This is a genomic window from Pseudomonas sp. ES4 (genome assembly GCF_050586665.1).
GTDB classification, from domain to species: domain Bacteria; phylum Pseudomonadota; class Gammaproteobacteria; order Pseudomonadales; family Pseudomonadaceae; genus Aquipseudomonas; species Aquipseudomonas frederiksbergensis.
On record NZ_JBOBDO010000003.1, the window covers coordinates 1 to 54,872 of the forward strand.

61 protein-coding genes and 4 tRNA genes (1 of these 65 running past the window's edge) are annotated in these 54,872 nt (G+C 56.4%); 60 read left to right on the plus strand and 5 right to left on the minus strand.

The window, feature by feature from the left end:
* Nucleotides 1-78: 78 nt before the first annotated feature.
* The 50 genes from birA to bfr all read left to right on the plus strand — a co-directional run bounded on the left by birA (nucleotide 79) and on the right by bfr (nucleotide 36,624).
* Complete coding sequence (gene birA / locus ACQ4OB_RS04235) at nucleotides 79-1,038, plus strand: bifunctional biotin--[acetyl-CoA-carboxylase] ligase/biotin operon repressor BirA (protein ID WP_074871342.1); 960 nt, start codon at nucleotides 79-81, stop codon at nucleotides 1,036-1,038.
* Nucleotides 1,028-1,777, plus strand: a complete 750-nt coding sequence (locus ACQ4OB_RS04240) for a pantothenate kinase (protein ID WP_074871341.1) — start codon at nucleotides 1,028-1,030, stop codon at nucleotides 1,775-1,777. Before birA ends, ACQ4OB_RS04240 begins: the two co-directional genes overlap by 11 nt.
* 7 nt (nucleotides 1,778-1,784) lie before the next feature.
* On the plus strand, nucleotides 1,785-2,225 hold the full coding sequence (locus ACQ4OB_RS04245; protein WP_074871339.1) for a hypothetical protein: 441 nt from the start codon (nucleotides 1,785-1,787) through the stop codon (nucleotides 2,223-2,225).
* 142 nt (nucleotides 2,226-2,367) lie between these two features.
* Nucleotides 2,368-2,452, plus strand: a tRNA-Tyr gene (locus ACQ4OB_RS04250).
* A 24-nt stretch (nucleotides 2,453-2,476) separates the two neighbouring features.
* Nucleotides 2,477-2,550, plus strand: a tRNA-Gly gene (locus tag ACQ4OB_RS04255).
* Nucleotides 2,551-2,576: 26 nt separating this feature from the next.
* Nucleotides 2,577-2,652: transfer RNA gene (locus tag ACQ4OB_RS04260), tRNA-Thr, on the plus strand.
* An 84-nt stretch (nucleotides 2,653-2,736) separates the two neighbouring features.
* Nucleotides 2,737-3,930, plus strand: a complete 1,194-nt coding sequence (tuf, locus tag ACQ4OB_RS04265) for an elongation factor Tu (RefSeq protein ID WP_007896619.1) — start codon at nucleotides 2,737-2,739, stop codon at nucleotides 3,928-3,930.
* Between the two features lie 53 nt (nucleotides 3,931-3,983).
* Nucleotides 3,984-4,059: transfer RNA gene (locus tag ACQ4OB_RS04270), tRNA-Trp, on the plus strand.
* 45 nt (nucleotides 4,060-4,104) lie between these two features.
* The gene (gene secE, locus ACQ4OB_RS04275; RefSeq protein ID WP_008145488.1) at nucleotides 4,105-4,473 is read left to right on the plus strand and encodes a preprotein translocase subunit SecE; all 369 of its coding nucleotides are present in this window, start codon (nucleotides 4,105-4,107) and stop codon (nucleotides 4,471-4,473) included.
* A 9-nt stretch (nucleotides 4,474-4,482) separates the two neighbouring features.
* On the plus strand, nucleotides 4,483-5,016 hold the full coding sequence (nusG, locus tag ACQ4OB_RS04280) for a transcription termination/antitermination protein NusG (RefSeq protein ID WP_007896622.1): 534 nt from the start codon (nucleotides 4,483-4,485) through the stop codon (nucleotides 5,014-5,016).
* A gap of 117 nt (nucleotides 5,017-5,133) precedes the next feature.
* Complete coding sequence (gene rplK, locus ACQ4OB_RS04285) at nucleotides 5,134-5,565, plus strand: 50S ribosomal protein L11 (RefSeq protein ID WP_003210097.1); 432 nt, start codon at nucleotides 5,134-5,136, stop codon at nucleotides 5,563-5,565.
* Nucleotides 5,565-6,260, plus strand: coding sequence for a 50S ribosomal protein L1 (gene rplA / locus ACQ4OB_RS04290; protein ID WP_007896626.1), 696 nt, complete (start codon nucleotides 5,565-5,567; stop codon nucleotides 6,258-6,260). Before rplK ends, rplA begins: the two co-directional genes overlap by 1 nt.
* Before the next feature lie 198 nt (nucleotides 6,261-6,458).
* On the plus strand, nucleotides 6,459-6,959 hold the full coding sequence (gene rplJ, locus ACQ4OB_RS04295) for a 50S ribosomal protein L10 (RefSeq protein ID WP_008145489.1): 501 nt from the start codon (nucleotides 6,459-6,461) through the stop codon (nucleotides 6,957-6,959).
* Nucleotides 6,960-7,039: 80 nt separating this feature from the next.
* Nucleotides 7,040-7,405, plus strand: coding sequence for a 50S ribosomal protein L7/L12 (rplL, locus tag ACQ4OB_RS04300; protein WP_008145490.1), 366 nt, complete (start codon nucleotides 7,040-7,042; stop codon nucleotides 7,403-7,405).
* 220 nt (nucleotides 7,406-7,625) lie between these two features.
* On the plus strand, nucleotides 7,626-11,699 hold the full coding sequence (rpoB, locus tag ACQ4OB_RS04305) for a DNA-directed RNA polymerase subunit beta (RefSeq protein WP_033059467.1): 4,074 nt from the start codon (nucleotides 7,626-7,628) through the stop codon (nucleotides 11,697-11,699).
* A gap of 64 nt (nucleotides 11,700-11,763) precedes the next feature.
* Nucleotides 11,764-15,963 carry a DNA-directed RNA polymerase subunit beta' gene (gene rpoC, locus ACQ4OB_RS04310; RefSeq protein WP_007896632.1) on the plus strand — a complete coding sequence of 1,400 codons (4,200 nt, stop codon included), beginning with the start codon at nucleotides 11,764-11,766 and terminating at the stop codon, nucleotides 15,961-15,963.
* 216 nt (nucleotides 15,964-16,179) lie between these two features.
* Nucleotides 16,180-16,551 carry a 30S ribosomal protein S12 gene (gene rpsL / locus ACQ4OB_RS04315; RefSeq protein ID WP_002555494.1) on the plus strand — a complete coding sequence of 124 codons (372 nt, stop codon included), beginning with the start codon at nucleotides 16,180-16,182 and terminating at the stop codon, nucleotides 16,549-16,551.
* Nucleotides 16,552-16,669: 118 nt separating this feature from the next.
* Nucleotides 16,670-17,140 (plus strand): 30S ribosomal protein S7, encoded by a 471-nt coding sequence (gene rpsG, locus ACQ4OB_RS04320; protein WP_002555493.1) that lies wholly within the window; start codon nucleotides 16,670-16,672, stop codon nucleotides 17,138-17,140.
* 30 nt (nucleotides 17,141-17,170) lie between these two features.
* Complete coding sequence (gene fusA / locus ACQ4OB_RS04325) at nucleotides 17,171-19,276, plus strand: elongation factor G (RefSeq protein ID WP_074871335.1); 2,106 nt, start codon at nucleotides 17,171-17,173, stop codon at nucleotides 19,274-19,276.
* A 31-nt stretch (nucleotides 19,277-19,307) separates the two neighbouring features.
* Nucleotides 19,308-20,501: an elongation factor Tu gene (gene tuf, locus ACQ4OB_RS04330; RefSeq protein WP_008145495.1), complete on the plus strand. Its 1,194-nt coding sequence runs from the start codon at nucleotides 19,308-19,310 to the stop codon at nucleotides 20,499-20,501.
* A gap of 141 nt (nucleotides 20,502-20,642) precedes the next feature.
* Nucleotides 20,643-20,954 carry a 30S ribosomal protein S10 gene (gene rpsJ / locus ACQ4OB_RS04335; RefSeq protein ID WP_003186070.1) on the plus strand — a complete coding sequence of 104 codons (312 nt, stop codon included), beginning with the start codon at nucleotides 20,643-20,645 and terminating at the stop codon, nucleotides 20,952-20,954.
* Nucleotides 20,955-21,034: 80 nt separating this feature from the next.
* Nucleotides 21,035-21,670 carry a 50S ribosomal protein L3 gene (gene rplC, locus ACQ4OB_RS04340; protein ID WP_003186059.1) on the plus strand — a complete coding sequence of 212 codons (636 nt, stop codon included), beginning with the start codon at nucleotides 21,035-21,037 and terminating at the stop codon, nucleotides 21,668-21,670.
* 12 nt (nucleotides 21,671-21,682) lie between these two features.
* Nucleotides 21,683-22,285 carry a 50S ribosomal protein L4 gene (gene rplD, locus ACQ4OB_RS04345; protein ID WP_007896707.1) on the plus strand — a complete coding sequence of 201 codons (603 nt, stop codon included), beginning with the start codon at nucleotides 21,683-21,685 and terminating at the stop codon, nucleotides 22,283-22,285.
* Complete coding sequence (gene rplW / locus ACQ4OB_RS04350; protein ID WP_002555488.1) at nucleotides 22,282-22,581, plus strand: 50S ribosomal protein L23; 300 nt, start codon at nucleotides 22,282-22,284, stop codon at nucleotides 22,579-22,581. The genes rplD and rplW overlap by 4 nt, the downstream gene beginning before the upstream one ends.
* A gap of 14 nt (nucleotides 22,582-22,595) precedes the next feature.
* Complete coding sequence (rplB, locus tag ACQ4OB_RS04355) at nucleotides 22,596-23,420, plus strand: 50S ribosomal protein L2 (protein ID WP_003176423.1); 825 nt, start codon at nucleotides 22,596-22,598, stop codon at nucleotides 23,418-23,420.
* 16 nt (nucleotides 23,421-23,436) lie between these two features.
* Nucleotides 23,437-23,712, plus strand: a complete 276-nt coding sequence (gene rpsS / locus ACQ4OB_RS04360) for a 30S ribosomal protein S19 (RefSeq protein ID WP_002555486.1) — start codon at nucleotides 23,437-23,439, stop codon at nucleotides 23,710-23,712.
* A gap of 13 nt (nucleotides 23,713-23,725) precedes the next feature.
* The gene (gene rplV / locus ACQ4OB_RS04365) at nucleotides 23,726-24,058 is read left to right on the plus strand and encodes a 50S ribosomal protein L22 (protein WP_003103908.1); all 333 of its coding nucleotides are present in this window, start codon (nucleotides 23,726-23,728) and stop codon (nucleotides 24,056-24,058) included.
* Between the two features lie 13 nt (nucleotides 24,059-24,071).
* Nucleotides 24,072-24,758: a 30S ribosomal protein S3 gene (gene rpsC, locus ACQ4OB_RS04370; RefSeq protein ID WP_003176422.1), complete on the plus strand. Its 687-nt coding sequence runs from the start codon at nucleotides 24,072-24,074 to the stop codon at nucleotides 24,756-24,758.
* Nucleotides 24,759-24,770: 12 nt separating this feature from the next.
* Nucleotides 24,771-25,184: a 50S ribosomal protein L16 gene (rplP, locus tag ACQ4OB_RS04375; protein WP_008145497.1), complete on the plus strand. Its 414-nt coding sequence runs from the start codon at nucleotides 24,771-24,773 to the stop codon at nucleotides 25,182-25,184.
* On the plus strand, nucleotides 25,184-25,375 hold the full coding sequence (gene rpmC / locus ACQ4OB_RS04380) for a 50S ribosomal protein L29 (protein ID WP_002555481.1): 192 nt from the start codon (nucleotides 25,184-25,186) through the stop codon (nucleotides 25,373-25,375). Before rplP ends, rpmC begins: the two co-directional genes overlap by 1 nt.
* Nucleotides 25,376-25,377: 2 nt before the next feature.
* On the plus strand, nucleotides 25,378-25,644 hold the full coding sequence (gene rpsQ, locus ACQ4OB_RS04385) for a 30S ribosomal protein S17 (RefSeq protein ID WP_003176419.1): 267 nt from the start codon (nucleotides 25,378-25,380) through the stop codon (nucleotides 25,642-25,644).
* 23 nt (nucleotides 25,645-25,667) lie between these two features.
* The gene (gene rplN, locus ACQ4OB_RS04390; RefSeq protein WP_002555479.1) at nucleotides 25,668-26,036 is read left to right on the plus strand and encodes a 50S ribosomal protein L14; all 369 of its coding nucleotides are present in this window, start codon (nucleotides 25,668-25,670) and stop codon (nucleotides 26,034-26,036) included.
* Nucleotides 26,037-26,047: 11 nt separating this feature from the next.
* Nucleotides 26,048-26,362 (plus strand): 50S ribosomal protein L24, encoded by a 315-nt coding sequence (gene rplX / locus ACQ4OB_RS04395; protein WP_008145498.1) that lies wholly within the window; start codon nucleotides 26,048-26,050, stop codon nucleotides 26,360-26,362.
* Between the two features lie 20 nt (nucleotides 26,363-26,382).
* Nucleotides 26,383-26,922, plus strand: a complete 540-nt coding sequence (rplE, locus tag ACQ4OB_RS04400) for a 50S ribosomal protein L5 (RefSeq protein ID WP_003176415.1) — start codon at nucleotides 26,383-26,385, stop codon at nucleotides 26,920-26,922.
* Between the two features lie 13 nt (nucleotides 26,923-26,935).
* Complete coding sequence (gene rpsN / locus ACQ4OB_RS04405) at nucleotides 26,936-27,241, plus strand: 30S ribosomal protein S14 (protein WP_003176414.1); 306 nt, start codon at nucleotides 26,936-26,938, stop codon at nucleotides 27,239-27,241.
* Nucleotides 27,242-27,450: 209 nt separating this feature from the next.
* Nucleotides 27,451-27,843 (plus strand): 30S ribosomal protein S8, encoded by a 393-nt coding sequence (gene rpsH / locus ACQ4OB_RS04410; protein WP_003186040.1) that lies wholly within the window; start codon nucleotides 27,451-27,453, stop codon nucleotides 27,841-27,843.
* A 12-nt stretch (nucleotides 27,844-27,855) separates the two neighbouring features.
* Nucleotides 27,856-28,389, plus strand: a complete 534-nt coding sequence (rplF, locus tag ACQ4OB_RS04415) for a 50S ribosomal protein L6 (protein ID WP_003176412.1) — start codon at nucleotides 27,856-27,858, stop codon at nucleotides 28,387-28,389.
* Nucleotides 28,390-28,399: 10 nt separating this feature from the next.
* On the plus strand, nucleotides 28,400-28,750 hold the full coding sequence (gene rplR / locus ACQ4OB_RS04420) for a 50S ribosomal protein L18 (RefSeq protein ID WP_003186037.1): 351 nt from the start codon (nucleotides 28,400-28,402) through the stop codon (nucleotides 28,748-28,750).
* Nucleotides 28,751-28,753: 3 nt separating this feature from the next.
* Nucleotides 28,754-29,254 (plus strand): 30S ribosomal protein S5, encoded by a 501-nt coding sequence (gene rpsE, locus ACQ4OB_RS04425; RefSeq protein WP_007943782.1) that lies wholly within the window; start codon nucleotides 28,754-28,756, stop codon nucleotides 29,252-29,254.
* A gap of 2 nt (nucleotides 29,255-29,256) precedes the next feature.
* Nucleotides 29,257-29,433, plus strand: a complete 177-nt coding sequence (rpmD, locus tag ACQ4OB_RS04430; protein WP_003186033.1) for a 50S ribosomal protein L30 — start codon at nucleotides 29,257-29,259, stop codon at nucleotides 29,431-29,433.
* Between the two features lie 3 nt (nucleotides 29,434-29,436).
* Nucleotides 29,437-29,874 carry a 50S ribosomal protein L15 gene (gene rplO / locus ACQ4OB_RS04435; protein WP_007896782.1) on the plus strand — a complete coding sequence of 146 codons (438 nt, stop codon included), beginning with the start codon at nucleotides 29,437-29,439 and terminating at the stop codon, nucleotides 29,872-29,874.
* Nucleotides 29,875-31,203 carry a preprotein translocase subunit SecY gene (gene secY / locus ACQ4OB_RS04440; RefSeq protein ID WP_430955190.1) on the plus strand — a complete coding sequence of 443 codons (1,329 nt, stop codon included), beginning with the start codon at nucleotides 29,875-29,877 and terminating at the stop codon, nucleotides 31,201-31,203.
* Nucleotides 31,204-31,230: 27 nt separating this feature from the next.
* Nucleotides 31,231-31,347, plus strand: a complete 117-nt coding sequence (gene rpmJ / locus ACQ4OB_RS04445) for a 50S ribosomal protein L36 (protein ID WP_002555468.1) — start codon at nucleotides 31,231-31,233, stop codon at nucleotides 31,345-31,347.
* Between the two features lie 130 nt (nucleotides 31,348-31,477).
* A complete protein-coding gene (rpsM, locus tag ACQ4OB_RS04450) occupies nucleotides 31,478-31,834 on the plus strand; it encodes a 30S ribosomal protein S13 (protein WP_003186020.1) in 357 nt (118 codons plus the stop codon).
* A 30-nt stretch (nucleotides 31,835-31,864) separates the two neighbouring features.
* Nucleotides 31,865-32,254 (plus strand): 30S ribosomal protein S11, encoded by a 390-nt coding sequence (gene rpsK, locus ACQ4OB_RS04455; protein WP_002555466.1) that lies wholly within the window; start codon nucleotides 31,865-31,867, stop codon nucleotides 32,252-32,254.
* Between the two features lie 18 nt (nucleotides 32,255-32,272).
* Nucleotides 32,273-32,893 (plus strand): 30S ribosomal protein S4, encoded by a 621-nt coding sequence (gene rpsD / locus ACQ4OB_RS04460; protein ID WP_003210056.1) that lies wholly within the window; start codon nucleotides 32,273-32,275, stop codon nucleotides 32,891-32,893.
* A 22-nt stretch (nucleotides 32,894-32,915) separates the two neighbouring features.
* Entirely contained in the window at nucleotides 32,916-33,917 is a 1,002-nt protein-coding gene (locus ACQ4OB_RS04465; protein WP_003186012.1) for a DNA-directed RNA polymerase subunit alpha, read from the plus strand.
* A 42-nt stretch (nucleotides 33,918-33,959) separates the two neighbouring features.
* Nucleotides 33,960-34,346 (plus strand): 50S ribosomal protein L17, encoded by a 387-nt coding sequence (rplQ, locus tag ACQ4OB_RS04470; RefSeq protein ID WP_008145500.1) that lies wholly within the window; start codon nucleotides 33,960-33,962, stop codon nucleotides 34,344-34,346.
* A 209-nt stretch (nucleotides 34,347-34,555) separates the two neighbouring features.
* Entirely contained in the window at nucleotides 34,556-36,010 is a 1,455-nt protein-coding gene (locus ACQ4OB_RS04475) for a catalase (RefSeq protein WP_074871333.1), read from the plus strand.
* Nucleotides 36,011-36,159: 149 nt separating this feature from the next.
* Nucleotides 36,160-36,624, plus strand: a complete 465-nt coding sequence (gene bfr, locus ACQ4OB_RS04480; protein ID WP_007943775.1) for a bacterioferritin — start codon at nucleotides 36,160-36,162, stop codon at nucleotides 36,622-36,624.
* Between the two features lie 65 nt (nucleotides 36,625-36,689).
* Here the strand turns inward: bfr and uvrA are convergent, their stop codons facing one another.
* A complete protein-coding gene (gene uvrA, locus ACQ4OB_RS04485) occupies nucleotides 36,690-39,524 on the minus strand; it encodes an excinuclease ABC subunit UvrA (RefSeq protein ID WP_074871331.1) in 2,835 nt (944 codons plus the stop codon).
* 191 nt (nucleotides 39,525-39,715) lie between these two features.
* Between uvrA and ACQ4OB_RS04490 the strand changes: the two genes are divergently transcribed.
* The gene (locus ACQ4OB_RS04490) at nucleotides 39,716-41,113 is read left to right on the plus strand and encodes an MFS transporter (RefSeq protein WP_074871329.1); all 1,398 of its coding nucleotides are present in this window, start codon (nucleotides 39,716-39,718) and stop codon (nucleotides 41,111-41,113) included.
* Between the two features lie 9 nt (nucleotides 41,114-41,122).
* Nucleotides 41,123-41,653: a single-stranded DNA-binding protein gene (locus ACQ4OB_RS04495; RefSeq protein WP_008145505.1), complete on the plus strand. Its 531-nt coding sequence runs from the start codon at nucleotides 41,123-41,125 to the stop codon at nucleotides 41,651-41,653.
* Between the two features lie 197 nt (nucleotides 41,654-41,850).
* On the opposite strand, the gene ACQ4OB_RS04500 is transcribed toward ACQ4OB_RS04495, so the two are convergent.
* Entirely contained in the window at nucleotides 41,851-43,347 is a 1,497-nt protein-coding gene (locus ACQ4OB_RS04500) for a PLP-dependent aminotransferase family protein (protein ID WP_430955191.1), read from the minus strand.
* 167 nt (nucleotides 43,348-43,514) lie between these two features.
* Between ACQ4OB_RS04500 and ACQ4OB_RS04505 the strand changes: the two genes are divergently transcribed.
* From ACQ4OB_RS04505 to ACQ4OB_RS04525, 5 genes are all read left to right on the plus strand, one after another.
* Complete coding sequence (locus ACQ4OB_RS04505; RefSeq protein ID WP_430955192.1) at nucleotides 43,515-44,768, plus strand: benzoate/H(+) symporter BenE family transporter; 1,254 nt, start codon at nucleotides 43,515-43,517, stop codon at nucleotides 44,766-44,768.
* Entirely contained in the window at nucleotides 44,768-45,613 is an 846-nt protein-coding gene (locus ACQ4OB_RS04510; RefSeq protein WP_430955193.1) for a YggS family pyridoxal phosphate-dependent enzyme, read from the plus strand. Before ACQ4OB_RS04505 ends, ACQ4OB_RS04510 begins: the two co-directional genes overlap by 1 nt.
* Before the next feature lie 23 nt (nucleotides 45,614-45,636).
* Complete coding sequence (locus ACQ4OB_RS04515) at nucleotides 45,637-45,816, plus strand: hypothetical protein (RefSeq protein WP_074871322.1); 180 nt, start codon at nucleotides 45,637-45,639, stop codon at nucleotides 45,814-45,816.
* 93 nt (nucleotides 45,817-45,909) lie between these two features.
* Nucleotides 45,910-47,175 carry a serine hydroxymethyltransferase gene (gene glyA / locus ACQ4OB_RS04520; RefSeq protein ID WP_102615734.1) on the plus strand — a complete coding sequence of 422 codons (1,266 nt, stop codon included), beginning with the start codon at nucleotides 45,910-45,912 and terminating at the stop codon, nucleotides 47,173-47,175.
* A gap of 133 nt (nucleotides 47,176-47,308) precedes the next feature.
* Nucleotides 47,309-47,998 (plus strand): flavodoxin family protein, encoded by a 690-nt coding sequence (locus ACQ4OB_RS04525; RefSeq protein WP_074871318.1) that lies wholly within the window; start codon nucleotides 47,309-47,311, stop codon nucleotides 47,996-47,998.
* A 142-nt stretch (nucleotides 47,999-48,140) separates the two neighbouring features.
* On the opposite strand, the gene ACQ4OB_RS04530 is transcribed toward ACQ4OB_RS04525, so the two are convergent.
* Both ACQ4OB_RS04530 and ACQ4OB_RS04535 read right to left on the minus strand, forming a co-directional pair.
* A complete protein-coding gene (locus tag ACQ4OB_RS04530; RefSeq protein ID WP_430955194.1) occupies nucleotides 48,141-50,345 on the minus strand; it encodes an OsmC domain/YcaO domain-containing protein in 2,205 nt (734 codons plus the stop codon).
* A 139-nt stretch (nucleotides 50,346-50,484) separates the two neighbouring features.
* Nucleotides 50,485-51,039, minus strand: a complete 555-nt coding sequence (locus tag ACQ4OB_RS04535; RefSeq protein ID WP_074871315.1) for a cysteine hydrolase family protein — start codon at nucleotides 51,037-51,039, stop codon at nucleotides 50,485-50,487.
* Between the two features lie 102 nt (nucleotides 51,040-51,141).
* Here ACQ4OB_RS04535 and ACQ4OB_RS04540 point away from each other — a divergent pair, with 102 nt between their 5' ends.
* From ACQ4OB_RS04540 to ACQ4OB_RS04550, 3 genes are all read left to right on the plus strand, one after another.
* On the plus strand, nucleotides 51,142-52,134 hold the full coding sequence (locus ACQ4OB_RS04540) for a GlxA family transcriptional regulator (protein ID WP_430955195.1): 993 nt from the start codon (nucleotides 51,142-51,144) through the stop codon (nucleotides 52,132-52,134).
* A 207-nt stretch (nucleotides 52,135-52,341) separates the two neighbouring features.
* A complete protein-coding gene (locus ACQ4OB_RS04545) occupies nucleotides 52,342-53,451 on the plus strand; it encodes a DUF3182 family protein (protein ID WP_430955196.1) in 1,110 nt (369 codons plus the stop codon).
* A complete protein-coding gene (locus tag ACQ4OB_RS04550) occupies nucleotides 53,441-54,199 on the plus strand; it encodes an alpha/beta hydrolase family protein (RefSeq protein WP_074871310.1) in 759 nt (252 codons plus the stop codon). The genes ACQ4OB_RS04545 and ACQ4OB_RS04550 overlap by 11 nt, the downstream gene beginning before the upstream one ends.
* A 20-nt stretch (nucleotides 54,200-54,219) precedes the next feature.
* Here the strand turns inward: ACQ4OB_RS04550 and ACQ4OB_RS04555 are convergent, their stop codons facing one another.
* Nucleotides 54,220-54,872 carry the 3' portion of a lysylphosphatidylglycerol synthase domain-containing protein gene (locus ACQ4OB_RS04555; protein WP_430955197.1) on the minus strand. 340 nt of this gene lie beyond the right edge of the window, so the window shows 653 of its 993 coding nt (coding positions 341-993); its start codon lies off the right edge, out of view; the stop codon is at nucleotides 54,220-54,222.

Consider the following 54,872-nt stretch of genomic DNA (forward strand, 5'->3'; position numbering starts at 1 on the left):
AAAACTGCTCAGTAGGGTTTCTATGCAATGGCGCGGAGCATGGCTATCATGCGGGCCTCATTGTGAGGCGAGACTTGCATGCTGACATTGTTAAAGCTTCTTAAAGATGGTCGATTCCATTCGGGTCAGGCCTTGGGTGCCGCCTTGGGTGTCAGTCGTAGTGCCGTTTGGAAGCAGCTTCAGCATCTAGAGGCTGAGCTGGGATTATCCATTCATAAAGTGCGGGGGCGCGGCTATCAACTGGCTGCGCCATTGACGCTGCTTGATCCTGTCGAGATAAAAGAGCAGGCGCCTTCTTGCGAGTGGCCCATCCTTGTTTTCGATTCAATTGACTCCACTAATGCCGAGGCTTTGCGCGCTATCGAGCGGGGCCAGACGGCGCCCTTTCTGGTGCTTGCTGAGCGGCAAACTGCTGGTCGTGGGCGGCGTGGACGTAAATGGGCAAGTCCATTTGCGGAAAATATCTATTACAGCCTCGTGCTGCGTATTGAAGGTGGAATGCGTCAGCTGGAAGGCTTGAGTCTAGTTGTTGGACTCGCCGTCATGCAGGCCTTGCGTGAGCTCGGTATTTCGGGCGCTGGCTTGAAGTGGCCCAACGATGTTTTGGTTGGTCAGAAGAAGATTGCCGGGATATTGCTCGAGCTGGTGGGAGATCCTGCTGATGTGTGCCACGTTGTGCTAGGTGTGGGAATTAATGTGAACATGCAAATTACCGATGAGGTAGATCAGCAGTGGACGTCGATGCGGCTAGAGTCGGGCAAGGTGTTTGATCGGAATCACCTGGTCGGGAAGTTGGGCGCGATGCTCCAGACATATCTGTCTCGTCATCAACTCGACGGATTTTCAGCTATCCAGGCAGAGTGGGAGCAAAATCATCTCTGGCAAGGACGAGCCGTGTCATTGATTGCAGGTGTTAACCATATAGATGGCGAAGTGCTGGGTATTGATGGTCAAGGTGCTCTGCGCTTGAGGGTGGGTGGTGTGGAAAAGGTCTTTAGTGGTGGTGAGCTCAGTCTGAGGTTGCGTGATGATTCTTGAGCTCGACTGCGGAAACAGTTTTATCAAATGGCGTGTGCTCGACGCGGATGTTCGGCGGGTGGTTGGCGAGGGTGTTGTTGATTCTGATCTCGCTTTGTTGGAGGGATTGAAAGCACTTGAGGGGCTCGCTCTCAAGTTTTGCCGGTTGGTTAGTGTGAGGACTACCGAAGAAACCAGTGCGCTGATTTCTCGGCTGACAGAGGCTTTTGGTGTGTCGGTGATGTGTGCTGCGCCATCCCGCGAAATGGCCGGCGTTCGTAATGGTTATGAGGAGTTCGATCGGTTAGGGCTCGACCGTTGGCTGGCGATGCTTGGGGGGTTCCAGTTGGCTTCCGGTGCGTGCCTTGTGCTTGATTTTGGCACGGCTGTTACTGCGGACTTCATCTCTAGGGATGGAGAGCACCTTGGAGGTTTTATATGCCCAGGAATGCCTCTGATGCGAAACCAGTTGCGTACCCACACGCGCAGAATTCGATATGACGATCTGGCAGCTGAGCGCGCTTTGGAAAGTCTCGTTCCTGGTCGGACAACTGTCGAAGCGGTCGAGCGGGGATGCTCGTTGATGCTGAGGGGCTTTGTCCTGACGCAGCTAGAGTTGGCGCGTAGCTATTGGGGGAGCGATTATTCTGTTTTTCTCACTGGAGGAGATGCAGGCCTGGTTTCCGGCATCGTGCCTCAGGCCCGGGTGGTTCCTGATCTTGTGTTTGTAGGTTTGGCTATGGCGTGTCCCTTGTCGTGAGGTTTTTATGCGTTGGTTGTTTCTTCTGCTGCTTGTTCTGAATGTGTTCTATTACGTCTGGCACCAACAAGAGGCTCCTTTGCGTGCGAAGGATGTAACCCCTTTGAGTTTATATCGGGGGTCGCAGCAGGATATTCGCTTGTTGAGCGAGACAACTGACGCGGCTCGGGATAAAGGAAAGTCTGCCCCGGCAGACGATGGCTGTCTCTATCTGGGCGGTTTTGCTCGTCAGGAAGCGGCGCAGGCGGTTGAGCGACGATTGAGTGGCATGGAAATCAAGTTTGAATCCTTGCTGAGGGCTCCAGCTGGGTCTGATGGTTATTGGGTACGTGTGGCACCAGAAAGCCGACGTTGGCTGGATGACTCGCAGTTGAAGAACCTTTCTAGAGAATTCAATGAGTTAAAACATAAAATAATGCCGTGTGAGGGGGTTGCACCCGCCGAATAGTTTGCATAGAATGGCGCCCGCTTCGCAGTGAAGACCTTTACTGGTTAACATCGCAAAGTGACGTCAATGCAGCTAACCTCAGGTTTTTAATGAGAAAATGCTTGACAGAAGGCTGGCATGATATAGAATGCCGGCTCGCTTAGGAGGGGTTCCCGAGCGGCCAAAGGGATCAGACTGTAAATCTGACGTCTACGACTTCGAAGGTTCGAATCCTTCCCCCTCCACCATTTTTAGCGAGAGCTGCAAGCTCCGCGGGTATAGTTTAGTGGTAGAACCTCAGCCTTCCAAGCTGATGATGCGGGTTCGATTCCCGCTACCCGCTCCAAGTTTGCAGATCCTGCGTAGCGTTACGCTCTTGTAGCTCAGTTGGTAGAGCACACCCTTGGTAAGGGTGAGGTCAGCGGTTCAAATCCGCTCAAGAGCTCCATATAACAAGGCAGATATGAAAATATCTGCCTTTGTTTTAATGGCTTGTTTGACCTGCTCAATTCTTCTCCTAGGGGTGATTTTGATGGCTAAGGAAAAGTTCGAACGTAATAAGCCTCACGTCAACGTTGGTACCATTGGTCACGTCGATCACGGTAAAACCACTCTGACTGCTGCTTTGACTCGCGTCTGCTCCGAAGTTTTCGGTTCGGCAAAGGTTGACTTCGACAAGATCGATAGCGCCCCTGAAGAAAAAGCTCGTGGTATTACCATCAACACCGCTCACGTTGAGTACGATTCGGCTGTGCGTCACTACGCGCACGTTGACTGTCCAGGTCACGCTGACTACGTAAAAAACATGATTACCGGTGCTGCTCAGATGGATGGTGCGATTCTGGTTTGCTCGGCCGCTGATGGCCCGATGCCTCAAACCCGTGAGCACATCCTTCTGTCCCGTCAGGTTGGCGTTCCGTACATCGTTGTCTTCCTGAACAAGGCTGACATGGTCGATGATGCCGAGCTGCTGGAGTTGGTCGAGATGGAAGTGCGCGATCTGCTGAGCACTTACGATTTTCCGGGTGATGATACTCCGATCATCATTGGTTCGGCGCTGATGGCGCTGAATGGTCAAGACGACAACGAGATGGGCACTACTGCCGTCAAGAAGTTGGTCGAGACTCTGGATAGCTATATTCCGCAGCCTGAGCGTGCTATTGATAAGCCGTTCCTGATGCCGATCGAGGATGTTTTCTCGATCTCCGGTCGCGGTACTGTTGTGACTGGTCGTGTTGAGCGTGGCATTGTTCGCATTCAGGAAGAAGTTGAGATTGTTGGTCTTCGTGACACTGTCAAAACTACTTGTACTGGTGTTGAGATGTTTCGCAAGCTGCTCGACGAAGGTCGTGCTGGCGAGAACTGCGGCGTGTTGCTGCGTGGTACCAAGCGTGATGATGTTGAGCGTGGCCAGGTTCTGGTCAAGCCGGGCACTGTCAAGCCGCATACCAAGTTCACTGCAGAGGTTTACGTTCTGAGCAAGGAAGAAGGCGGTCGTCATACGCCATTCTTCAAGGGTTACCGTCCACAGTTCTACTTCCGTACCACGGATGTAACTGGTAACTGCGAATTGCCAGAAGGCGTTGAAATGGTGATGCCGGGTGATAATGTTCAGATGACCGTTACCCTGATCAAAACCATCGCGATGGAAGATGGGCTTCGCTTCGCTATCCGTGAAGGCGGTCGTACCGTCGGTGCTGGTGTCGTAGCTAAAGTCATCGAGTAAGTTGTTGTAATGTCTTTTTCGGGCCGGCATAATGGTCGGCCTGATTTTGTTTTAGGTCAGTAGCTCAATTGGCAGAGCGACGGTCTCCAAAACCGTAGGTTGGGGGTTCGATTCCCTCCTGACCTGCCAGATTCACTTGGTGTGTCTGGCTTTCTTTTCACAGGATCTTCATAGATGACTCCTAAAGCTGAAGCTCAAGGCTCTCGCTTCGATCTGCTCAAGTGGCTAGTAGTAGTTGCTTTGGTGGTTGTTGGCGTTGTTGGCAATCAGTATTACTCTGCTTCGCCGATCCTGTACCGCGTACTAGCTTTGCTCGCCATTGCTGCTGTAGCTGCCTTTGTAGGCTTGCAGACAGTCAAGGGCAAGTCTTTCTTTGTACTGGTTAAGGAAGCTCGCACCGAGATTCGTAAAGTCGTATGGCCAACTCGCCAAGAAACCACGCAGACCACGTTGATCGTTGTGGCTGTTGTTCTGGTTATGGCGTTGCTGTTGTGGGGGCTAGATTCCCTGCTCGGCTGGCTTGTTTCCTTGATTGTCGGCTAAGGGTGTCCCGTGGCTAAGCGTTGGTACGTTGTGCATGCTTACTCCGGTTACGAGAAGCATGTCATGCGCTCGTTGGTAGAGCGCGTAAAGCTGGCTGGCATGGAAGATGGCTTCGGCGAAATTCTGGTTCCCACTGAAGAAGTGGTTGAAATGCGTAATGGCCAGAAACGCAAAAGCGAGCGCAAATTCTTTCCGGGTTATGTGCTGGTTCAGATGGACATGAATGAGGGTACTTGGCACTTGGTCAAGGATACTCCTCGGGTGATGGGTTTTATCGGCGGTACAGCTGATAAGCCTGCGCCTATCACAGATAAAGAGGCAGAAGCGATTCTGCGTCGCGTCGCTGATGGTAGTGACAAGCCGAAGCCGAAGACATTGTTCGAGCCAGGCGAGTCGGTACGTGTCAATGATGGTCCGTTTGCCGACTTTACTGGCACGGTCGAAGAAGTTAACTACGAGAAGAGCCGGATCCAAGTGGCAGTGCTCATTTTCGGTCGCTCTACTCCGGTAGAGCTAGAGTTCAGCCAGGTCGAAAAGGTCTAGCTGAGCAAGCATCCCAACCCCGCAGCCCTAGGCTGTGGGGTTTTGTCGTCACTGGGATAAACGCGCAAGTAACCGGGGAGCCTTTCGAGGCGTTCGAACCCGTAATTGGAGTGCCTCATGGCCAAGAAGATTACCGCTTACATCAAGCTGCAAGTGAAGGCCGCTCAGGCTAACCCAAGCCCACCTGTTGGTCCTGCTCTGGGTCAGCACGGCGTGAATATCATGGAATTCTGCAAGGCTTTCAACGCCCGTACTCAGGGTATTGAGCCAGGTCTGCCGACTCCAGTGATCATCACTGTCTACAGCGACCGTAGCTTCACTTTCGAAACCAAATCCACACCTGCTTCGGTTCTGCTGAAGAAAGCTGCTGGTCTGACTAGCGGTTCCGCTCGTCCGAACACCGTTAAGGTTGGCACCGTTACCCGTGCTCAGCTGGAAGAAATCGCGAAAACCAAAAACGCGGATCTGACTGCAGCTGATATGGACGCGGCCGTGCGTACTATCGCCGGTTCTGCTCGTAGCATGGGCCTTAACGTGGAGGGTGTGTAATGGCTAAGTTGACCAAGCGTCAAAAGGCTATCGCCGGCAAAATCGAAGCAGGCAAGTCCTACAACTTTGTAGACGCTGCCGCTCTGCTGGCTGAGCTGTCGACCGTCAAGTTCAGCGAGTCGTTTGACGTTGCTGTAAACCTGGGTGTTGACCCGCGTAAATCCGACCAGGTCGTTCGTAGCGCTACTGTGCTGCCACACGGCACTGGCAAGACCGTTCGCGTTGCTGTGTTCACCCAGGGTCCAGCTGCTGAGGCCGCTTTGGCTGCCGGCGCTGACCGTGTAGGTATGGACGATCTGGCTGCCGAAATGAAAGGCGGCGACCTGAACTATGACGTAGTTATCGCATCCCCGGATGCAATGCGCGTTGTTGGTCAGTTGGGTCAGATCCTGGGCCCACGTGGCCTGATGCCTAACCCTAAAGTCGGCACCGTAACGCCAGACGTAGCTACCGCGGTTAAAAACGCCAAGGCTGGTCAGGTTCGTTATCGCACCGACAAAAACGGCATCATCCACACCTCCGTTGGCAAAGTCGGTTTCGACGCCGTCAAGCTGAAGGAAAACGTTGAAGCCCTGATCGCTGATCTGAAGCGTATCAAGCCAGCTTCCTCGAAAGGTATTTACGTCAAGCGCGTTACCCTGAGCACCACCATGGGTCCAGGCCTGGTCATCGACCAAGGTTCGCTCGACGCGTAAGACACAGGTTGGCGCAAGCGATTGCGCCAATTGAAAGATTGGGGTCCCTGCCTGGCGGGGGCTATCCAAGACCGTAGGCGACGCAAGTCTTAAACCTCAAGCCTACGCAGATGGTGCTCCCGGTTCCTTACCGAATCAGACACCAAAACGACATCTGGCCTCGGTTGGATGAAACGGTAACAAGCAGGAGTTTTTCCCGTGGCAATTAAACTTGAAGACAAGAAGGCCATCGTCGCTGAAGTCAACAAGGCTGCCCAAGTTGCTCTGTCCGCTGTCGTGGCTGATGCCCGCGGCGTAACAGTAGGCGCTATGACCGGACTCCGTAAAGAGGCTCGTGAAGCTGGTGTTTACGTACGTGTTGTACGTAACACTCTGCTCAAGCGCGCCGTTGCTGGCACTCAATATGACGTGCTCAACGACGTGTTCACCGGCCCGACCTTGATTGCATTCTCCAAAGATCATCCGGGCGCTGCTGCTCGTATCTTCAAAGAGTTCGCAAAAGGTCAGGATAAGTTCGAGATCAAGGCAGCTGCGTTCGAGGGCAAGTTCCTCGCAGCTAATCAGATCGACGTACTGGCAAGCCTGCCGACCCGTGACGAAGCAATTTCTCAGCTGATGAGCGTGATTCAAGGCGCAACCAGCAAATTGGCTCGTACTCTGGCGGCTCTTCGCGACCAGAAAGAAGCTGCCGCAGCCTAAGGCTGAGCGACTCCTTTCAGCGTTTATTGTTTATTTCGATGGCCGCGTAGGCTGTCACCCCAATACAGGAATTTATAGTCATGTCTCTGACTAACGACCAAATCATCGAAGCAATCGGCGAAAAATCCGTTCTGGAAATCGTTGAGCTGATCAAGGCCATGGAAGAGAAGTTCGGCGTTTCCGCTGCCGCTGCTTCCGCTGGTCCAGCTGCTGTCGCTGCCGTTGTTGAAGAACAAACTGAATTCAACGTCATGCTGCTGGAAGCTGGCGAGAAGAAAGTTAACGTGATCAAGGCAGTACGTGAACTGACCGGTCTGGGCCTGAAAGAAGCCAAGGCTGTAGTTGACGGCGCTCCTGGCGTTGTTCTGGAAGCTGTTTCGAAAGACGCAGCTGACAAAGCAAAAGCCACTCTGGAAGAAGCAGGCGCTAAAGTCGAGCTGAAGTAAGCATCGACTTTGCGTCTCCAGCCCGAGCGTTAAGCGAAAGGCTGATGGCTGGTGGCTCTTGCCACCGGCCTTTTTCCGTTATTGGCAGCCGACTGGGTCGGTGCTGATAACGAGCTGTAACCACCCGATGCGGTGGCGCAAACCATGGGGTTTGCACGATTTTCTGGCTGCTCCCGTCGGGAGGGGCCAAACAAGCAGGTGACCAAGCTGGGGAACGCTGATGGCTTACTCATATACTGAGAAAAAACGTATCCGCAAGGACTTTAGCAAGTTGCCGGACGTCATGGATGTGCCGTACCTCCTGGCCATCCAGCTGGATTCGTATCGTGAATTCTTGCAAGCGGGAGCGACTAAAGATCAGTTCCGCGACGTGGGCCTGCATGCGGCCTTCAAATCCGTTTTCCCGATCATCAGCTACTCCGGCAATGCTGCGCTGGAGTACGTCGGTTATCGCCTGGGCGAACCGGCATTTGATGTCAAAGAATGCGTATTGCGCGGTGTAACTTACGCCGTACCTTTGCGGGTAAAAGTGCGCCTGATCATTTTCGACAAAGAATCGTCGAACAAAGCGATCAAGGACATCAAAGAGCAAGAAGTCTACATGGGTGAAATCCCCCTGATGACTGAGAACGGTACCTTTGTAATCAACGGTACCGAGCGTGTAATCGTTTCCCAGCTGCACCGTTCCCCGGGCGTGTTCTTCGACCACGACCGTGGCAAGACGCACAGCTCTGGCAAACTGTTGTACTCGGCGCGTATCATTCCTTACCGCGGTTCGTGGCTGGACTTCGAGTTCGACCCGAAAGACTGCGTATTCGTGCGTATCGACCGTCGTCGCAAGCTGCCTGCATCGGTACTGCTGCGCGCGCTCGGCTATACCACTGAAGAAGTGCTCGACGCGTTCTACACCACCAACGTTTTCCACCTGAGCGGCGAAACCCTCAGTCTGGAACTGATTGCTTCGCGTCTGCGTGGTGAAATCGCTGTACTTGATATTCAGGACGAGAAGGGCAAGGTCATCGTTGAGGCTGGTCGCCGTATTACTGCGCGCCACATCAACCAGATCGAAAAAGCCGGTCTCAAGACCCTGGAAGTGCCTCTGGACTACGTCCTGGGTCGCACTACCGCCAAGGCCATCGTGCATCCGGCAACCGGCGAAATCCTGGCAGAGTGCAACACCGAGCTGAACACCGAGATCCTGGCTAAAATCGCCAAGTCCCAGGTTGTTCGCATCGAAACTCTGTACACCAACGATATCGACTGCGGTCCGTTCGTCTCCGACACTCTGAAGATCGACTCCACCAGCAACCAATTGGAAGCGCTGGTCGAGATCTATCGCATGATGCGTCCAGGCGAGCCGCCAACCAAAGACGCTGCCGAAACTCTGTTCAACAACCTGTTCTTCAGTCCTGAGCGCTATGACCTGTCTGCGGTCGGCCGGATGAAGTTCAACCGTCGTATCGGTCGTACCGAGATCGAAGGTTCGGGCGTGTTGTGCAAAGAAGACATCGTTGCGGTGCTGAAGACTCTGGTCGACATCCGTAACGGTAAAGGCATCGTCGATGACATCGACCACCTGGGTAACCGTCGTGTTCGCTGCGTAGGCGAAATGGCCGAGAACCAGTTCCGCGTTGGCCTGGTACGTGTTGAGCGTGCGGTCAAAGAGCGTCTGTCGATGGCTGAAAGCGAAGGCCTGATGCCGCAAGACCTGATCAACGCCAAGCCAGTGGCTGCGGCGGTGAAAGAGTTCTTCGGTTCCAGCCAGCTTTCCCAGTTCATGGACCAGAACAACCCGCTGTCCGAGATCACCCACAAGCGTCGTGTTTCTGCACTCGGCCCTGGCGGTTTGACTCGTGAGCGTGCTGGCTTTGAAGTGCGTGACGTACACCCGACTCACTACGGTCGTGTATGCCCGATTGAAACGCCGGAAGGTCCGAACATCGGTCTGATCAACTCCCTGGCCGCTTATGCGCGCACCAACCAGTACGGCTTCCTCGAAAGCCCGTACCGTGTGGTGAAAGACGCTCTGGTCACCGACGAGATCGTGTTCCTGTCCGCCATCGAAGAAGCTGATCACGTGATCGCTCAGGCTTCGGCGACGATGAACGACAAGAAAATGCTGATCGACGAGCTGGTAGCTGTTCGTCACTTGAACGAGTTCACCGTTAAGGCGCCGGAAGACGTCACCTTGATGGACGTTTCGCCGAAGCAGGTAGTTTCGGTTGCAGCGTCGCTGATCCCGTTCCTCGAGCACGATGACGCCAACCGTGCGTTGATGGGTTCGAACATGCAGCGTCAAGCTGTACCAACCCTGCGCGCTGACAAGCCGCTGGTCGGTACTGGCATGGAGCGTAACGTAGCTCGTGACTCCGGCGTTTGCGTCGTGGCTCGTCGTGGTGGCGTTATCGATTCCGTCGACGCCAGCCGTATCGTGGTTCGTGTTGCTGATGATGAAGTTGAAACCGGTGAAGCTGGTGTCGACATCTACAACCTGACCAAATACACCCGCTCCAACCAGAACACCTGCATCAACCAGCGTCCGCTGGTGCGTAAAGGTGATCGGGTTCAGCGTAGCGACATCATGGCTGACGGCCCGTCCACCGACATGGGTGAGCTGGCGCTGGGTCAGAACATGCGCATCGCGTTCATGGCCTGGAACGGTTACAACTTCGAAGACTCCATCTGCCTGTCGGAACGAGTTGTTCAAGAAGACCGCTTTACCACGATCCACATTCAGGAACTGACCTGTGTGGCACGTGACACCAAGCTTGGGCCAGAGGAAATCACTGCGGACATCCCGAACGTGGGTGAAGCTGCACTGAACAAGCTGGACGAAGCCGGTATCGTTTACGTAGGTGCTGAAGTTGGCGCAGGCGACATCCTGGTAGGCAAGGTCACTCCGAAAGGCGAGACCCAACTGACTCCGGAAGAAAAACTGCTGCGTGCCATCTTCGGTGAAAAAGCTAGCGACGTTAAAGACACCTCCCTGCGCGTGCCTACCGGCACCAAGGGTACTGTCATCGACGTACAGGTCTTCACCCGCGACGGCGTTGAGCGTGATGCTCGTGCACTGTCGATCGAGAAGACTCAACTCGACGAGATCCGCAAGGATCTGAACGAAGAGTTCCGTATCGTTGAAGGCGCCACTTTCGAACGTCTGCGTTCCGCTCTGGTCGGCCACAAAGCCGAAGGCGGCGCTGGTCTGAAGAAAGGTCAGGACATTACCGACGAAATTCTCGACGGTCTTGAGCATGGTCAGTGGTTCAAACTGCGCATGGCTGAAGATGCTCTGAACGAGCAGCTCGAGAAGGCTCAGGCCTACATCGTTGATCGCCGCCGTCTGCTGGACGACAAGTTCGAAGACAAGAAGCGCAAACTGCAGCAGGGCGATGACCTGGCTCCAGGCGTGCTGAAAATCGTCAAGGTTTACCTGGCAATCCGTCGCCGCATCCAGCCGGGCGACAAGATGGCCGGTCGTCACGGTAACAAAGGTGTGGTCTCCGTGATCATGCCGGTTGAAGACATGCCGCACGATGCCAATGGCACCCCGGTCGACGTCGTCCTCAACCCGTTGGGCGTACCTTCGCGTATGAACGTTGGTCAGATCCTTGAAACCCACCTGGGCCTCGCGGCCAAAGGTCTGGGCGAGAAGATCAACCGGATGATCGAAGAGCAGCGCAAAGTCGCTGAGCTTCGTAAATTCCTCGACGAGATCTACAACCAGATCGGCGGTCGTAACGAAGATCTGGATAGCTTCTCCGACCAGGAAATCCTGGATCTGGCGAAGAACCTGCGTGGCGGCGTACCGATGGCCACTCCAGTGTTCGACGGCGCCAAGGAAAGCGAAATCAAGGCCATGCTAAAACTGGCAGACCTGCCAGAAAGCGGCCAGATGCAGCTGACCGACGGCCGTACCGGCAACAAGTTCGAGCGCCCGGTTACTGTTGGCTACATGTACATGCTGAAGCTGAACCACTTGGTAGACGACAAGATGCACGCTCGTTCTACCGGTTCGTACAGCCTGGTTACCCAGCAGCCGCTGGGTGGTAAGGCGCAGTTCGGTGGTCAGCGTTTCGGGGAGATGGAGGTCTGGGCACTGGAAGCATACGGTGCTGCTTACACTCTGCAAGAAATGCTCACAGTGAAGTCGGACGATGTGAACGGCCGTACCAAGATGTACAAAAACATCGTGGATGGCGATCACCGTATGGAGCCGGGCATGCCCGAGTCTTTCAACGTGTTGATCAAGGAAATTCGTTCCCTCGGCATCGATATCGATCTGGAAACCGAATAACACGTGACGCGAATCGAGAGCGGGGCAGGATTGCCCGCTCTCTGCTCCGCCAGGAGGAAAGGCCTTGAAAGACCTACTGAATTTGCTGAAAAACCAGGGTCAAGTCGAAGAGTTCGACGCCATCCGTATTGGATTGGCATCGCCTGAGATGATCCGTTCGTGGTCGTTCGGTGAAGTTAAAAAGCCGGAAACCATCAACTACCGTACGTTCAAACCTGAGCGTGACGGCCTGTTCTGCGCCAAGATCTTTGGCCCGGTAAAGGATTACGAGTGCCTGTGCGGTAAGTACAAGCGCTTGAAGCACCGCGGTGTGATCTGCGAGAAGTGCGGCGTTGAAGTCGCGCTGGCCAAAGTTCGTCGTGAGCGCATGGCGCACATTGAACTGGCTTCCCCGGTTGCCCACATCTGGTTCCTGAAGTCGCTGCCGTCGCGTATCGGCTTGCTGATGGACATGACCCTGCGTGATATCGAACGCGTTCTCTACTTCGAGAGCTATGTCGTTATCGATCCAGGCATGACCACCCTTGAAAAAGGTCAGCTGCTCAATGATGAGCAGTACTTCGAAGCGCTGGAAGAGTTCGGCGACGATTTCGATGCCCGCATGGGTGCCGAAGCTGTCCGTGAGCTGCTGCACGCTATCGACCTGGAGCACGAGATTGGCCGCCTGCGTGAAGAAATTCCGCAAACCAACTCCGAAACCAAAATCAAGAAGCTGTCCAAGCGTCTGAAGTTGATGGAAGCCTTCCAGGGTTCCGGCAACCTTCCAGAATGGATGGTGCTGACCGTTCTGCCGGTTCTGCCGCCAGATCTGCGTCCACTGGTCCCGCTGGATGGCGGTCGTTTCGCGACTTCCGACCTCAACGATCTGTATCGTCGAGTGATCAACCGTAACAACCGTTTGAAGCGTCTGCTCGATCTGTCCGCTCCGGACATCATCGTGCGCAACGAAAAGCGTATGTTGCAGGAAGCCGTCGATGCACTGCTCGACAACGGTCGTCGTGGCCGCGCTATCACTGGTTCCAACAAGCGTCCTCTGAAATCCCTGGCTGACATGATCAAGGGTAAGCAGGGTCGTTTCCGTCAGAACTTGCTCGGTAAGCGTGTTGACTACTCCGGTCGTTCGGTAATTACCGTGGGTCCGACCCTGCGTCTGCACCAGTGCGGTCTGCCGAAGAAGATGGCTCTCGAGCTGTTCAAGCCGTTCATTTTCGGCAAGCTGGAAATGCGTGGTCTCGCTACCACCATCAAAGCTGCCAAGAAGATGGTCGAGCGCGAGCTGCCAGAGGTTTGGGACGTTCTCGCTGAAGTGATTCGCGAACACCCGGTTCTCCTCAACCGTGCACCGACCCTTCACCGTCTGGGTATCCAGGCGTTTGAACCGGTACTGATCGAAGGTAAGGCTATCCAGCTGCACCCTCTGGTCTGTGCTGCGTACAACGCCGACTTCGACGGCGACCAAATGGCCGTGCACGTACCGCTGACACTGGAAGCCCAGTTGGAAGCGCGTGCGTTGATGATGTCGACCAACAACATTCTGTCGCCAGCCAACGGTGAGCCAATCATCGTTCCGTCGCAGGACGTTGTATTGGGTCTGTACTACATGACTCGTGAAGCGATCAACGCCAAGGGCGAAGGTCGTGTGTTCGCGGATCTGCAAGAAGTTGACCGTGTGTTCCGTGCCGGCGAAGCCGCACTGCACGCCAAGGTCAAAGTGCGGATCAACGAAACCGTCAACGATCGTGATGGTGGCAGCGTCAAGAACACCCGTATCGTCGACACCACTGTCGGCCGTGCGCTGTTGTTCCAGGTTGTTCCACCTGGCCTGTCGTACGACGTCGTCAACCAGCCGATGAAGAAAAAGGCGATCTCCAAGCTGATCAACCAGTGCTACCGCGTGGTTGGTTTGAAAGAGACCGTGATCTTCGCTGACCAGTTGATGTACACCGGTTTTGCCTATTCGACCATTTCCGGCGTTTCCATCGGTGTTAACGACTTCGTTATCCCGGATGAAAAAGCCCGCATCATCGGTGCTGCTACCGACGAAGTGAAAGAGATCGAAAGTCAGTACGCCTCCGGCCTGGTAACCCAGGGCGAGAAGTACAACAAAGTGATCGACCTTTGGTCCAAGGCGAACGACGAAGTTTCCAAGGCGATGATGGCCAACCTCTCGAAAGAGAAAGTCATCGACCGTCATGGCGTCGAAGTCGACCAGGAATCCTTCAACTCGATGTACATGATGGCCGACTCGGGCGCACGGGGTTCTGCTGCGCAGATCCGTCAGCTCGCCGGTATGCGTGGTCTGATGGCCAAGCCGGACGGTTCCATCATCGAAACGCCGATTACTGCGAACTTCCGTGAAGGTTTGAGCGTACTTCAGTACTTCATCTCCACTCACGGTGCTCGTAAAGGTTTGGCGGATACCGCGTTGAAAACTGCGAACTCCGGTTACCTGACTCGTCGTCTGGTAGACGTGGCGCAGGATCTGGTAGTAACCGAGATCGATTGCGGCACCGAACATGGCTTGGTAATGACTCCGCACATTGAAGGCGGTGACGTTGTTGAGCCGCTGGGTGAGCGCGTATTGGGTCGTGTTATTGCCCGTGACGTGTTCAAGCCAGGTACCGAAGAAATCATCGTTCCTGCCGGCACGCTGGTAGACGAGAAGTGGGTCGAGTTCATCGAGCTGAACAGCATCGACGAAGTGATCGTGCGTTCGCCGATCAGCTGCGAAACCCGCTACGGCATTTGTGCCAAGTGCTACGGCCGTGACTTGGCTCGTGGTCACCAGGTGAACATCGGTGAAGCGGTCGGCGTTATCGCTGCCCAGTCCATCGGTGAGCCGGGTACCCAGCTGACCATGCGTACGTTCCACATCGGTGGTGCGGCAAGCCGGACCTCCGCAGCCGACAGCGTTCAGGTGAAGAATGGCGGTACCGTCCGTCTGCATAACCTGAAGCATGTTGAGCGAGTGGATGGTTGCCTGGTTGCTGTGTCCCGTTCCGGTGAGCTGGCGATCGCTGATGACTTCGGTCGTGAGCGCGAGCGTTACAAGCTGCCGTACGGTGCTGTGATTTCGGTTAAAGAAGGTGACAAGGTCGACGCTGGCGCAATCGTGGCCAAGTGGGATCCGCACACTCACCCAATCGTTACCGAAATGAAAGGTACCGTGACCTACGTGGGCATGGAAGAAGGCATCACGATCAAGCGTCAGACTGACGAATTGACCGGTATGACCAACATTGAAGTACTCGACGCCAAAGACCGTCCAGCTGCCGGTAAAGATATCCGTCCTGCTGTGAAGATGGTTGATGACAACGGCAAGGATCTCTTGCTGCCGGGTACCGACGTAATTGCTCAGTACTTCCTGCCTGCTAACGCCCTGGTCGGTGTAGCGGACGGTGCGAAAATCGCGATCGGTGATGTTATCGCTCGTATTCCGCAAGAGACTTCGAAGACCCGTGACATCACCGGTGGTCTGCCGCGTGTTGCCGACTTGTTCGAAGCCCGTCGTCCGAAAGAAGCCTCGATTCTGGCTGAAGTCAGCGGCACCATCGCGTTCGGTAAAGAGACCAAAGGCAAGCGCCGTCTGGTCATTACCCCGAACGACGGTAGCGATCCGTACGAAGAGCTGATTCCGAAGTGGCGTCACCTGAACGTCTTCGAAGGCGAACAGGTAAACCGCGGCGAAGTTATCTCCGACGGCCCGAGCGATCCACACGACATCCTGCGTCTGCTGGGTGTGAGTGCGCTGGCCAAGTACATCGTGAACGAGATCCAGGACGTTTATCGTCTGCAAGGCGTGAAGATCAACGACAAGCACATCGAGACCATCCTGCGTCAGATGCTGCGTAAAGTTGAAATCGCTGAATCCGGCGATTCCAGTTTCATCAAGGGCGACCAGATGGAATTGACTCACGTACTGGTAGAGAACGAGCGTCTGGCTGGCGACGAGAAATTCGTTTCCAAGTTCACTCGTGTACTGTTGGGTATCACCAAGGCGTCGTTGTCCACTGAATCGTTCATCTCGGCGGCTTCCTTCCAGGAAACCACTCGCGTGCTGACCGAGGCGGCGGTAACCGGCAAGCGCGATTACTTGCGCGGCCTGAAAGAAAACGTGGTCGTGGGTCGTCTGATCCCGGCTGGTACCGGTCTGGCTTATCACAGCGAGCGCAAGCGCCGCCGTGATGCTGACAAACCGTTGCGCGTAAGCGCCAGTGAAGTGGAAGCTGCACTGACCGAAGCGCTGAACTCGAGCGGTAACTGAGTTCTGCGGTAAATGAGCGTAAGGCCCTGGCCATTCCGTTCATCGAATCGAGACAATTTGTCGAGGTTGGATGAGCGGGGAGGTCGGGGCCTTGCCTTGACTGGGGGCAAGATCCTCTTTAGACTCTTGTACCCCTAAATTTGGCGGGAATTCGTTCCTGCCATTTTGCTTTTCTTGCAAGACAATAGCGTCGCAAGACAACAGTGGAGCTAGTAGATGGCAACTATCAACCAGCTGGTACGTCAGCCGCGTAAGCGTATCGTCGAGAAATCCGACGTGCCTGCGCTGCAGAACTGCCCGCAACGTCGTGGCGTATGCACCCGTGTGTATACCACCACGCCGAAAAAACCTAACTCGGCACTGCGTAAAGTATGCCGTGTGCGTCTGACCAACGGTTTCGAGGTTTCCTCGTACATCGGCGGTGAAGGCCACAACCTGCAAGAGCACAGCGTGGTACTGATCCGCGGCGGTCGTGTAAAAGACTTGCCAGGTGTTCGTTACCACACCGTACGCGGTTCTTTGGATACTTCCGGCGTTAAAGGTCGTAACCAGGGTCGCTCGAAGTACGGTACCAAGAAGCCTAAGTAGTAACGGCTTTTTGTAAAAACTGATTTTCTATTTTTCTGAGTCGATAAGAGTAAGGTCGGAGGCGTCCCGAAAGGGCACCGATTCCGAGCGAACCTGAAGACCGTTTGAGGGCTTATCCATGCCAAGAAGACGCGTAGCAGCCAAGCGCGAAGTGCTTGACGATCCAAAATACGGAAGCCAAATCCTGGCCAAGTTCATGAACCACGTAATGGAAAGCGGCAAGAAAGCCGTTGCCGAGCGTATCGTTTATGGCGCGCTGGAGAAGGTTAAAGAACGCAAGAACAGCGACCCCCTGGAAATCTTCGAGAAAGCTCTCGACGCCATCGCTCCGCTGGTCGAAGTAAAGTCGCGCCGTGTAGGCGGTGCTACTTACCAGGTTCCGGTTGAAGTTCGTCCGTCCCGTCGTAACGCCCTGGCAATGCGCTGGTTGGTAGACTTCGCCCGCAAGCGCGGCGAGAAGTCTATGGCTCTGCGTTTGGCTGGCGAACTGTTGGACGCTGCCGAAGGTAAAGGTGCTGCAGTTAAGAAGCGTGAAGACGTGCACCGTATGGCTGAAGCTAACAAAGCTTTCTCGCACTACCGCTTCTAATTTTAGCGTCACTAATTTTGCGAGGGCTTTATGGCTCGTACTACACCGATTAACCGCTACCGTAACATTGGTATCGTTGCTCACGTGGATGCTGGTAAAACCACCACCACCGAGCGCGTCCTTTTTTACACTGGCAAAAGTCACAAAATGGGCGAGGTGCATGACGGCGCCGCGACCACAGACTGGATGGTGCAGGAGCAGGAGCGTGGTATTACCATTACTTCTGCTGCTATTACCGCTTTCTGGCAGGGTTCCGAGAAGCAGCACAAGGACCAATACCGCTTCAACGTTATTGATACCCCGGGCCACGTTGACTTCACTATTGAAGTTGAGCGTTCCCTGCGTGTACTCGATGGCGCGGTCGTTGTGTTCTGCGGTACCTCGGGTGTTGAGCCTCAGTCGGAAACCGTATGGCGTCAAGCCAACAAATACGGCGTTCCACGTCTTGTTTATGTAAACAAGATGGACCGTGCTGGTGCAAACTTCCTGCGCGTGATCGGTCAGATCAAGCAGCGTCTGGGTCACACTCCGGTGCCAATTCAGTTGGCTATCGGTTCCGAAGATAACTTCCAGGGTCAGATCGATCTGATCGCCATGGAAGCTGTTTACTGGAATGACTCTGACAAAGGCATGGTTCCAGTTCGCAAGCCAATCCCTGCTGAGCTGCAGGAACTGGCTGACGAATGGCGCGGCAACATGGTTGAGGCTGCGGCCGAAGCCAGCGAAGAGCTGATGAACAAGTATCTCGAAGGTGAAGAACTCACCAACGTGGAAATCAAGGCCGCTCTGCGTCAGCGTACTATCGCTGGTGAGATCGTTCTGGCTGTTTGTGGTTCTTCCTTCAAGAACAAGGGTGTTCCCCTGGTTCTCGACGCCGTTATCGACTACCTGCCGGCTCCTACCGACATTCCTGCCATCAAGGGTACTGACCCGGATGACGAGACCAAGGAAATGGAGCGTCACGCAGACGACAGCGAGCCGTTCTCGGCTCTGGCGTTCAAGATCGCTACCGACCCATTCGTGGGTACCTTGACCTTCGTTCGAGTTTACTCGGGCGTGTTGGCCTCCGGCGACGGCGTGATCAACTCGGTTAAAGGCAAGAAAGAGCGCGTGGGTCGTATGGTGCAAATGCACGCAAACGCCCGTGAAGAAATCAAGGAAGTACGCGCTGGTGACATCGCGGCCTTGATCGGCATGAAGGACGTCACCACTGGCGAAACTTTGTGCAACGCTGACAAGCCAATCATCCTGGTTCGCATGGACTTCCCGGAGCCGGTTATTTCGGTTGCCGTAGAGCCTAAGACCAAGGACGACCAGGAAAAAATGGGTATCGCTCTGGGCAAACTTGCTCAGGAAGACCCGTCTTTCCGCGTCAAGACTGATGAAGAGACTGGTCAAACGATCATCTCCGGCATGGGCGAGTTGCACCTGGACATCCTGGTTGACCGGATGCGCCGTGAGTTCAACGTCGAAGCCAACATCGGTAAGCCTCAAGTTTCGTACCGTGAGCGCATCACGAAGAGCTGCGAAATTGAAGGCAAGTTCGTTCGCCAGTCCGGCGGTCGTGGCCAGTTCGGTCACTGCTGGATTCGTTTTGCTCCTGCTGACGAAGGTCAGGAAGGTCTGCAATTCCTGAACGAAGTAGTGGGTGGTGTGGTTCCTAAGGAATACATCCCGGCTATCCAGAAGGGTATCGAAGAGCAGATGAAGAACGGCGTTGTAGCCGGCTATCCGCTGATCGGCCTGAAGGCTACCGTGTTTGATGGTTCCTACCACGACGTCGACTCCAACGAGATGGCGTTTAAGGTGGCTGCTTCCATGGCGACCAAGCAACTGGCCCAGAAGGGCGGTGGTGAGTTGCTTGAGCCGATCATGGCGGTAGAGGTTGTTACGCCTGAAGACTATATGGGTGACGTGATGGGCGACCTTAACCGTCGTCGCGGCATGATCCTGGGTATGGAAGACACGGTCTCCGGCAAAGTGATTCGCGCCGAAGTTCCGCTGGGTGAGATGTTCGGTTACGCAACCGACGTACGCTCCATGTCCCAAGGTCGCGCAAGCTACTCTATGGAATTCAAAAAATACAATACGGCTCCGTCGCACATCGTCGAAACCGTAACCAAAAAACAAGGCTGATTCAGCCCCTTTAGGCTAGGAGTTAATTGTCGTGGCTAAAGAAAAATTTGACCGTACCCTCCCGCACGTCAACGTTGGCACCATCGGTCACGTCGACCACGGTAAAACCACGCTGACCGCTGCTCTGACTCGTGTCTGCTCCGAAGTTTTCGGTTCGGCTGTTGTTGCTTTCGATAAAATCGACAGCGCTCCAGAAGAGAAGGCTCGTGGTATCACCATCAACACCGCGCACGTTGAATACAACTCGCTGATCCGTCACTACGCTCACGTTGACTGCCCAGGTCACGCTGACTATGTGAAGAACATGATCACCGGTGCTGCTCAGATGGACGGCGCTATCCTGGTTTGCTCGGCCGCTGATGGTCCGATGCCACAAACCCGTGAGCACATCCTGCTGTCCCGTCAGGTTGGTGTTCCGTACATCGTTGTCTTCCTGAACAAGGCTGACATGGTTGACGACGCTGAGCTGCTGGAACTGGTTGAGATGGAAGTGCGCGATCTGCTGAGCACTTACGACTTCCCAGGTGACGACACTCCGATCATCATCGGTTCGGCTCTGATGGCTCTGAACGGCCAAGACGACAACGAAATGGGCACCACTGCCGTTCGTAAACTGGTTGAGACTCTGGACAGCTACATTCCAGATCCAGTCCGTGTTATCGACAAGCCGTTCCTGATGCCAATCGAAGACGTATTCTCGATCTCCGGTCGCGGTACTGTTGTAACTGGCCGTATCGAGCGCGGTATCGTCAAGGTTCAGGATCCACTGGAAATCGTTGGTCTGCGTGACACTACCGTCACCACCTGCACCGGTGTTGAAATGTTCCGTAAGCTGCTCGACGAAGGTCGTGCTGGCGAGAACTGCGGCGTGCTGCTGCGCGGCACCAAGCGTGACGACGTTGAGCGTGGCCAGGTTCTGGTCAAGCCAGGTTCGGTTAAGCCGCACACTACCTTCGAAGCCGAAGTGTACGTGTTGAGCAAAGAAGAAGGCGGTCGCCACACTCCGTTCTTCAAAGGCTACCGTCCACAGTTCTACTTCCGGACCACTGACGTGACCGGTAACTGCGAACTGCCGGAAGGCGTTGAAATGGTAATGCCAGGCGACAACATCAAAATGGTTGTCACCCTGATCAAAACCATCGCAATGGAAGATGGTCTGCGTTTCGCTATTCGTGAAGGCGGTCGTACCGTCGGCGCTGGCGTCGTAGCCAAAATCATCGCTTAATAAGTGATGACTTGAAAAAGCCCCCGCCTAGCGGGGGCTTTTTTATTGGGTTGACACTGTAGTAGCCCGTCTATAGAATTGCGCCTCCTTTTAACGGGCGTATTGCGCTCGGTGGGAATAGCAGCCGGAGTCTGAAATCCAATGCAAAATCAGCAAATCCGTATCAGGTTGAAGGCTTTTGACCATCGCCTGATCGACCAATCCACCCAGGAAATCGTGGAAACCGCGAAACGTACTGGTGCTCAAGTGCGTGGTCCAATTCCACTGCCTACCCGTAAAGAGCGGTTCACCGTTCTGGTCTCCCCGCACGTCAACAAAGACGCGCGCGACCAGTATGAGATCCGTACTCATAAGCGCGTTCTGGACATCGTCCAGCCAACGGATAAAACCGTTGATGCTCTTATGAAGCTTGATCTTGCGGCCGGTGTGGAAGTGCAGATCAGCCTCGGCTAAGACTCGGTCTTAGTCGTGTAACGCTCTGAAATGGGCGGCCATAGCGGGTGAAAGCCCCGTACACTCATGAGGTTTACAACATGACTATTGGTGTAGTCGGTCGTAAATGCGGTATGACCCGTATTTTCACCGAAGAAGGTGTCTCCATTCCGGTCACGGTCATTGAGATCGAACCGAATCGCGTCACCCAGTTCAAAACTGAAGAGACCGATGGCTATCGTGCAGTGCAAGTCACTGTAGGCGAGCGTCGTGCTTCGCGTGTTACAGCTGCTCAAGCTGGCCACTTCGCTAAAGCGAACGTTGCCGCTGGTCGTACCGTAATGGAATTCCGTCTTGAAGAAGGCGAGTACCAGGCCGGCGATCTGATCAACGCTGAAATCTTCGCTGCTGGTCAACTGGTTGATGTAACCGGTCAGTCCAAAGGTAAAGGCTTCCAGGGTACGATCAAGCGTTGGAATTTCCGCGGGCAAGATAATACCCACGGTAACTCCGTATCCCACCGCGTTCCAGGCTCTATCGGCCAGTGCCAGACTCCTGGTCGTGTATTCAAGGGCAAAAAAATGTCCGGTCATATGGGCGCTGAGCGCGTGACCGTGCAGTCCCTCGAAGTAGTGCGCGTGGACGCTGAACGCAATCTGTTGTTGGTCAAGGGCGCTGTTCCTGGCGCTACTGGCGGCAACTTGGTTGTACGTCCAGCAGCCAAGGCTCGCGGTTAAGGGGAAGCTGACATGCAATTAAATGTAAATGACGCTCAAGCGATCGAAGTTTCCGAACTGACATTTGGCGGCGAATTCAACGAGACGCTGGTTCACCAAGCAGTCGTGGCCTACATGGCCGGCGGCCGTCAAGGTAGCAAGCAGCAAAAGACCCGTTCCGACGTTCGTGGTGGCGGTAAGCGCCCATGGCGTCAGAAAGGTACTGGCCGTGCTCGTGCCGGTACTATCCGTAGCCCAATCTGGCGTGGCGGCGGTACCACTTTCGCAGCTCGTCCTCAGGATCACACCCAGAAGCTGAACAAGAAGATGTATCGCGCAGCAATGCGTTCCATCCTTGCTGAGCTGGTGCGTACTGATCGTCTGGTTGTGGTTCAGGACTTCGCTGTTGATGCACCGAAGACCAAAGATCTGCTGAACAAACTGACCGGCATGGGCCTGACTGACGTCTTGATCGTGTCTGAAGTGGTTGATCAGAACCTGTACCTGGCTGCTCGTAACCTGCCACACGTTGATGTACGTGACGTGCAAGGTTCCGATCCAGTTAGTCTGATCGCATACGACAAGGTGTTGATCACCGTGTCGGCCGTGAAGAAATTCGAGGAGCTGCTGGGATGAACCAGGAACGCGTATTTAAAGTTCTGCTTGGCCCGCACGTTTCCGAGAAGGCTACGGTTCTGGCTGACAAGAAAGGCCAGTTCGTTTTCAAGGTTGCAACTGACGCAACCAAGCTGGAAATCAAGAAGGCCGTCGAAAGCCTGTTCAGCGTGAAAGTAGAGCGTGTTACTACCCTGAATGTTCTGGGTAAGAGCAAGCGCACTGCTCGCGGTCTGGGCAAGCGTAATGACTGGAAGAAGGCAGTTATCTCCCTTCAGCCAGGCCAAGATCTCGATTTCAGCAGCAGTGCTGAGTAAGGAAGGGGTGCATCATGGCAATCGTTAAATGCAAACCGACTTCCCCTGGCCGCCGTTTTGTGGTCAAGGTGGTCAACCAGGAGCTGCATAAAGGCGCTCCTCACGCACCGCTGCTCGAGAAAAAATCGAAGACTGGTGGTCGTAACAACAATGGTCGCATTACCACTCGTCACATCGGTGGTGGCCATAAGCAGCATTATCGTCTGGTCGATTTCCGTCGCAACGACAAAGATGGCATCTCTGCCACTGTCGAGCGTATTGAATACGATCCAAACCGTACTGCTCACATCGCTCTGCTGCTGTACGCAGATGGCGAGCGTCGCTACATCATCGCCCCTAAAGGCGTGAGTGCTGGCGACCAGCTGATCGCAGGTGCTCTGGCGCCGATCAAGCCGGGCAACGCTCTGCAACTGCGTAACATTCCAGTTGGTAGCACCGTACACGGCATCGAATTGAAGCCAGGTAAAGGCGCGCAAATCGCTCGTTCCGCTGGTGCTTCGGCTCAGCTGATCGCTCGTGAAGGTGTCTACGTGACCCTGCGTCTGCGTTCTGGTGAGATGCGTAAAGTGCTGGCTGAATGCCGCGCGACCTTGGGCGAAGTCTCGAACTCCGAGCACAGCCTGCGTTCGCTGGGTAAAGCTGGTGCCAAACGCTGGCGTGGCGTTCGCCCAACCGTTCGTGGTGTTGCCATGAACCCGGTTGACCACCCACATGGTGGTGGTGAAGGTCGTACCTCTGGTGGTCGTCATCCGGTATCGCCATGGGGCTTCCCGACTAAGGGCGCGAAGACTCGTGGTAATAAGCGTACCGACAAAATGATCGTCCGTCGTCGCAAGTAAATAGAGGGATACGACAGTGCCACGTTCTCTGAAAAAAGGTCCTTTTATTGATCTTCACCTACTGAAGAAGATCGAAGTGGCGGCGGAAAAGAACGATCGCAAACCAGTTAAGACCTGGTCGCGTCGTTCGATGATCCTGCCACAAATGGTCGGTTTGACCATTGCAGTGCATAACGGTCGTCAACATGTTCCAGTTCTCGTGAACGAAGACATGGTCGGCCACAAACTGGGCGAGTTTGCCGGTACCCGCACATATCGTGGGCACGTGGCAGACAAGAAAGCCAAGCGTTAAGGGGTAAGGAACGATGGAAGTAGCCGCTAAGTTGTCGGGCGCTCGAATCTCCGCCCAGAAAGCCCGCTTGGTCGCCGACCAGATCCGCGGGAAGAAGGTGGGCGAAGCGCTCAACCTGTTGGCTTTCAGCAGTAAGAAAGCCGCCGAGATCATGAAAAAAGTGCTGGAGTCGGCCGTAGCCAACGCCGAGCATAACGAAGGCGCAGACGTTGATGACCTTAAAGTCAGCACCGTTTTCGTCAACGAAGGGCGTTCGCTGAAGCGAATCATGCCACGTGCCAAAGGCCGTGCTGATCGCATCGTCAAGCGGTCTTGCCATATCACTGTCAAGGTTGCTGACAAGTAACGGAGTCGAAGAGATGGGTCAGAAAGTACATCCCATTGGCATTCGCCTGGGAATCGTCAAGGAGCACACCTCCGTCTGGTACGCAGACGGTCGGACTTATGCGGACTATTTGTTCGCTGATCTGAAGGTGCGCGAGTATCTCCAAGACAAACTAAAAAGCGCGTCCGTAAGCCGTATCGATATCCATCGTCCGGCTCAGACTGCACGTATCACCATCCACACCGCTCGTCCAGGTATCGTTATCGGGAAGAAAGGTGAAGATGTTGAGAAACTGCGTCAGGACCTGACCAAGCAAATGGGTGTGCCTGTGCACATCAATATCGAAGAGATCCGCAAGCCGGAGCTCGACGGTATGCTGGTTGCGCAGAGCGTAGCTCAGCAGCTGGAGCGTCGTGTAATGTTCCGTCGCGCTATGAAGCGCGCTGTTCAGAACGCCATGCGCATTGGTGCCAAAGGCATCAAAATCCAAGTGAGCGGTCGTCTCGGCGGTGCTGAAATCGCACGTACTGAATGGTATCGCGAAGGTCGTGTGCCACTGCACACCCTGCGTGCCGACATCGACTATGCCAACTACGAAGCTCACACCACTTACGGTGTGATCGGTGTAAAGGTTTGGATCTTCAAAGGCGAAGTAATTGGTGGTCGCCAAGAAGAACTGAAACCACAAGCACCAGCGCCTCGTAAAAAAGCTGCTAAGTAAGGGGTACGCCAAATGTTGCAACCAAAGCGTACGAAGTTCCGCAAGCAGATGACAGGCCACAACCGTGGTCTGGCACAGCGCGGTAGCAAAGTCAGCTTCGGCGAGTTCGCGCTGAAGTCTGTAGCTCGTGGTCGTCTCACCGCTCGTCAGATCGAGTCAGCGCGTCGTGCTCTGACCCGTCACGTTAAACGTGGCGGCAAGATCTGGATCCGTGTATTCCCGGACAAGCCTATTTCCAAAAAGCCACTCGAAGTTCGGATGGGTAAAGGTAAGGGTAGTGTGGAGTACTGGGTTGCCCAGATTCAGCCAGGCAAAGTCCTGTATGAAATCGAGGGTGTTACTGAAGAGCTGGCGCGTGAGGCTTTTGCCCTGGCTGCTGCAAAGCTGCCGCTCGCCACCGCCTTTGTTAAACGGACGGTGATGTGATGAAAGCGAATGAACTTCGTGAAAAATCCGCACAGCAGCTGAACGAGCAACTGCTCGGCCTGCTGCGCGACCAGTTCAATCTGCGTATGCAGAAAGCAACTGGCCAGTTGGGGCAGTCTCATCTGCTCTCGCAAGTTAAACGTGACATCGCTCGCGTGAAGACTGTGCTTAACCAGCAGGCAGGTAAGTAATCATGGCTGAAGCCGAAAAAACTGTCCGTACGCTGACTGGCCGTGTTGTCAGCGACAAGATGGACAAAACCATCACCGTTCTGATCGAGCGTCGCGTTAAGCACCCGATCTACGGTAAATACGTTAAGCGTTCGACTAAGCTGCACGCGCACGACGAAACCAATCAGTGCCACATCGGCGACAAAGTCACTATTCGTGAAACTCGTCCGCTGGCCAAGACCAAGTCTTGGGCATTGGTTGATGTTCTCGAACGCGCTGTGGAAGTCTAAGGACTAGGGGTCGGAGAAATTATATGATTCAGACTCAATCCATGCTCGATGTGGCCGATAACAGCGGCGCTCGCCGTGTTATGTGCATCAAGGTGCTGGGTGGCTCCCATCGTCGTTACGCTGGTATCGGTGACATCATCAAAGTTACCGTCAAGGAAGCAATTCCTCGCGGTAAAGTGAAAAAAGGCCAAGTGATGACTGCTGTTGTAGTCCGCACTCGTCACGGCGTACGCCGTGCTGATGGCTCCATTATCCGCTTTGATGGCAACGCTGCTGTTCTTCTGAACAACAAGCAAGAGCCGATCGGCACCCGTATCTTTGGGCCAGTGACCCGTGAACTTCGTACTGAGAAGTTCATGAAGATCGTCTCGCTCGCCCCAGAAGTGCTGTAAGGAGATCCGACATGCAAAAGATTCGTCGTGACGACGAGATCATCGTGATCGCCGGCAAAGACAAAGGTAAGCGCGGTAAGGTGCTTAAGGTTCTCGCTAATAACCGTCTGGTTATTGGTGGTCTGAACCTGGTTAAGCGTCATACCAAGCCTAACCCGGCGTCGGGCGTACAAGGCGGTATCGTCGAAAAAGAAGCTCCACTGGACGCTTCTAACGTCGCCATTTTCAACGGCGAAACCAACAAGGCTGACCGCGTTGGTTTCAAAGTAGAAGACGGCAAGAAAATTCGTGTCTTCAAGTCGACCCAAAAAGCGGTTGATGCTTGAACACTGCTAGGTAGAAGACCATGGCACGACTAAAAGAGATTTACTGGAAGGAAATCGCACCGAAGCTTAAGGAAGAACTTAAGCTTTCGAACGTGATGGAAGTTCCACGCGTTACCAAAATCACCCTGAACATGGGTCTGGGCGAAGCGGTCGGTGACAAAAAAGTCATCGAGCACGCTGTTGCTGACCTGGAAAAGATCACCGGCCAGAAAGTCGTTGTGACCTACGCTCGGAAATCCATCGCTGGCTTTAAAGTCCGTGAAGGTTGGCCGATCGGCGTCAAAGTGACCCTGCGCCGTGAGCGTATGTACGAGTTCCTGGATCGTCTGCTGTCGATCTCCCTGCCTCGGGTTCGCGACTTCCGCGGCCTGAATGCCAAGTCCTTCGATGGTCGTGGTAACTACAGCATGGGTGTTAAAGAGCAGATCATCTTCCCGGAAATCGACTACGACAAGATCGATGCTCTCCGCGGTCTGGACATTACCCTGACCACCACTGCCAAGAACGATGATGAAGGTCGCGCCCTGTTGCGTGCTTTCAAATTCCCGTTCCGCAACTGATTGGAGTAGGAAAATGGCCAAGATGAGCATGAAAAACCGCGAGCTGAAGCGTCAGCTCACGGTTGCCAAGTACGCCAAAAAGCGTGCAGCACTGAAAGCTATCATCGTCGATCTGAACGCAAGTCCAGAAGCACGTTGGGAAGCTACAGTCGCTCTGCAGAAGCAGCCACGTGACGCAAGCGCTTCGCGCATGCGTAACCGCTGCCGCCTGACCGGTCGTCCACACGGCGTTTACCGCAAGTTCGGCCTCGGCCGTAACAAACTGCGTGAAGCTGCAATGCGTGGTGACGTACCTGGTCTGGTTAAAGCCAGCTGGTAAGCACTATCAAAGTCTCGGTGTTCGGGATCGCAAGATCCTGACCGCCGGTGACCTTGAACTTGAATCAAGCCCCTTTTGGGGCTTGATTCATTTGTGGGGTGTGTCTAGAATACCCGGCTCGCCTGAGCCCGTGCTTTTTCCGCATGGATGAGCTCGGCGACAAGTAGTAGCCGCAAGGCTAATTTTTTTGTATTAGGAGCGTCTAGCCCATGAGTATGCAGGACCCGTTAGCGGACATGCTAACTCGAATCCGTAATGCCCAGATGGCTGAAAAGTCCGTCGTAAGCATGCCATCTTCTACTTTGAAGGTAGCTGTTGCCAAAGTCCTGAAGGACGAAGGTTACATTGCGGGTTATCAGATCAGCAGCGAAATCAAACCACTGCTGTCCATCGAGCTGAAGTACTTCGAAGGCCGTCCGGTCATCGAGGAAGTGAAGCGCGTTAGCCGTCCAGGCCTGCGTCAGTACAAGTCCGTCGATGATCTGCCAAAAGTTCGTGGCGGTCTCGGTGTGTCTATCGTCTCCACCAACAAAGGTGTGATGACGGATCGTGCTGCGCGCGCTGCCGGTGTCGGCGGCGAAGTTCTTTGCACTGTGTTCTAAGGGGGGGTAAGCATGTCACGCGTCGCTAAGAACCCCGTTAAGCTGCCAGCCGGTGTCGAAGTCAAATTCGCAGGCCAACAGCTTTCGGTGAAGGGTGCCAAGGGTACTCTCGAACTGAACATCCATTCGTCCGTTGAGATCGTTGAAGAAGCTGGTGAGCTGCGTTTCGCTGCTCGCAATGGCGATCAACAAACTCGCGCAATGGCTGGTACCACTCGTGCGTTGGTAAACAACATGGTCCAAGGCGTAAGCCAAGGCTTCGAGCGCAAGCTCCAGCTGGTCGGTGTTGGTTACAAAGCGCAAGCAAAAGGCACAGTGCTGAACCTGGCTCTTGGCTTCTCGCACCCAGTGGATTATGAACTGCCGGAAGGCATCACCGCTGAGACTCCTAGCCAGACCGATATCCTGATCAAGGGCATCGATAAGCAGCTGGTAGGTCAAGTGGCCGCCGAGATCCGCGACTTCCGTCCACCAGAGCCGTACAAAGGCAAAGGTGTGCGCTACGCGGACGAAGTCGTCCGTCGTAAAGAAGCCAAGAAGAAGTAGGGCATAGCAAATGACCGACAAAAAAGTTACTCGACTGCGTCGCGCTCGCAAAGCACGCCTGAAAATGCACGAACTCGAAGTCGTGCGTCTCTGCGTGTTCCGCTCGTCGCAGCACATCTACGCCCAGGTCATTTCGGCCGACGGCAACAAAGTCCTGGCATCTGCCTCGACTTTGGATAAAGAACTGCGTGATGGCGCCACTGGCAACATCGACGCGGCCACTAAGGTTGGCCAGCTGGTCGCTACGCGTGCTAAAGCCGCTGGCGTCTCGCAGGTGGCTTTCGACCGCTCTGGCTTCAAGTATCACGGCCGCGTCAAGGCGCTGGCTGATGCTGCTCGTGAAGCTGGGCTGGAGTTCTAAGTTATGTCAAATAACGACCAAAAGCGCGACGAAGGCTACATCGAGAAGCTGGTTCAAGTTAACCGCGTAGCCAAAACCGTTAAAGGCGGCCGTATCTTCACTTTCACCGCGTTGACCGTGGTTGGTGATGGTAAAGGGCGTGTTGGCTTCGGCCGTGGCAAGTCGCGTGAAGTGCCTGCTGCGATCCAGAAGGCAATGGAAGCTGCTCGCCGCAACATGATCCAAGTTGATCTGAACGGCACCACTCTGCAGTACGCAATGAAGTCCGGTCACGGCGCTTCGAAGGTGTACATGCAGCCTGCTTCTGAAGGTACCGGTATCATCGCTGGCGGCGCTATGCGTGCTGTTCTCGAAGTTGCTGGCGTTCAGAACGTTCTGGCCAAGTGCTACGGCTCGACTAACCCGGTAAACGTGGTTCACGCCACTTTCAAAGGTTTGAAAGCTATGCAGTCTCCTGAATCCATTGCCGCCAAGCGTGGCAAAAGCGTCAAGGAGATCTTCTGATCATGGCTACCGTTAAAGTTACGCTGATCAAAAGCATGACCGGCCGCATCCCTAACCACAAACTGTGCGTTAAGGGTCTGGGTCTGCGTCGCATCGGTCACACTGTAGAAGTACTTGATACTCCCGAGAATCGCGGGATGATCAACAAGGCTTACTACATGCTGCGTGTCGAGGGTTAATCGATGAAACTCAATGATCTGAGTCCAGCGCCGGGTTCCCGTCGCGAAAAGCATCGTCCGGGCCGTGGTATCGGTAGTGGTTTGGGTAAGACCGGTGGCCGTGGCCACAAAGGTCAGTCCTCCCGCTCCGGTGGCACCATTGCTCCAGGCTTTGAAGGCGGTCAACAGCCGCTGCATCGTCGCCTGCCGAAGTTCGGTTTCGTTTCCCTGAAGGCCATGGATCGCGCAGAAGTGCGTTTGTCCGAGCTGGCTAAAGTGGAAGGCGACATCGTCACCGTGCAGTCCCTGAAAGATGCCAACGTGATCAACGTCAACGTTCAGCGTGTGAAAATCATGCTGTCCGGCGAAGTTACTCGCGCTGTTACCATCGGAAAGGGAATCGGCGCCACCAAAGGTGCGCGTGCGGCTATCGAAGCAGCTGGCGGCAAGTTCGAGGAATAAATGGCTAAGCAAGGTGCTCTCTCTGCGCTCGGCAAAGGCGGTATGTCTGAACTCTGGGCTCGTCTGCGTTTTCTATTCTTGGCGATTATCGTCTACCGAATAGGCGCACACATCCCGGTTCCAGGTATCAACCCGGACCGACTCGCGGACCTGTTTCGACAGAATGAGGGGACCATTCTTAGCTTGTTCAACATGTTTTCCGGCGGTGCGCTGGAGCGGATGAGCATCTTTGCATTGGGGATCATGCCGTACATCTCGGCATCGATCATCATGCAGCTGATGACCGCCGTCAGCCCACAGCTGGAGCAGTTGAAGAAGGAAGGTGAAGCTGGGCGTCGCAAGATCGCTCAGTACACCCGCTACGGCACTGTCGTCCTCGCTCTCGTTCAGGCTATTGGCATGTCCATTGGTCTGGCAGGGCAGGGCGTTGCGTTCACTGGTGACTTTGGCTTCCATTTCGTCGCGGTATCCACGTTTGTGGCTGGTGCGATGTTCATGATGTGGCTGGGTGAGCAGATTACTGAGCGTGGTGTTGGCAACGGTATCTCGATGTTGATTTTCGCAGGTATCGTCGCCGGTCTTCCGAGAGCGATCGGGCAGTCTTTCGAGTCTGCGCGTCAGGGTGATATCAACATTTTTGCCCTGGTTGCCATCGGTTTGCTGGCAGTAGCGATTATCGGTTTCGTGGTGTTCATTGAGCGTGGTCAGCGTCGTATTGCTGTTCATTACGCCAAGCGTCAGCAAGGCCGCAAGGTCTTTGCTGCGCAGACTAGCCACTTGCCGTTGAAGGTGAATATGGCCGGTGTTATTCCGGCCATTTTCGCGAGCAGCATTTTGCTGTTCCCGGCTTCGTTGGGTACCTGGTTCGGTCAGTCTGAAGGTCTGGGCTGGCTGCAGGACATCTCGCAGTCGATCGCTCCTGGTCAGCCGTTGAATATTCTGCTGTTTAGTGCAGGGATTATTTTCTTCTGCTTCTTCTATACGGCGTTGATGTTCAATCCGAAAGACGTAGCGGAAAACCTGAAGAAGTCCGGTGCCTTTATTCCGGGCATCCGTCCAGGTGAGCAGTCTGCGCGCTACATTGATGGCGTTCTGACTCGTTTGACCCTGTTCGGTGCTCTATATATGACGGCCGTGTGTCTGTTGCCCCAGTTCCTGGTGGTTGCGGCAAACGTTCCGTTCTACCTTGGCGGGACCTCGTTGCTGATCGTCGTCGTGGTTGTGATGGACTTCATGTCCCAAGTACAATCGCACCTCGTTTCGCACCAGTACGAATCCCTGATGAAGAAAGCCAACCTGAAGGGTTACGGCAGCGGCATGTTGCGCTGAGTACCCATAAGGTTCGAGGAGTTGGTGATGAAAGTTCGTGCATCGGTGAAAAAGCTGTGCCGTAACTGCAAGATTATTCGCCGCGAAGGTGTTGTTCGAGTAATTTGCAGCGCGGAACCGCGTCACAAACAGCGCCAAGGCTGAGTGTGATTGTGCTTCAAGCCCGGTAGCTAGTGCGCTACCGGGTTGATTATTTGTTATTACAGCGATATTATCTCGCGCCCTATTTCTTGGCTTCCGGGGCGTAGGTAGCTGTCAATTGGAGTCCCACTGAATGGCCCGTATTGCAGGCGTTAACATTCCAGATAACAAGCATACTGTTATCTCGCTGACCTACATCTATGGTGTTGGTCGCACTACTGCACAGAAGATCTGTGCAGTGACTGGGGTAAACCCAGCCGCAAAGATCAAAGATCTGAGCGACGAGCAGATTGAACAGCTGCGTGGCGAAGTGGCGAAGTTCACCACTGAAGGTGACCTGCGTCGCGAAATCAACATGAAAATCAAGCGTTTGATGGACCTCGGTTGCTATCGCGGTCTGCGTCATCGTCGTGGTCTTCCAGTGCGCGGTCAGCGTACCAAGACTAACGCGCGTACCCGTAAAGGTCCGCGTAAGCCGATCCGCAAGTAATCGCCCCAGCGAATCGACAGGAAATTAATCATGGCTAAACCTGCTGCTCGTCCTCGTAAAAAAGTCAAAAAGACAGTGGTTGATGGCATCGCCCACATCCACGCGTCTTTTAACAACACAATCGTGACCATCACCGACCGTCAAGGTAACGCTCTTTCCTGGGCTACCTCCGGTGGTTCGGGTTTCCGCGGTTCCCGCAAGTCCACCCCGTTTGCTGCTCAAGTAGCTGCTGAACGTGCTGGTCAAGCTGCGCTGGAATACGGCCTGAAAAACCTCGACGTCAACGTCAAAGGTCCAGGCCCAGGTCGTGAATCTGCAGTCCGCGCTTTGAACGGCTGTGGCTACAAGATCGCCAGCATCACCGACGTGACGCCAATCCCGCACAACGGGTGCCGTCCGCCGAAGAAGCGCCGCGTGTAATCCAGGAGATTGTAAAGAATGGCTCGTTACATTGGTCCAAAATGCAAACTCGCTCGTCGCGAAGGCACCGATCTCTTCTTGAAGAGCGGCGTGCGCGCGATCGAATCGAAGTGCAACATTGAAGCAGCACCTGGTATCCACGGCCAACGCCGCGGTCGCCAGTCCGATTACGGCACCCAACTGCGTGAAAAGCAGAAGGTCCGTCGTATCTACGGCGTTCTCGAGCGTCAATTCAGCGGCTACTACAAAGAAGCTGCTGGCAAGAAAGGTGCAACTGGCGAAAACCTGTTGCAACTGCTCGAATGCCGTCTGGACAACGTTGTATACCGTATGGGTTTTGGCTCTACTCGTGCCGAATCCCGTCAGCTGGTATCGCACAAATCCGTAAGCGTTAACGGTCAGACCGTAAACGTGCCGTCGTACCAGGTTCGTGCTGGTGACGTGGTCGCGATTCGCGAGAAAGCAAAGAACCAACTTCGCATTGTCCAAGCTCTCGATCTGTGTGCCCAACGTGGCCGCGTAGAATGGGTAGAAGTAGACACTGAGAAGAAGTCGGGCGTTTTCAAGAACGTTCCAGCTCGCAGTGATCTGTCCGCCGACATCAACGAAAGCCTGATTGTCGAGCTCTACTCCAAGTAAGGGCTAGAAAATAGGTGCATCCATGCAGATTTCGGTAAATGAGTTCCTGACACCCCGCCATATTGATGTGCAGGTTGTCAGTCCAACCCGCGCCAAGATCACTCTCGAGCCTCTCGAGCGTGGTTTTGGCCACACCCTGGGCAACGCGCTGCGCCGCATCCTGTTGTCCTCAATGCCCGGCTGCGCAGTAGTCGAGGCCGAGATTGACGGTGTGCTCCATGAGTACAGCGCCATCGAAGGTGTACAGGAAGACGTAATTGAAATCCTGTTGAACCTTAAAGGTCTGGCTATCAAGCTGCACGGCCGTGACGAAGTTACGCTGACCTTGTCGAAGAAGGGTTCGGGGGTGGTTACCGCTGCCGATATTCAGCTGGATCATGATGTCGAGATCGTTAACCCCGATCACGTAATCGCTAACCTGGCGTCTAACGGCGCCCTGAACATGAAGCTCACCGTAGCTCGTGGTCGTGGTTATGAACCGGCAGACTCGCGTCAGAGCGATGAAGACGAAAGCCGCAGCATCGGTCGCTTGCAGCTTGACTCTTCGTTCAGCCCGGTTCGCCGTATCGCATACGTGGTGGAAAACGCCCGTGTCGAACAGCGTACTAACCTGGACAAGCTGGTTATTGATCTGGAAACCAACGGTACTCTGGATCCTGAAGAGGCTATTCGCCGCGCTGCAACCATTCTGCAACAGCAGTTGGCTGCGTTCGTCGACCTCAAAGGTGACAGTGAGCCAGTGGTTGTCGAGCAGGAAGACGAGATCGATCCGATCCTGCTTCGCCCGGTTGACGATCTGGAACTGACTGTACGTTCGGCTAACTGCCTTAAGGCGGAAAACATCTACTACATCGGTGACCTGATTCAGCGTACCGAAGTAGAGCTGTTGAAGACTCCGAACCTTGGCAAGAAATCCTTGACTGAAATCAAGGACGTTCTGGCCTCCCGCGGTCTGTCCCTCGGCATGCGCCTCGACAACTGGCCGCCTGCAAGTCTTAAGAAGGACGACAAGGCGACTGCCTGATCGTCGTAATCACCGAACGTCGTGTTTGGTAAGGAATGAACCATGCGTCATCGTAAAAGTGGTCGTCACCTGAGCCGCACTAGCTCGCACCGCAAGGCCATGTTTCAAAACATGGCAGTGTCGCTGTTCGAGCACGAGCTGATCAAAACTACACTGCCGAAAGCTAAAGAACTGCGTCGCGTTGCTGAGCCGCTGATCACTTTGGCCAAGACAGACAGCCTGGCTAACCGCCGTCTGGCTTTCGACCGTACTCGTTCGAAAGCTATCGTTGGTAAGCTCTTCAACGACCTGGGCAAGCGTTACGCTACCCGTGAGGGTGGCTACCTGCGCATCCTCAAGTGCGGTTTCCGCACTGGCGACAACGCGCCTATGGCGTACGTCGAGTTGGTTGATCGTCCTGCCGGTGGTGAAGCTGTATCCGCTGAGTAAGACGTCAGTCTGAAACGAAGAACCGGGCCTAGTGCCCGGTTTTTTGTGCGCGCTCAAAAAGTATCGAAAAAACAAAGCGATAAAGCCTAATTAGTATTTATCTATCGATTCTCACAATTTAATGAATTTGATGGTGTCATGTTGATGATCAATACTCCCTCTCAGCCGATTAGCCGGCAGTAGGAAAGACTGACAAAGGAAGATATCGCATGAGCCCAAATAAAACCCTTACCACCGCCAGTGGCGCTCCTGTCGCTGATAACCAGAATTCTCGTTCCGCCGGCCCTCGTGGCCCGCTGCTGCTCGACGACTTTCACCTGATCGAGAAGCTTGCTCACTTCAACCGCGAAAACATCCCTGAGCGCCGCGTACACGCCAAAGGTTCGGGAGCTTACGGTACGTTCACCGTCACTCGGGACATCACCGAGTACACCAGCGCCAAACTGTTTGAAACAGTTGGCAAGCAAACCCCAACCTTTCTGCGGTTTTCCACCGTGGGCGGTGAGCGTGGTTCGGCCGACACCGAGCGCGATCCACGTGGTTTCGCGCTGAAGTTCTACACCGAAGAAGGCAACTGGGACATCGTCGGCAACAACACGCCAGTGTTCTTCATCCGCGATCCTTTGAAATTCCCGGACTTTATTCATACCCAGAAACGTCTGCCGCAAAGCAATCTGAAAAGCGCACAAATGATGTGGGACTTTTGGTCGCACTCACCTGAGGCGTTGCACCAGGTCACCATTCTGTTCTCGGACCGTGGCATCCCCGATGGCTACCGTCACATGCACGGCTTCGGCAGCCACACCTACAGCCTGATCAACGCCAATGGCGAGCGTCACTGGGTGAAGTGGCACTACAAGACCAAGCAAGGGATTAAAAACCTGGCACCAGCAGAAGCAGCACGGCTGGCGGGTACCGATCCAGATTACGCACAGCGTGATCTGTTCGGCGCGATCGAGCGCGGTGAATTCCCGAAATGGCGCGTGTGCATCCAGATCATGACCGAGGCTCAGGCCGCAGCACACTACGAGAACCCGTTTGACGTGACCAAGACCTGGTCGCAGAAAGAGTTTCCGCTGATCGAAGTGGGCGAACTGGAGCTTAACCGCAACCCGCAGAACTATTTTGCTGAAGTCGAGCAAGCGGCGTTCGGGCCGAGCAACATGGTGCCGGGTGTTGGGTTGTCGCCTGACCGCATGCTGCAAGGTCGAGTATTCGCTTACGCCGATGCTCACCGCTACCGCGTTGGCACCAACCACCAGCAGCTGCCGGTGAACGCGCCTCGTAGTCCGGTGAATAGCTATCAGCGCGATGGTTCGATGGCGTTTGGCAGCAATGGTGGTGCGACCCCTAACTACGAGCCGAACAGCTACATCGAGTCGCCGAAACAAGCGCCTCGCTACGTCGAGCCAGCGCTGGCGCTGAGTGGTGCGGCCGATCGTTACGATCATCGCGAAGATACTGACTACTACAGTCATGCGGGTGCGCTGTTCCGTCTGATGAGCGATGCGCAGAAATCGCTGCTGATTAACAACATTGCCGGTGCCATGGCGGGCGTTTCCGGTGACGTGATCGATCGTCAACTGCAGCACTTTTTCAAGGCTGACCCGGCGTACGGAGAAGCAATCGCAAAGGCGTTGGGCGTACAGCTTAACGAAGTCTAAACGAGAAGCAGAACCGCCCTCATTAGGGCGGTTTTTGCGTTATTTGAACCACTTTTCTCAGAATATCTTCGCTTTTATCGCGCAAGCAGAGTGACCAAACAGTCTGCTTGGTTCAAACTACAGACTTTCAAGCAGGGAGATGTAGGGCGATGCAAGGCCACCCAGACGTAATCGATTACCTCAACACGTTGCTGACCGGCGAACTGGCAGCCCGTGATCAATATTTCGTCCATTCGCGGATGTATGAGGACTGGGGTTTCACCAAGCTCTACGAACGTATCAACCACGAGATGGAAGAAGAAGCCGGGCACGCTGATGCCCTGATGCGTCGAATTCTGATGCTCGAAGGCACGCCACGCATGCGTCCGGACGACCTTGATGTCGGCACTACCGTACCGGACATGCTCGCCGCCGACCTGCGACTGGAATACAAAGTCCGCGCCGCGCTTTGCAAGGGCATCAAGCTCTGCGAGCAGCACAAAGACTATGTCAGCCGCGAGATGCTGCGTGTTCAACTGCATGACACCGAAGAAGACCATACCTACTGGCTTGAAAAGCAGATGGGTCTGATCAAGTTGATCGGTCTCGAGAACTACCTGCAATCCCACGCCTGATTGCACCGATACAAAAAAAGCCCCTGTCACCGATGAAGTGACAGGGGCTTTTTCGTGGGCCCGATTCAGGCCTTGTCGCGTGCCAACAGCGGTTTGAGATAGAAGCCGGTGTGCGACTGTTTCATCTCCGACACTTCCTCTGGAGTACCGACGGCGATGATCTGTCCGCCCTTGGAGCCGCCTTCCGGCCCAAGATCCACCAGCCAGTCGGCCGTCTTGATCACATCAAGGTTATGTTCGATCACCACCACAGTGTTGCCGTGGTCGCGCAATCGATGCAAAACGTCGAGCAGTTGCTGGATATCCGCAAAGTGCAGGCCGGTCGTCGGCTCATCGAGGATGTACAGCGTCTTGCCGGTATCGCGCTTGGACAGTTCACGGGACAGCTTCACCCGCTGGGCTTCACCACCCGACAGCGTGGTCGCTGATTGCCCGAGCTTGATGTACGACAGGCCGACATCCATCAGTGTCTGAAGCTTGCGCGCCAAGGCCGGAACCGCGTCGAAGAACACCCGTGCTTCCTCGATCGTCATTTCGAGGGTTTCGTGGATGCTCTTGCCTTTGTACTTGATTTCCAGGGTTTCGCGGTTGTAGCGCTTGCTCTTGCAGACGTCGCACGGGACATAGATGTCCGGCAGGAAGTGCATTTCCACTTTGATCAGGCCATCGCCCTGGCACGCTTCGCAGCGTCCGCCCTTCACGTTGAAGGAGAAACGTCCAGGACCATAACCGCGGGAGCGGGACTCCGGGACACCGGCGAACAGTTCGCGGATCGGTGTGAACAACCCGGTATAGGTCGCGGGGTTGGAGCGTGGCGTTCGACCGATCGGGCTCTGGTCGATATCGACAACCTTATCCAGATGCTCCAGACCTTTGATGCTGTCGTGAGCGGCCGCTTCGAGCGTCGTCGCACCGTTCAATGCCGTAGCGCTAAGTGGGAACAGGGTGTTGTTGATCAGCGTCGACTTGCCCGAGCCGGACACGCCGGTGACACAGGTCAGCAGGCCGATTGGAATGTCCAGATCGACATTGCGCAAGTTGTTGCCACGGGCGCCCTTGAGGGACAGCGACAACTTCTTGTTACGCGGCGTGCGTTTGGCCGGGACTGCAATCTTCACCCGGCCCGACAGGTATTTGCCGGTCAGCGAATCTGGGTGAGCCATGACTTCGGCGGGCGTACCTTCGGCGACAATATGCCCGCCGTGTACACCTGCGCCCGGACCGATATCCACCACGTAGTCAGCCAGGCGAATCGCATCTTCGTCGTGCTCGACCACGATCACCGTGTTGCCGATATCACGCAGATGCTTGAGGGTGCCGAGCAGTCGATCGTTGTCCCGCTGGTGCAAACCAATCGATGGTTCGTCGAGAATGTACAGAACGCCCACCAGGCCTGCGCCGATCTGGCTGGCCAGACGGATACGCTGCGCTTCACCACCGGACAACGTGTCGGCGCTGCGATCCAGCGACAAATAGTCCAGGCCTACGTTGACCAGGAACTGCAGTCGCTCGCGAATTTCCTTGAGAATCTTGTCGGCAATTTCACCGCGACGGCCAGTGAGTTTCAGTCCGCCGAAATATTCACAGGCATCGCCAATCGGCAGATTGGTTACCGCCGGCAGCGTCTTCTCGCCCACCCACACATGCCGCGCCTCGCGCCGCAGACGAGTACCGCGGCAATCCGGGCAATGCTGGGTGCTGAGGAACTTGGCCAGCTCTTCACGCACCGAGGCGGACTCGGTTTCGCGGTAGCGGCGTTCCAGATTCGGCACGATGCCTTCGAACGGGTGCGAGCGTTTGACGATGTCGCCACGGTCGTTCAGGTATTTGAAGTCGACGTTCTGCGACCCGCTACCGTGGAGGATGAACTTCTGCTGATCGGCCGACAGTTCGTTGAACGGTACTTCCAGGCTGAACTTGTAGTGCGAAGCCAGCGAGCCGAGCATTTGGAAGTAATAGACGTTGCGCCGATCCCACCCACGAATCGCGCCCTCGGCCAGCGTTAGCTCGCCATTGACCAATCGCTTGATGTCGAAGAACTGCTTGACCCCCAGGCCATCGCAAGTCGGGCAAGCGCCAGCCGGGTTGTTGAAGGAGAACAGCTTGGGTTCCAGCTCGCTGATGGCATGGCCACAGATCGGGCAGGCGAAGCGCGCGGAGAAGATGATTTCTTCGCCGGGCTCGTCGTCCATCGGCGCGACCAGGGCGATGCCGTCCGCCAGCTTCAGCGCGGTTTCGAACGATTCGGCCAGGCGTTGCTGCAGGTCTGCGCGGACCTTGAAGCGGTCGACCACCACATCGATCGAGTGCTTCTTCTGCTTATCCAACTTCGGCAATTCGTCCAGCTCACAGAGCCGGCCGTTGACCCGGGCTCGCACAAAGCCCTGGGCGCGCAGTTCTTCGAAGACCGAAAGGTGTTCGCCTTTACGCTCGCGAATCACCGGGGCCAGTAACATGAGTTTGCTGCCCTCCGGTTGGGCGAGGACCAGGTCGACCATTTGGCTGACGGTCTGCGCTTCCAGCGGAATATCGTGATCCGGGCAACGCGGAATACCCACGCGAGCGTAAAGCAGGCGCAGGTAGTCGTAGATTTCGGTAATGGTGCCGACGGTCGAACGCGGGTTGTGCGAGGTCGACTTCTGTTCGATGGAGATCGCTGGCGACAGACCTTCAATGGTGTCGACGTCAGGCTTTTCCATCATCGACAAAAATTGCCGGGCATAGGCCGACAGCGATTCGACGTAGCGGCGCTGGCCTTCGGCGTACAGCGTGTCGAATGCCAGGGATGATTTCCCGGAGCCGGACAGGCCGGTGATGACGATCAGTTTGTCCCGTGGCAGGGTCAGGTCGATGTTCTTCAGGTTGTGGGTTCGGGCCCCACGAATCAGGATCTTGTCCAAAGTGGCCTCGCTCGGCGGGCGTCGAAAACGTAGGAGTATACGGCCAAATACTGGATGGATGCACACTATCGAATGAGCGGGTTGCAGGCTTACATGAAGAGTCTGTCAGCAGAGCGCGTCAAAGCGTCGCGATATACCCCGTCAATCGATGGGACTGGTAGAATCGCCGCCGGTTCACATGAGGTTTTTCCATGCACGATCCCCACAGCGAACGCATGAGTGGCAGTGAGACACGCGCGGCAAGCGGTCTGGCCCTGGTGTTCGCCTTCCGTATGCTTGGCATGTTCATGGTGTTGCCGGTTCTGGCGACCTATGGGATGGATCTGGCAGGCGCGACCCCGGCCCTCATCGGCCTGGCAATTGGCGCCTACGGCCTGACCCAGGCGATCTTCCAGATTCCTTTCGGCTTCATTTCCGACCGCATCGGCCGTCGTCCGGTGATTTACCTGGGTTTGATCATTTTTGCCCTCGGTAGCGTGCTGGCGGCCAATGCCGATTCGATCTGGGGCGTGATTGCCGGACGAATCCTGCAAGGCGCCGGGGCGATTTCTGCGGCGGTGATGGCGTTGCTGTCAGACCTGACCCGTGAACAGCATCGGACCAAAGCCATGGCCATGATCGGCATGACGATCGGTCTATCGTTCGCTGTCGCGATGGTTGTAGGACCGTTGGTGACCCGCGCCTTCGGCCTGTCCGGATTGTTCTTCGCTACGGGCGGCATGGCGCTGTTCGGCATCGTGATCGTGATGTTCATGGTGCCGCGTTCGACTGGGCCGTTGCAGCACCGTGAGTCCGGCGTTGCGCGCCAGGCGCTGATACCGACGCTCAAGCACCCGGACCTGCTGCGCCTGGACCTGGGCATTTTTGTGTTGCACGCGATGTTGATGTCGAGCTTCGTCGCGTTGCCTTTGGCGCTGGTCGAAAAAGCCGGGCTGCCCAAAGAGCAGCACTGGTGGGTCTACCTCACTGCGCTGCTGATTTCCTTCTTCGCCATGATCCCGTTCATTATCTACGGCGAGAAGAAACGCAAAATGAAACGAGTTTTACTCGGCGCCGTCGCGACGCTGATGCTCACTGAGCTATTCTTCTGGCAGTTCGGCGATAGCTTGCGAGCTCTGGTGATCGGGACGGTGGTGTTCTTTACCGCGTTCAACTTGCTGGAAGCTTCTCTGCCATCGCTGATCAGCAAGGTTTCACCGGCAGGCGGCAAGGGCACGGCCATGGGGGTTTATTCCACCAGCCAGTTCCTTGGCTCGGCGCTCGGTGGCATCCTCGGCGGTTGGCTGTTCCAGCATGGCGGTTTGTCGGTTGTATTCCTTGGATGCGCCGGCCTGGCTGCCCTCTGGCTGGCCTTTGCTGTTACCATGCGCGAACCACCCTATGTCACGAGCCTGCGCTTGCCGTTGTCGCCCGAGGCGATCCGCGAAGCGGGTCTGGTTGAGCGCCTGAAGGCCGTTGTAGGGGTAACAGATGCGGTGATCGTTGCTGATGAAGCAGCGATTTACATCAAATTGGACACAGAACTATTGGATCGCACCACCCTTGAGCGCCTGGTGAACAACCCGGCCGGGGCAGCGTGCGTAGCCTAGGAGAACGTTATGGCCCGTGGGGTTAACAAAGTCATATTGGTCGGCACTTGCGGCCAGGATCCCGAAGTTCGCTACTTGCCTAACGGTAACGCCGTGACCAACCTGAGTCTGGCGACCAGCGAACAGTGGACCGACAAGCAAACCGGTCAGAAGGTCGAGAAGACCGAATGGCACCGTGTGTCGATGTTCGGCAAAGTGGCCGAAATCGCCGGCGAGTACCTGCGCAAAGGTTCGCAGGTCTACATCGAAGGCAAGCTGCAGACCCGCGAGTGGGAAAAAGACGGTATCAAGCGTTACACCACTGAAATCGTGGTCGACATGCAAGGCACCATGCAGCTACTGGGCGGCCGTCCACAACAGGGCGACCAACAAGGCGGGGGCAATAACTATCAGCAGTCCGCCCCGGCTCCACGCCAGCAGGCTCCGCGTCCGCAGCAGTCGGCAGCACCGCAACAGTCGCGTCAGGCTCCGGCTCCACAGCAGGCTGCTCCGCAACCGGCTCCGGATTTCGACAGCTTTGATGACGATATCCCGTTCTGATTCCTACCTAATATTTGGTGGTAAAGGTAAGCGGGGGCTTTAGGAGCTAAGACTCCTTACGCGCTGAATCTTTTAGAGTTAGATGAAAACCCTCTTTGCTATAAAGCCAGGAGGGTTTTTTTTCGCCACGTGTAAAGCTGACCTGCAATTTGCTCCCTCGCCCCTGTGCAGCTGCTGATGAATTATGCGCTGGACCATTAGATTTTCAGCGCGTTGGCCAGGCGCAACATGGCAGCTTCGATTTCATACGCAGTCAGGGAGGAGTAGCCCAGCAGCCAGCCCTGTTGCTTCGGGTCACCCGCGTACAAGCCGCTGAGGCCGGACAGTTGCACGCCGGCAGTGGCGGCCTGGCGGATGGTTTTTTCCTCGGACCATCCGGTTTTCAGCAAGCAGGGGATTTGCAACCCGCCCGGCGGCAGTTCGGCTGTGACCACCGCGCTCAAGTACTTGCCGATGGCATCGTGCATGATCGACCGGCGTCCGGCATACAACTTGCGCATGGCCCGGACATGCGCGTTGTAATGGCCGTCTTCCATAAAGCGCGCCAGCGTTAGTTGCAGCATTTGCGGAGTGTGGCCGTCCATCATGCTGCGCGCATAGGCAAAGGGTTTGACCAGCTCGGGGGGCAGCACCATATACCCCATGCGCAGGCCGGGGTAGAGCGTCTTGCTGAACGTGCCGATGTAGAGCGTGCGCTGATACTTGTCCAGGCCCTGCACACACGCCGTGGGTTGCCCGTCGTAATGGAACTCGCTGTCGTAGTCATCCTCGATGATCCACTTGCCTTTTTGCGCCGCCCAATTGATCAACTCAAGACGCCGCTCCAGCGGCAACGTCACGCCGGTGGGGTATTGGTGCGAGGGCGTGACGTACACGCAATTGGCGCCGCTGCGGTCGGCGTACAGCAGGTCGGTGCGGATGCCCCGTTCATCGACATCAATGGGCAGCACCTTGGTTTCGGCGATTTCGAAGGCCTTGCGGGCGCCGTAATAGCCGGGGTTTTCCAGCAGGATCGGCTTGCCGGCGTCCACCAGCAACTGCGCGCACAGATACAACGCCTGACGCGTACTGCTCAATACCAGCACTTGGTCGGGGGAGCATTTGGCACCGCGTTCGAGGTTCAGGTAGGTGGCAATCGCTTTGCGCAGGGGCTCGGCCCCTTGCGGATCGCCATGCAGCAGCACGTTCGCGCGATAGTCCTTCATGACCTGGCGCTGCAAACGCCCCCAGACATCCGTCGGGAAGCTGCGGGTTTCCGGCAGGCCGGTGGCGAATGCCTTGATGACTTGCTGATCGCGCACGCCGCCGGTGTCGAAGATCATCCGCCCGCGTTGGCTGAGTTCGGCGCCCGGTGCGGCGACACTGCTCCTGACTTCCTGAGCCTTGAGGCGTCGGCGGCCGGCACCGCGCAATTCGACGCCCACCGTGTCGCAGACGTAACTGCCGGCGCCTTCGCGGCGCACGATAAACCCGTCCCGATGCAACTGCACATAGGCGTTCTCAACGGTGTCGCGGGCGCAGCCCAATGACTTGGACAGCACCCGCGTGGCGGGCAGTTTCAAGCCGGGGTCGAGGGCCCCATCGAGAATCAGCGCACGCAATGCACGTTGGATCCGCTGGTGCAAATCCAGCAGCTGAAACTCAGCGTCGTTGAGGCGCATCTTCAGGGTTTCCAGCTCGAAGGTCTTCGCCATGTGGTCTGCTCTCTTTCCATGAATTGGCAGGTAAAGGCAGGCCAGTTTATCCGTAGACTCTGGCCCTCGCCACCCCAGGCCGCGCAGGGGTAAACCTGCCATTCAACGGCTATAAATGATCGCTTGCCAGCGGCCGGATTACATCGTCCAGCAAGGAGCCAAGACCTATGTCATCTACTCAATTCCTTTCGTCCCTGCGTCTGCGGGACCTGCTGCACCCGGTGGTTGCCGGGCTGATTTCGGTGATCGTCAATTACGGCGGCACCTTCATCCTGGTGTTTCAGGCCGCCAAGGTCGCAGGGCTCAGCCCTGAGTTGACGGCGTCGTGGGTTTGGTCAGTGTCGATCGGGGTAGGGGTGACCGGGCTGTTCCTCAGTTGGGTGAGCCGCGAGCCGATCATCACCGCCTGGTCGACCCCGGCGGCGGCTTTCTTGATCGTCGCCTTGGCGACCACACCGTACGCCGAGGCCATCGGGGCGTACATGATTTCGGCTACAGCGTTCGTGCTGCTGGGCTTGTCCGGCTACTTTGAAAAAGCCGTTCGCCTGATCCCGCCCGGTGTGGCAGCGGGCTTGTTGGGCGGCATCTTGTTGCAGTTCGGCATCGGTGCGTTCGCCAGCATGAGCGTCGACCCGTTATTGGTCGGGGTGTTGATCGGCGCCTACATCGCGTTCAAGCGCTTGAGTGCGCGCTATGCGGTGGTCGGCATTCTGGTGCTGGGGCTTGGCTTTCTGCTGATGCAGGGGCGCGTGGATTTCACGGGGCTGGCGCTGGAGTTTGCGACACCGGTGTTCACACGCCCCGAGTTCTCGGTCAATGCGTTGTTGAGCGTGGCGTTGCCGCTGTTTCTGATCACCCTCACGGGGCAGTACATGCCGGGCATGCTGGTGCTGCGCAATGACGGGTTCAACACCAGTGCCAACCCGATCCTCAGCGTGACCGGGCTGGGTTCTTTGCTGATGGCGCCGTTCGGTTCCCATGCCTTCAACATCGCGGCCATCACGGCTGCCATCTGCACTGGCAAGGAAGCGTCTGAAGCCCCGTCCAAGCGCTGGATCGCAGGCGTGGCCGCGGGCATCTTCTACATCCTGGTGGGGATTTTCGGCGTGACCCTGGCGGCGGTGTTCATGGCCTTCCCGGCGACCTTCATCACCACCCTGGCCGGGCTGGCACTGTTGGGCACCCTCGGCGCGAGCCTGGCCAATGCCATGGCGGACGTGAAATCGCGGGAAGCGTCGCTGATCACCTTTCTGGCCTGCGCGGCCAATATCACCCTGTTGGGCATCGGCGGCGCGTTCTGGGGCCTGGTCATCGGCCTGGCGGCCTACGCCGTGCTCAATGGGCAGTTGCCGCGTCGTGAAAAGACTGCGGTGCCACAGGCCGAACCGGTTGCAGTGCCCACCAAAGGAGCGGCCAACTGATGCCTGATCAAACCGAAGACCTCAACATCCTGCATGCGCGCCATGGTCGTTACCCACAGGCCGACAGTGTCGAAGACTTTCGCCGCAACCTGGCCGCCGTGCAGCAACGCATTGTCGAGGCGTGCCATCGGGTAGGGCGGGACCCGGCCGGTGTGCGCTTGCTGCCGGTCAGCAAAACCTTTGATGAAGCTCACCTGCGTCTGGCCTATGCCGCCGGTTGCCGCCTGCTGGGCGAGAACAAGGTGCAGGAAGCACAGCGCAAGTGGGAAGCCATGACCGACCTGCAAGACCTGCAATGGTCGGTGATCGGCCACTTGCAGACCAACAAGGCCAAGCAGGTCGCACGCTTCGCCAGTGAGTTCCAGGCCCTGGACAGCCTGCGGGTGGCCGAGGCGCTGGACCGTCGCCTGCGCATTGAAGGTCGGCAGATGGACGTGTTCGTCCAGGTCAATACCTCAGGCGAAGCCAGCAAGTACGGGCTGGCGCCCGATGACGTGGCGGCTTTCCTGGAGACTATGCCAGCGTTCCCGACACTGCGGGTTCGCGGGTTGATGACGCTGGCGCTGTTCTCGGCCGACGCGGTGCGGGTGCGCCCATGCTTCGTCCGGCTGCGTGAATTGCGCGACCGCTTGCGTCATTGCGCCCCTGATGGGGTGTCGCTGCAAGAGCTGTCGATGGGCATGTCGGGCGACTTTGAAATCGCCATTGAAGAGGGCGCGACCGTGGTGCGCGTCGGACAGGCGATCTTCGGCGCCCGAGCCATGCCGGATACCTACTACTGGCCGACCGCCGATGCCCGCCCCCTCAGTGAAGACACGTTGTTGTCGATCGATCCCAGCCGTTGATCCCCTCTACAGGAAGGCCCGCAATGTCCGCTGCACCCGCTTACCTCATGCACACCTCAGCCCGACAACCGGTTTCGTTCAGCCGAGGCCAGGGCGCCACGGTGTTGCTGCACACGACCAACCTGTTTCGTATCCCATGGCAGGAGCAGGTGACCCAGCCGCAAGTGTTGGTGATGGACAACAGTTTTCACGGGCGCCGCTGATCTGCGATGACGCACAGATCGACGACATCGCCGCGCGCATCACGCGCCTGCTGTCACCCTCCGCTTGAATTCTTGACCAAGGACACTTTGCCCATGTACGACTCGACGCTGACCCTCAACGCTTTCGACCCTGAGCTGTATGAATCGATTCACAACGAAGAGCATCGCCAGGAAGACCATATCGAGCTGATCGCCTCGGAAAACTATGCCAGCCCGCTGGTGATGAAAACCCAGAGCACGGTGCTCACCAACAAGTACGCCGAAGGCTACCCCGGCAAGCGCTATTACAGCGGCTGCGAATACGTCGATGTGGCCGAGCGGCTGGCCATCAAGCGGGTCAAGGCCTTGTTCGACTGCGACTACGCCAACGTGCAACCCCATGCGGGCGCCCAGGCCAACGCGGCGGTCTTCCTGGCACTGATCAACCCCGGTGACACGGTGATGGGCATGAACCTGGCCCAGGGCGGTCACCTGACCCACGGCAACCCGGCCAACTTTTCGGGGCGTCACTACACCATCGTGCCTTACGGACTGAACCCGAAAACCGGCTTTCTTGACTATGACGAGATGGAGCGCATCGCACTGCAGACACGCCCAAAAATGTTGATCGGTGGTTTTTCCGCGTATTCGCGGTACAAGGACTGGGCACGCATGCGCAGCATTGCCGACAAGGTAGGGGCTATCTTCTGGGTCGATATGGCCCACGTCGCCGGGCTGGTCGCCGCGGGCGAATACCCGGACCCGCTTCCCCATGCGCATGTGGTCACCAGCACCACGCACAAAACCCTGCGCGGGCCACGCGGCGGTTTGATTTTGTCCAAGGGACAGGATGAAGCTTTCTACAAAAAGCTCGACTCCGCTGTGTTTCCCGGCGTACAGGGTGGGCCGCTGATGCACCAGATCGCGGCCAAGGCCGTGGCGTTCAAGGAAGCGCTTGCGCCGGAGTTTAGAATTTACCAGACCCAAGTGGTCATCAACGCCCGGGCCATGGCCGGGGTGTTGCAAAAGCGCGGGTACAAGATCGTCTCGGGCGGCACCGACAACCACATGATGCTGATCGACCTGTCCGACAAGCCATACACCGGCAAGGAGGCCGACGCGGCCCTGAGCAGTGCCTTTATCACCGCCAACAAAAACTCGGTGCCGAATGACCCGCGCTCACCGTTTGTGACCTCCGGCCTTCGTATCGGCACCCCGGCGGTGACCACCCGCGGGTTTGATGTGGAGGCTTGCGAGCAAGTGGCCGGCTGGTTATGCGACGTACTGGACGCCCTGGAAAACGGTGAAAGCGACAAGGTCGAGCACCACGTGCGCGAACAGGTTGTCGCGCTGTGCCGTCGTTTTCCGGTCTATCGCTGAGTCCGGCCCGGCCATTGCGTGATCGGGTGGTGGCTGGGTGTTCAACGGTTTTAGCCCTCGCGAATAGTGACCTGTTGTCTTAGAGTTACGGCACCAACCCGTATCCAGTGGCAGTCCTAATCAGGAGAAATAAATGACTATCGTCGTAATTGTGTATTCATCCGGACGAGGACACACACGGACTGTCGCGGAGCATGTCCAGCAAGGCGCAGCAGTGGTTGCGGGAACATGTGCCGAACTCATCGAGATTGTGCCCGCTCAGATCGGTAGTGATGGCAGGTGGCGTGATGATGCTGTCATGAGCCGGCTAGCGGAGGCTGACGCCATAATCTTTGGTGCGCCCACCTACATGGGGTCGGCCCATGGATTGTTCAAGCTGTTCCTCGAGGCTGGTATCGCGCCTTGGCGTAGCCAGGAGTGGAAGGACAAGATCGCCGCCGGGTTCACAAACTCTGGAGCGCGCTCCGGCGACAAGCTCGTAACGCTGCAGCAGATGTCGATCTTCGCGGCGCAAATGGGAATGATGTGGGTAAGCGCCGGGGATTTGCCGGGTGGCAACTATCCCGATGGCGGTTTCAACGACGTGAACGTCAACGGATCATGGCTAGGCCTGATGACTCAAAGCCTGAATGAGGGCACGGCGGAGAACGCTCCGCATCCAGGCGACAGGCTTAGCGCGGAGCGCTTTGGACGTAGGGTGGCGCGAGCGACGGCACGTTGGGCAGTCGGTGCAGACAAGTTTCCTTCCCAGAGGATCGATGCACAGGAAAACCGGCGGCGCAATCTCGCAGGGATCGACGAATGGAAGCAATTTAAAGACTGACCCCCTTATTCAATCGGTGGGATCAGATATCTGATAAATGGCACAGATCGAAAATCCGCTTTGCCGCTTCGGCGAAACGCGCAGTTCTCCAGTCAGTAACAAAAAAGCGAAGCCATCTGGCTTCGCTTTTTTGTTGGCGCTATTAACTGAATAACGCTGTCACGTTGGCCCTTGCCGAGTGCAGTTTCTTGTAGCTATCGATCAACCGCAGGTGCCTGTCGAGCCCCTCCAGTTTCAGGCTGGTCGGCGTCAAGCCATGGAAACGCACGCTGCCGTCCACCGAGCCGATCGCTGCATCCGTGCGCTCGTTGCCAAACATCCGGCGGAAATTGGCCTCGTAGTCTTCCAGTTCCAGGTCTTCGTCCAGCTTCATCTCCAGCACCACATTGACCGCTTGGTAGAACAAGCCGCGTTCAACCGTGTTGTCGTTGTACTGCAGGAACATTTCTACCGCCTCTTTCGCCTCTTCATATTGCTGCAAGGCGAGATAAATCAGCAGCTTCAACTCCAGGATCGTCAGCTGGCCCCACGCCGTATTGTCGTCAAATTCGATGCCGATCAGGCTGGTGATGTCGGTGTAGTCGTCCAGCTCACTTTCCACCAGACGTTCAACCAGCGATTGCAGTTCTTCTTCGTCCAGGCGATGCAGGTTGAGGATGTCGGCACGGAAGAACAGCGCTTTGTTGGTGTTGTCCCAGATCAGATCATCCGCGGGATAGATTTCCGAATAGTCCGGTACGAGGATGCGGCAGGCCTTGGCGCCGATATGCTCGTAGACCGCCATGTACACTTCCTTGCCCATGCCTTCGAGAATGCCGAACAAGGTCGCGGCTTCCTCGGCATTCGAGTTTTCACCCAGGCCGGAGAAGTCCCACTCCACGAATTCGTAATCCGATTTGGCACTGAAGAAGCGCCACGACACCACGCCGCTGGAGTCGATAAAGTGCTCGACGAAGTTGTTCGGCTCGGTCACCGCATGGCCTTCAAACGTCGGCTGGGGCAGGTCGTTGAGGCCTTCGAAGCTGCGGCCCTGCAGCAATTCGGTCAGGCTGCGTTCCAGCGCCACTTCCAGGCTCGGGTGCGCGCCGAACGAGGCGAACACACCGCCGGTACGCGGGTTCATCAACGTGACGCACATCACCGGGAATTCACCCCCCAGGGACGCATCCTTCACCAACACAGGGAATCCCTGCTCTTCCAGTGCCTGAATACCGGCCAGTATGGCGGGGTACTTCGCCAGCACGCTGGCCGGCACATCCGGGAGTGCGAATTCGCCTTCGATGATTTCGCGCTTTACCGCGCGCTCGAAGATCTCCGACAGGCACTGCACCTGGGCTTCGGCCAGTGTGTTACCGGCACTCATTCCGTTGCTCAGGAACAGGTTTTCAATCAGGTTGGACGGGAAGTACACCACCTCGCCGTCCGACTGACGCACGTACGGCAGCGAGCAGATGCCGCGCTCTTCATTGCCCGAGTTGGTATCGATCAGGTGGGAGCCACGCAGCTCGCCGTCGCGGTTGTAAATCTTCAGGCAGTACTCATCGAGAATTTCGGTTGGCAGCTCATCTTTACGGCCAGGCTTGAACCAGCGTTCGTCCGGGTAGTGCACAAACGCAGCGTTGGCGATGTCTTCGCCCCAGAACTGGTCGTTGTAGAAGAAGTTGCAGTTGAGTCGCTCGATAAACTCGCCCAACGCCGACGCCAACGCGCCTTCCTTGGTCGCACCCTTGCCGTTGGTAAAGCACATTGGTGAGTGCGCGTCGCGGATATGCAGCGACCACACGTTAGGCACGATATTGCGCCACGAGGCGATTTCAATCTTCATGCCCAGGTCCGCCAGGATGGCCGACATGTTGGCGATGGTTTGCTCCAGCGGCAGATCCTTGCCCGCGATATAGGTGTGCGCCTCTGAATTGGACGCAGGCATCAGCAACGCCTGGGCATCGGCGTCGAGGTTTTCCACTTCTTCGATCACAAACTCAGGCCCGGCTTGCACCACTTTTTTCACGGTGCAACGGTCGATGGAACGCAGGATGCCTTGGCGATCCTTGTCGGAGATGTCCGCCGGTAGCTCGACCTGGATCTTGAAAATCTGGTTGTAACGGTTTTCCGGGTCAACAATATTGTTCTGCGACAGGCGGATGTTCTCGGTGGGGATATTGCGCGTGCTGCAATACAACTTCACGAAGTAGGCGGCACACAACGCCGACGACGCCAGGAAGTAGTCGAACGGACCCGGTGCCGAGCCATCGCCTTTGTAGCGGATAGGTTGATCGGCCACCACCGTGAAGTCGTCGAACTTGGCTTCAAGTCGAAGGTTGTCGAGAAAGTTGACCTTGATTTCCATGGGGGATTACCAGAATAACGGCTAGACGATTTGGTCGCCATTATCCGGCTTTTCGGCCGTAAGTCTCAGAAAAAAGGCCAGTCACGTGCGCACGTGACTGGCCTTCCTTGTTTTGGGAATGTCGGATTGCAAGCGTTGATCAGTGATGCGCCGCCAGGAACTCGTCAGTGGACACTACGCTGGCGTAGGCAAAACCCAGGGCTGACATGAAGGCAGCGTGCACGTGGGCTGCCGGCACAGTGATGCCATTGAACTCCAGGTCACGAGTAGCGCAGGCGTCGTGGATCACTGTGACGGTGTAGCCAAAGTCGGCGGCGGCGCGGGTGATGCCATCGACGCACATGTGGCTCATGCTGCCGACGATCACCAGTTCCTTGATGCCTTGCTCGTCGAGGATCGATTTCAGATCGGTTTCGCGGAACGAGTTGACGAAGTGTTTGAGCACGACCGGCTCGTCGGCACGGTTGAGGACTTTGGGGTGCAGCTTCGCGCCTTCTGAGCCCGGAGTGAAGAAGGGCGCTTCGTCGGAGGTGAATTCGTGGCGGATGTGCACCACCGAATCACCGGCGTCGCGAAAGGCTTTGAGCAGACGAACGGCGTTGTCCGCAGCAGCGTCGGCGCCGACCAGCGGCCACTTGCCTTGGGGGAAGTAGTCATTTTGGATATCGACTACGATGAGTGCTTGCTTGGCCATGACTGTTTCCTCGAAGTGCTTGTTGGGTGTGGAGTGAAGTATTGGGTCTGGCAGGCCGTCCGAGGATTGGCCGCACCGACAATAGAAGGGGGAAAACTGACAATGGATGCACAAAGGCCAATCGCCGAGCTGGGCGTGCTGATTTATCCCGGTGCGCAAATGGCGGCGGTGCATGGGTTGACGGACTTGTTCGGGGTGGCGAACCGGATTGCCGCCGAGCATCAGTCGGTGCAATTGCCGTTGCTGCGGGTCAGCCATTGGCAGGTTGACGGCGATCAGGCGCCCGAGCGGGTCTACGACAGTCATCCCGCGGCTGACGGTGCGTTGGTGGCGGTGCTGATCCCGCCGTCGATCGGCGGTTTTTCCGAAGGCCAGGCACCGCAGGGGCTGGTTCGCTGGCTGCGTCAGCAACACGCCAATGGCGCGACACTCGGCGGGGTTTGTGTGGGGTCGATTCTGTTGGCCGAGAGCGGCCTGCTCGACGGTCGCAGCGCCACCACTCACTGGACCTCGGCCAAGGCCTTCGCCGAGCGTTATCCGGCGATCAAGCTCAAGGCCGACACGCCCATCGTCGACGACGGCGACCTGATCACCACCGCCGGGCTAATGGCCTGGTCCGAACTGGGTTTGCGCCTGGTCAACCGCCTGCTGGGGCCGAGCATCGCCACCGGTACCGCGCGGTTTCTGGTGGTGGAACACAGCGACAGCGCGAGTGAATGCGGCAGCAATTTTTCACCCATTCTCAGCCATGGCGATGCTTCGATTCTCAAGGTCCAGCATTGGCTGCAGAGCACCGGAGCGACCGATGTGTCGCTGGCAACGATGGCCGAGCGGGCAGGGCTGGAAGAGCGCACGTTCCTGCGTCGATTTCGCGCGGCCACCGGGCTCAAACCCACCGAGTATTGCCAGCACCTGCGGGTCGGCAAGGCCCGGGAAATGCTCGAGTTCACCAACGGCACCATCGATCACATTGCCTGGACGGTGGGGTATCAGGATCCGAGTGCGTTTCGGGCGACGTTCAAGAAGATTACCGGGTTGGCGCCGAGTGATTACCGGACGCGGTTTGGGGTGACACCGACTGCCGTAACTCGGTAGCCAGATCACAACAGATCAAAAATGTGTACGGCTTCGGTCGTGCAAAATGCCGGAATGTTGAAGGCTGTCGTGCAGAATCAAACAGGCAGGGTGCCATCATGTTTTTCGCAACTGGCTGATTTGGAAAACGTTTGTCCTGAGCCCCCGTTGGCCTGATCTCTGCACCCCTTCAACTACATTCATCAAGCGCAGATTGAAGGGGGACGCATGACCCCAGCAAATCGCAAGAAACTGGTGGTCGCCCATTCCGTGCACGCCGATGCTCCGTTGCACGAAGTGGAAACCAATCGTGCACTGGCCCGTTGGCTGGCGCAGATCCTGGGGCTTCAATACGGCGGCAGTTACGACCCGGCACTGCACAACGGACGAGACCTGTATCTGTTGCCGACCCAGACCCTTGTTGGCGCTGCTGCCGCCCAGCAGTTAGGCGTCAAGGGGCCGGAGGATGTGTGGGGCGGTTACGTCGAGCATGATTTCATCTGCACCAAGGCCATCAGTCACGGGTTGCGCAATAAAAATGCTCACGCTCCGCAAGGCTGGTCACCGTTGTTTTCCGAACATGTGCGCAGCGTGGTGCTCGATGGCCTCAGTGTTTTTTCCATGGACGATGCGCGGCCCGCGGCAGAGCACCTGCTCTACACCGGCCCGATCCGCATCAAGCCTATTCATGCCTGCGCCGGGCGCGGTCAGGAAGTGATCAAAAGCCTCGACCAGTTCGATGCCTTCCTTGCCAGACCCGAAGCCAAAACGCTGTTCACCGAAGGTGTGGTGCTGGAGCAGGACCTGGATCACGTGATCACCCACAGCGTCGGTCAGAGTTTTATCGGCGACACGGTGCTGAGTTATTGCGGTGATCAATACTTGACTGAAGACGGTCAGGGCGAGCAGGTTTATGGAGGGTCCAACTTGCTGGTAGTGCGGGGTCACTACGATGATCTGCTCGAACTGGAACTGCCGGACGACGTCCGGCTGGCGATCCACCAGGCGCAAGTGTTCGACCGTGCCGCGGATGAGGCTTTTCCCCGTTTCTACGCTTCGCGGCGCAACTACGACATTGCCCAAGGCGTGGACAGTAACGGCAAACAGCGCAGCGGTGTGCTCGAGCAGTCCTGGCGAATCGGCGGTGCCAGCGGCGCTGAAGTGGCCGCCTTGCAGAGCTTCCTCAACGACCCCGGGATGCGCGCCATTCGCGTGTCATCGGTCGAGACCTACACCGATCAGCCGCTGCCGGCAGACGCCATCGAGGTGTATCGCGGGCCGGCGCAAAACAGTGACTTTCTCCTCAAGTACGTAACGGTTAAATCCTATGACGGCTAGAAGCGAAACCATTCAGATCGACATCGACGATGAACAGATGATCGGGACTTTTCTCAGCCCCAAATCAAAAGTGCCCGGCGTGCTCTTTGTGCACGGTTGGGGCGGCAGTCAGGAGCGGGACCTGGAACGGGCCAAAGGCATCGCCGGTCTGGGTTGCGTGTGCCTGACGTTCGACTTGCGCGGGCACGCTGGCGGGACCGGTATTGCGCTCAATCGAGTCACCCGGGAAGACAATCTGCGCGACCTGCTAGCGGCGTATGACCGCTTGCTCGCGCACCCGGCGCTCGACACCTCGGCGATTGCCGTGGTCGGCACCAGTTATGGCGGTTACCTGGCCTCGATCCTGACCTCATTGCGCCCGGTGCGCTGGCTGGCGCTGCGAGTGCCGGCGCTGTATCGAGATGATCAATGGCACACGCCCAAACGTGAACTGGACAAGCTCGATCTACGTGATTACCGCAGCACGCTAGTGCGCGCCGACAGCAACCGTGCGCTGCACGCGTGTTCGCAGTTTACCGGTGATGTGCTGTTGGTCGAATCCGAGACCGACGACTATGTGCCCCACGCGACCATCATGAGTTACCGTGCGGCCTGTCAGCAGACTCACTCGCTGACCCACCGGATTATCGACGGCGCCGATCACGCCTTGAGCGAGCCTGTTTCGCAACAGGCGTACACCTCGATTTTGGTGGGCTGGATCACCGAGATGGTGGTGGGCGAGCGGTTGAGCATTATCCAATCGACCTGAGACCTGTGGTGTTCTTGCGATCAATCGCGAGCAGGTTTCTTCTCGATCCGCAACGACTTGGCCTTGGCTTCCACGATCAGGTACATCACCAGGGTAATCAGTAGCGGCAAGATGAAATAGATCGCTCGATAGGCCAGCAATCCGGCCACCAGGCTGCCTCGGGACGCTTCATGTTGCAGCAGCGCCACGAACACCGCTTCAAGCACGCCGAGCCCGGCAGGTATGTGCGTGATGACCCCGGCAATCGCGCTGATCAGCAACACCCCAAGCACCAGCGGGTAATCCAGCTTGCTCGGCAGCAAGGTGAAAATCACCGCCGCCATCAGCGACCAGTTCAGCGCCCCGAGGGCCAGTTGCAGCACCGCCATGCGCAACGACGGCAGGTTGATTTCCACCCCGCGTATCGCCCACTCCCGCCGCCTGGAAAACTGACACGCGGCCAGATAGCACGCGCTCAGCACCAGCAACAACACGCCCACACCTTGCAACGCGCCGGTGCTCAGCTTCCAGCCTGGCGGCATTCGCACCAGTCCGCTGCTGAACACGGCACCGGCAATCACCATGTAACCGAACCAGTTCGTCGCGAGGCTCAACCCGAGAATTTTCGCGATGTTGCCCTTGCTCACCCCGAGTCGCGAATACAGCCGATAACGCATGGCAACACCGCCGACCC

Coding starts and splice junctions, on each gene's coding strand:
- birA (WP_074871342.1), top strand. CDS start 79: ATGCTGACATTGTTAAAGCTTCTTAAAGATGGTCGATTCCATTCGGGT.
- ACQ4OB_RS04240 (WP_074871341.1), top strand. CDS start 1,028: ATGATTCTTGAGCTCGACTGCGGAAACAGTTTTATCAAATGGCGTGTG.
- ACQ4OB_RS04245 (WP_074871339.1), top strand. CDS start 1,785: ATGCGTTGGTTGTTTCTTCTGCTGCTTGTTCTGAATGTGTTCTATTAC.
- tuf (WP_007896619.1), top strand. CDS start 2,737: ATGGCTAAGGAAAAGTTCGAACGTAATAAGCCTCACGTCAACGTTGGT.
- secE (WP_008145488.1), top strand. CDS start 4,105: ATGACTCCTAAAGCTGAAGCTCAAGGCTCTCGCTTCGATCTGCTCAAG.
- rplK (WP_003210097.1), top strand. CDS start 5,134: ATGGCCAAGAAGATTACCGCTTACATCAAGCTGCAAGTGAAGGCCGCT.
- rplA (WP_007896626.1), top strand. CDS start 5,565: ATGGCTAAGTTGACCAAGCGTCAAAAGGCTATCGCCGGCAAAATCGAA.
- rplL (WP_008145490.1), top strand. CDS start 7,040: ATGTCTCTGACTAACGACCAAATCATCGAAGCAATCGGCGAAAAATCC.
- rpoB (WP_033059467.1), top strand. CDS start 7,626: ATGGCTTACTCATATACTGAGAAAAAACGTATCCGCAAGGACTTTAGC.
- rpsL (WP_002555494.1), top strand. CDS start 16,180: ATGGCAACTATCAACCAGCTGGTACGTCAGCCGCGTAAGCGTATCGTC.
- rpsG (WP_002555493.1), top strand. CDS start 16,670: ATGCCAAGAAGACGCGTAGCAGCCAAGCGCGAAGTGCTTGACGATCCA.
- fusA (WP_074871335.1), top strand. CDS start 17,171: ATGGCTCGTACTACACCGATTAACCGCTACCGTAACATTGGTATCGTT.
- rpsJ (WP_003186070.1), top strand. CDS start 20,643: ATGCAAAATCAGCAAATCCGTATCAGGTTGAAGGCTTTTGACCATCGC.
- rplC (WP_003186059.1), top strand. CDS start 21,035: ATGACTATTGGTGTAGTCGGTCGTAAATGCGGTATGACCCGTATTTTC.
- rplD (WP_007896707.1), top strand. CDS start 21,683: ATGCAATTAAATGTAAATGACGCTCAAGCGATCGAAGTTTCCGAACTG.
- rplW (WP_002555488.1), top strand. CDS start 22,282: ATGAACCAGGAACGCGTATTTAAAGTTCTGCTTGGCCCGCACGTTTCC.
- rplB (WP_003176423.1), top strand. CDS start 22,596: ATGGCAATCGTTAAATGCAAACCGACTTCCCCTGGCCGCCGTTTTGTG.
- rplV (WP_003103908.1), top strand. CDS start 23,726: ATGGAAGTAGCCGCTAAGTTGTCGGGCGCTCGAATCTCCGCCCAGAAA.
- rpsC (WP_003176422.1), top strand. CDS start 24,072: ATGGGTCAGAAAGTACATCCCATTGGCATTCGCCTGGGAATCGTCAAG.
- rplP (WP_008145497.1), top strand. CDS start 24,771: ATGTTGCAACCAAAGCGTACGAAGTTCCGCAAGCAGATGACAGGCCAC.
- rpmC (WP_002555481.1), top strand. CDS start 25,184: ATGAAAGCGAATGAACTTCGTGAAAAATCCGCACAGCAGCTGAACGAG.
- rpsQ (WP_003176419.1), top strand. CDS start 25,378: ATGGCTGAAGCCGAAAAAACTGTCCGTACGCTGACTGGCCGTGTTGTC.
- rplN (WP_002555479.1), top strand. CDS start 25,668: ATGATTCAGACTCAATCCATGCTCGATGTGGCCGATAACAGCGGCGCT.
- rplX (WP_008145498.1), top strand. CDS start 26,048: ATGCAAAAGATTCGTCGTGACGACGAGATCATCGTGATCGCCGGCAAA.
- rplE (WP_003176415.1), top strand. CDS start 26,383: ATGGCACGACTAAAAGAGATTTACTGGAAGGAAATCGCACCGAAGCTT.
- rpsN (WP_003176414.1), top strand. CDS start 26,936: ATGGCCAAGATGAGCATGAAAAACCGCGAGCTGAAGCGTCAGCTCACG.
- rpsH (WP_003186040.1), top strand. CDS start 27,451: ATGAGTATGCAGGACCCGTTAGCGGACATGCTAACTCGAATCCGTAAT.
- rplF (WP_003176412.1), top strand. CDS start 27,856: ATGTCACGCGTCGCTAAGAACCCCGTTAAGCTGCCAGCCGGTGTCGAA.
- rplR (WP_003186037.1), top strand. CDS start 28,400: ATGACCGACAAAAAAGTTACTCGACTGCGTCGCGCTCGCAAAGCACGC.
- rpsE (WP_007943782.1), top strand. CDS start 28,754: ATGTCAAATAACGACCAAAAGCGCGACGAAGGCTACATCGAGAAGCTG.
- rpmD (WP_003186033.1), top strand. CDS start 29,257: ATGGCTACCGTTAAAGTTACGCTGATCAAAAGCATGACCGGCCGCATC.
- rplO (WP_007896782.1), top strand. CDS start 29,437: ATGAAACTCAATGATCTGAGTCCAGCGCCGGGTTCCCGTCGCGAAAAG.
- secY (WP_430955190.1), top strand. CDS start 29,875: ATGGCTAAGCAAGGTGCTCTCTCTGCGCTCGGCAAAGGCGGTATGTCT.
- rpmJ (WP_002555468.1), top strand. CDS start 31,231: ATGAAAGTTCGTGCATCGGTGAAAAAGCTGTGCCGTAACTGCAAGATT.
- rpsM (WP_003186020.1), top strand. CDS start 31,478: ATGGCCCGTATTGCAGGCGTTAACATTCCAGATAACAAGCATACTGTT.
- rpsK (WP_002555466.1), top strand. CDS start 31,865: ATGGCTAAACCTGCTGCTCGTCCTCGTAAAAAAGTCAAAAAGACAGTG.
- rpsD (WP_003210056.1), top strand. CDS start 32,273: ATGGCTCGTTACATTGGTCCAAAATGCAAACTCGCTCGTCGCGAAGGC.
- ACQ4OB_RS04465 (WP_003186012.1), top strand. CDS start 32,916: ATGCAGATTTCGGTAAATGAGTTCCTGACACCCCGCCATATTGATGTG.
- rplQ (WP_008145500.1), top strand. CDS start 33,960: ATGCGTCATCGTAAAAGTGGTCGTCACCTGAGCCGCACTAGCTCGCAC.
- ACQ4OB_RS04475 (WP_074871333.1), top strand. CDS start 34,556: ATGAGCCCAAATAAAACCCTTACCACCGCCAGTGGCGCTCCTGTCGCT.
- bfr (WP_007943775.1), top strand. CDS start 36,160: ATGCAAGGCCACCCAGACGTAATCGATTACCTCAACACGTTGCTGACC.
- ACQ4OB_RS04490 (WP_074871329.1), top strand. CDS start 39,716: ATGCACGATCCCCACAGCGAACGCATGAGTGGCAGTGAGACACGCGCG.
- ACQ4OB_RS04495 (WP_008145505.1), top strand. CDS start 41,123: ATGGCCCGTGGGGTTAACAAAGTCATATTGGTCGGCACTTGCGGCCAG.
- ACQ4OB_RS04500 (WP_430955191.1), bottom strand. CDS start 43,347: ATGGCGAAGACCTTCGAGCTGGAAACCCTGAAGATGCGCCTCAACGAC.
- ACQ4OB_RS04505 (WP_430955192.1), top strand. CDS start 43,515: ATGTCATCTACTCAATTCCTTTCGTCCCTGCGTCTGCGGGACCTGCTG.
- ACQ4OB_RS04510 (WP_430955193.1), top strand. CDS start 44,768: ATGCCTGATCAAACCGAAGACCTCAACATCCTGCATGCGCGCCATGGT.
- ACQ4OB_RS04515 (WP_074871322.1), top strand. CDS start 45,637: ATGTCCGCTGCACCCGCTTACCTCATGCACACCTCAGCCCGACAACCG.
- glyA (WP_102615734.1), top strand. CDS start 45,910: ATGTACGACTCGACGCTGACCCTCAACGCTTTCGACCCTGAGCTGTAT.
- ACQ4OB_RS04525 (WP_074871318.1), top strand. CDS start 47,309: ATGACTATCGTCGTAATTGTGTATTCATCCGGACGAGGACACACACGG.
- ACQ4OB_RS04530 (WP_430955194.1), bottom strand. CDS start 50,345: ATGGAAATCAAGGTCAACTTTCTCGACAACCTTCGACTTGAAGCCAAG.
- ACQ4OB_RS04535 (WP_074871315.1), bottom strand. CDS start 51,039: ATGGCCAAGCAAGCACTCATCGTAGTCGATATCCAAAATGACTACTTC.
- ACQ4OB_RS04540 (WP_430955195.1), top strand. CDS start 51,142: ATGGATGCACAAAGGCCAATCGCCGAGCTGGGCGTGCTGATTTATCCC.
- ACQ4OB_RS04545 (WP_430955196.1), top strand. CDS start 52,342: ATGACCCCAGCAAATCGCAAGAAACTGGTGGTCGCCCATTCCGTGCAC.
- ACQ4OB_RS04550 (WP_074871310.1), top strand. CDS start 53,441: ATGACGGCTAGAAGCGAAACCATTCAGATCGACATCGACGATGAACAG.